The sequence below is a fragment of the Rhodococcus sp. F64268 genome (assembly GCF_023015605.1).
Classification (GTDB): Bacteria; Actinomycetota; Actinomycetes; order Mycobacteriales; family Mycobacteriaceae; genus Rhodococcus.
Map to the genome: position 1 here is coordinate 799164 of NZ_JALKAI010000001.1, position 57671 is coordinate 856834.

Here is a 57671-nt window from a genome sequence, read left to right on the forward strand (position 1 = left end):
AGCAGCACGCGCGTGACCTTGGACCGATCCGCCGACTCGTTCTCGAACGGAACTTCTTCGAGGATCGAGCGGAACTTGCCCTGCGTGAAGTCCTCGACATTGCTGACCGCAGCCTTGTTACGCAGCATCGACTTCGGTGTGAAGACCACCAGCGGACGGCGGATGCCGTCGAGATGATGGCGACGCAGTAAATGGAAGTAGCTCGCCGGGGTGGACGGCACTGCCACCGTCATCGAGCCCTCGGCACACAGCTGCAGCCAACGCTCGATGCGGCCGGAGGTGTGGTCGGGACCCTGACCCTCGTGGCCGTGCGGCAGGAGCATGACGACGTCGGAGAGCTGCCCCCACTTGGCTTCACCCGACGAGATGAACTCGTCGATGATCGACTGTGCGCCGTTGACGAAGTCGCCGAACTGCGCCTCCCACAGCACCAGCGCCTCGGGGTTGCCCACCGAGTAGCCGTACTCGAAGCCCAGGCCTGCGAACTCGGTCAGCGCCGAGTCGTACACCATGAAGCGGCCACCGTTACCGGAATTCGCGGCGACCTCGGCGAGCGGGTTGTACTCGCCGCCGGTCTTGCGGTCGATGAGAACCGAATGGCGCTGCGTGAAGGTACCGCGACGCGAGTCCTGACCGGCAAGACGCACGAGCGCACCCTGCTCGGCAAGCGACCCGAAAGCGAGGAGCTCGGCGTATGCCCAGTCGATGTGACCCTCGCGGGACATCTCGCGGCGCTTCTCGATGACCGGCTTGACACGCGGGTGCACGTTGAAGCCCTCGGGCACATTTGCGAACGCGTCGCCGATCAGGTCGAGCATGCTCTGATCGACCGCCGTCTTCAGGCGAGGCGCAGGGGTCTGATCGAGTTCGACGGACTCGGACGGTTCCGGCTGGAACTTCTCGAGTTCGCGGACTTCGTTGAACACCCGCTCCAACTGGCCCTGGTAGTCGCGCAGGGCATCTTCGGCTTCCTTGAGCGAGATGTCGCCGCGGCCGATCAGGGCCTCGGTGTAGCTCTTACGGACACTGCGCTTGGTATCGATCACGTCGTACATCGCCGGCTGCGTCATCGACGGGTCGTCGCCCTCGTTGTGGCCGCGACGGCGGTAGCAGATCATGTCGATCACGACGTCCTTGTGGAACTTCTGACGGAAGTCCACGGCGAGCTGCGCAACCCACACACAGGCCTCGGGATCGTCGCCGTTCACGTGGAAGATCGGTGCGCCGATCATCTTGGCGACGTCGGTGCAGTACTCGGACGAGCGCGAGTGCTCCGGCGCGGTGGTGAAACCGACCTGGTTGTTGACGACGATGTGCACGGTGCCGCCGGTGCGGTACCCACGCAGCAGCGCGAGGTTCAGCGTTTCGGCGACCACGCCCTGGCCCGCGAACGCGGCATCACCGTGAAGAAGCAGCGGAAGCACGGTGAAGCCGGCTTCGCCCTTGTCGAGGATGTCCTGCTTCGCGCGGACGAGCCCCTCGAGGACCGGGTTGACCGCCTCGAGGTGCGACGGGTTCGCCGTGAGCGAGACCTTGATGTCGTTCTCGCCGAACATCTGGATGTAGGTGCCTTCGGCGCCCAGGTGGTACTTCACGTCGCCGGAGCCGTGGGCGGCCGACGGGTTCAGGTTGCCCTCGAACTCCGTGAAGATCTTCGAGTAGGGCTTACCGACGATGTTGGCGAGCACGTTCAGGCGACCACGGTGCGGCATGGCGATCGCGACCTCGTCGAGCTGATGCTCCGCGGCCTGATCGATGATGCTGTCCATCATCGGAATGACGGACTCGGCGCCTTCGAGCGAGAACCGCTTCTGCCCGACGTACTTGGTCTGAAGGAACGTCTCGAATGCCTCGGCGGCGTTGAGGCGGCTCAGAATGTACTTCTGCTGCGCGACCGTCGGCTTGACGTGGTGCGCCTCGACCCGCTCCTGCAGCCACTGCTGCTGCTCGGGCTCGAGGATGTGCGTGTACTCGATGCCGATGTGGCGGCAGTATGCGTCGCGCAGCACCGACAGCACATCGCGCAGCTTCATACGCTGCTGGCCGTGGAAACCGCCGACGTTGAACTCACGGTCGAGATCCCACAGGGTCAGGTCGTGAGTCGTGACGTCGAGGTCGGGATGCGAACGGAACTTGTCGCGGACGAACTGCAGCGGATCGGTGTCGGCCATCAGGTGACCGCGGTTGCGGTACGCCGCGATCAGCTCGAGCACACGGGTGTGCTTGTCGACGAGACCTTCCGGCACGTCCTTGCGCCAGCGAACCGGCTCGTAAGGAATGTGCAGCGTATGGAAGATCTCGTCGTAGAACTCGTCGGAGATCAGCAGCTGATGGATCTGGCGGAGGAATTCGCCCGACTCGGCGCCCTGGATGACGCGGTGGTCGTACGTCGAGGTCAGGGTCAGCAGCTTGCCGATGCCCATTTCTGCGATGCGCTCATCGGACGCGCCCTGGAACTCGGCGGGGTACTCCATCGCACCGGCACCGATGATCGCGCCCTGGCCGTTCATCAGGCGCGGAACCGAGTGCACGGTACCGATGCCGCCCGGGTTGGTCAGCGAGATCGTGACACCGGAGAAGTCCTCACCGGTGAGCTTGCCGTCGCGGGCGCGCCGGACGATGTCCTCGTATGCCGAGTAGAACTGCGCGAAGTTCATCGTCTCGCAGTTGCGGATAGCAGCGACGACGAGCGAACGCTGCCCGTTCTTGCCGGGCAGATCGATGGCGAGGCCGAGATTGGTGTGCGCAGGCGTGACGAGGTTCGGTTTGCCGTCGATCTCGGCGTAGTGGTTGTTCATGTTCGGGTACGCCTGGATCGCCTGGACGATCGCGTAGCCGAGCAAGTGGGTGAACGACACCTTGCCGCCGCGCGTACGCGCGAGGTGGTTGTTGATGACGATCCGGTTGTCGAACATCAGCTTCGCCGGGACGGCGCGAACGCTGGTGGCCGTGGGGATCGACAGCGAGGCGTTCATGTTTTTCGCGACCGCACCGGCAGCACCGCGGAGGACCTTCTTCTCCTCGGTCGCGGGAGCAGCGGAAGGTGCGGCAGCAGCCTTGGGTGCGGGCTTTGCTGCGGCAGGCTTGGCAGCCGGGGCTGCAGGCGCGGCCTTGGGCGCTGCGGCCTTGGGTGCTGCGGTCTTGGGAGCGGAGCCGGCCGAAGCAGTCGTGGCGGGTGCGGACTTCACCGAAGCGGGCTTCTCGGGTGCCGTGACGTCGGAGCCGTTAACACCTCCTGCAACCGCTGCCTCCGGCGAGTAATCGGTCAGGAACTCGTGCCAGCTCGCATCCACGGACGACGGATCGTCCTGAAAACGCTGGTACATCTCGTCAACCAACCACTGGTTCTGTCCGAACTGTGATGTAGAGCTGCTGCTCACGGCAGTTGTTCGCCTCGTTTCTTTCTTCGGTACCCGATCGGAGCGCCTGTGGTTATGAGGCTAGCGCTTGGCATGTGACGATTCGAACCGATCGTTCATGCGCGGGAGCCACCTCACAATCTCGAGTCGACGGGGTCTCCATCGATGACGGTTCTCGCCCGCCGATTATTCCCTGTTACGTGCATCGCCGCAGCACTGGCCCCGTTACAAATGCGAGCTGTGAGGGCTCGCAACCGGTTCGACCTTCTGCCCGGGCGTGTCGGTTGTTGCGTCAGGGACATCGGGGACGAGCGCTCCTGTCGCGAGCCGCCACAATGTGGTGTACAGACCACCCGCCCGATGCAGCGTCTCGTGCGGGCCGCTCTCGACCACTGCGCCACCGTCGACCACCACCACCAGATCGGCGTGAGCCGCGGTCGCCAGTCGGTGCGCGACGATCACCGCCGTCCGTGACCGGGCAAGCGAAGCACCGGCGTCGAGCACGGCCTGCTCGGTAGCCGGATCCAAAGTGGCGGTCGCTTCGTCGAGCAACAGCAGATCGGGGTCGACGAGTTCGGCCCGGGCCAACGCGATCAATTGACGCTGACCGGCCGACAGACCCTGTCCACGCTCACCGACCGGATGCAGCATCCCTCGGTCGAGTCCGGCGATCATGTCGAGGGCGCCTACCGCGCGTGCTGCGGATTCGATGGCGGAGCGGTCGGCGTCGGGTCGGCCGTACGCGATGTTGCTCGCCACCGTCCCGGTGAACAGATGTGCCTCCTGCGGCACGACGCCGAGCCGGCCCCGATACTCGGGTAGCCGGTAGTCGCGCAGATCCGTCCCGTCGACCCGCACCGAGCCGGACGTGGGGTCGTAGAAGCGGGCGAGCAGTTTGACGATCGTCGACTTCCCGGCGCCGGTGCGTCCGACCAAGGCGACAGTCGATCCCGGAGGGAATCTCAGGTCGACGTCGGCAAGCGCGTCGGTGTCGGCACCGCTGTACCGGAACCCCACGCTGTCGAGATGAACGTCGCCGCGCAGATGCCCGGATACCTCGACGGTGCCCGCCGGGCCGGACTCGAGGGAACTCTCGGTGGCCAGCAGATCGCCGATCCGTCGCAACCCGACGCGTGCCTGCTGGTAGCCGTCGAAAACCTGCGACAACTGCTGGATGGGCCCGAACAGCAGGTTGAGGTACAGGACGAACGCGATCAGGACCCCCGCGGTCGTGGCACCGGACGAGACCTCGCGGGCACCCACGAACACGACGGCCGCCAACGCCAGATCCGACAGAAACGTGATGAACGGGAAGAACAGGGAGATCGCCCGCTGCGAACGCATACGGCTGCGGCGGTACGCGTCGGCGCGCTGCGCGAACCGGCGTGCCGAGGTCTCCTCGCGACGGTACGCCTGCGCTGCACGCAGACCCGTGATGTTCTCCTGGAAATCCGCGTTGACCAGGGATATTCGTTCCCGCGATATCGCGTAGGCCGCACCCGAGATCTTCCGGAACCAGAGCGTGGCCGCCACCAGCACCGGGATGACGCCGAGCACCACCAGCGCGAGCGTGACGTCCGTGACCAGCAAGGCCACCGAGATGCCCAGGAGTGTCAGCACGCTCACCACCGCGGTCGACAGTCCCGTCTGGATGAACTGCGACAGCGCGTCGACGTCGGTCGTCATCCGGGTCATGATCCGGCCCGACAGTTCGCGCTCGTAGTAGTCGAGGCCCAGTCGCTGCAGGTGGGCGTAGCTGCGTACCCGCAACCCGAACAGCACTCGTTCCCCGGCGCGGGCGGTGAGCACTGTCAGGACGGCAACCGTGGCCCACCCGAGCAGTGCGAGTGCCACTCCCACCGCGGCCGCGAACCACAGCATGCCGGGATCGCCCGGCGTGACGCCGCGGTCGACGGCGAACCGCACGATCGACGGAACCGCGATGTTGATCGCGGACTCCACGGCAAGGCACACGATCACCGCAGCGAGCAGCCAGCGTACGGGGCGCAGCGTACGTAGCAGCCGGAACTGCGGGTCGGGTCTGCGTAGCGCACGTGACTGCAGGTCGGGATCTGCGCCGGGTTGCTCCGTGGCCGGTGGCAATGCGGCCACGGCTGCGCGGAGTTCGGGGGTGGGCGCGACCGCGCCGAGCGCGCCGCTCATGGGGCCGCCCCCGCCGCGGCCACCACCGGGTCCACCACCGGGGCCGCGGCTCGCGGGGGTGGCCGCAGCCTGCCTGCTCGGCGACTCGTCGTCGGACGAGGTCTCCGTCTCGGGCCACAGTGCGTGCACGCCTGGGGACACCGCCCGCTCGGGTGACGTCGCTCGCTCGGGGTCGACATCCGGTGCCACACCCGACAGCAAGCGGCGGAACACCGGACTGCGCCGATCGAGTTCGTCGACGGTCCCGATATCGACGATCCTGCCGCCGTCGAGCACCGCGACACGATCGGCGAGCGTCAGCGTCGAGCGGCGGTGCGCGAGCACCAGGGTCGTGCGGTCGGGTTGCTCGCGGAGCGCCGCGTAGATCGCGGCCTCGGTCTCGGCATCCACCGCGGATGTCGCATCGTCGAGGATCAGCACCCGGGGAGCCAGCAGCAGCGCCCTGGCCAGCGCGACACGCTGCCGTTGCCCACCCGAGAGTGTGAGACCGCGTTCGCCGACGACGGTGTCGTACCCGTCCGGCAGGGAGTCGATGAACTCGTCGGCGCGTGCCGCGACCGCCGCAGCGCGGATCTCCGCGTCGGTGGCATCGGGCCTGCCCAGCGCAATATTCGTCGCGATGGAGTCCGAGAACAGGAACGGCTCGTCGAACACGAGGCTCACCGCTTCACGTAGCCGGTCGGCGCGTAGGGCGGCCACATCGATGTCGCTACCGTCGGACGTCAGGCATACCGTGCCCGCCGACGGCGCGTAGAAGCGCGGTGCGAGCAGCGACAGGGCGGTCTTGCCGGACCCGGCGGGCCCCACGATCGCGATGGTCTCGCCGGGCAGCACCTCGAGGTCCATCCCATCCAGCACATCTCGACCCTCGCCGAAACCGAAGGTCACGTTGCGGAACGCGAGCCCGAGTGGTCCGTCGGGCAGTGACACGGGACGCGCAGGATCGGCGACGTCGGGTTCGGTGTCGATCACCTCGTACACCCGCTCGACCGCGGCGCGTGACAGCTGCGCCATGATCACGACCTGAGCCAGCGTGCGGGTCGTCGCGCTCATCGTCGCGACGTACGCGGTGAACGCGACGAAGGTGCCGACCGTGATCGTGCCGTTCAAGGTGAGCCAGCCGCCGAGCGCGATCGTCGCGACCAGACCGAGTTGCGGGATCGCACCCATCGGCGCGGCGAACCGCGCGTTGATCCGGGCTGCCCGCATGCGCTCGGAGTACAGGATCCGGCCGTGTTCTTCGAGCTGGTCGACGGCGCGGTCCTCCTGACCGAAGCCCTTGACCACCCGGACGCCGGTGACGGTTTCCTCGACGTGCTGCGCGAGGTCGGCGGCACGCTGCTGCGCCGACCACGTCGCGGCGAACACCTTCGGGCGGACCACGCGCACGATGGTCACGATGACGGGCACGGTGGCGACGGCGATCAGCGTGAGCAGCGGCGAGAGCGACGTCATGATCACCAGGGCCAGCGCGAGCTGCAGCAAGGCACCCGCCGACATCGGGGCCATGGCGAGCAGACCCTGGATGAGCTGAAGGTCGGTGATCGAACGCGAGACCACCTGCCCGGTGCGGATTCGGTCCTGGCCGTGGCCGTCGAGGCGTTGCAGCGATCCGAGCAGGCGTAGCCGCAGGTCGTGTTGGACGTCCAGGGAGAGCCTGCCCGCCAGCATCCGCCGTCCGTACTGGCATCCGAATCGGACTGCTGCACCCAGCGCGATTGCGGCGGCCGCGAGCCCGATCAGGTTCGGGACCGACGGGAATTCGGTGGCCTCACCGGTGGCACTGTCGAGTGCGAGCTTGGTGAGCAATGGAAACGCGATATCGATCAGGGCGGCGATCGCCGTGAGCGCGAGTGCTCCGACCGCTGTTCGGCGGTGACGCGTGCACTCCGCGCCCAGGCGACGGACCCAACCCTGATCGTGTGTGTCGTGTGGCATTTCTCCCGACACTAGCGCCGGCGTACGACAGCGCCGCTCAGGTGAGATCGCGACTACGAGTGCGCCACCAGCCGAGCCCGCAGATCAACGCGGTCCAGAAGATCAGGACGAGCGGAGCCAGCGGCCAGGCCACCGGCATCTCGGCTTCGCCGGACAGGTCCACGGCACCGAAGAGGGTGTACCAGGTGATCTGACCCGGAAGGAACTGCGCGACGCCGCCCAGACCCATGCCGTGGAGCACGAGGGAGACGGTCAGCTCACCGAACGGGACCCACGCACAGACCGCGAGGACACTGCCCACCATCGAGCCGGTGAGCATTCCCAGACCTGAACCGATGAGCGCCCACAACACCGCGCAGAGCAACCCGGAGCCGAGGACACTCGCGATGCTGCCCAGGTCGGAGTCCGAGAAGCCGCCGCCGAACATGAGGATTGTCAGTGCCGACACGACCTCGGCGATCACGCAGTACAGGAGCCCGAACAATGCTGCGGTCGTGTACTTCGAGGCGATCACCAGGTCGCGCCCGCGGGTGGTGAGGAAGGTGGTGATCACGGTGCGGTGCTGAAATTCACCACCGGAGTTGACGACCCCGAACAGCGCGGCGAACAGGAATACCAGGGCGAGGGCGAACGAGATCCCCACCGCCGCTGCGGCGGCCTCGGCGAACCCGGGTCCGAGGATGTCCTCGACCTGACGCATCACCGGGAGCGTGAGTGCACCGCAGAACACTCCCACCACCAGCGGTGCGATACCCAGAATCCACCAATACCGCAGGCCGAGCACCTTGCGGAACTCGGCTGTCAACAATGCGGTCACGAGTGTCCTCCCGGTCCGGTCGGTGGATGCTGTATCGGCGGTCCGCCTTGGAAGTTCTGGCCGCTGGGAGGCGCGGCCATGTACTGACCGGACGTCATGGCGAGGAAGACCTGCTCGAGGTCGACATGCTCGACGCTCGTGCCGAACAGCGTGACGCCGTGCCCACTCGCCAGAGCGGCGATGCGTTCGGGTTCGACCCCCACGACGGCCAGCCGGCCGTCGGGCTGGATCTGCGCATCGGTGAAACCGGCCGCCGCGAGTGCCGTCGCCAGCTTCACGGGATCGGAGACCGCGACGAGCACGCGCGACCGGTAGGCGTTGCGAAGATCCGCCATGCTGCTCTGCATCACGAGCGACCCGCGGCTGATGATCACGAGGTGGTCGGCCATCTGCTCGACCTCCCGCAGAATGTGGCTCGAGATCAGGACGGTGCCGCCCTTCCTCGCGAACGTCACGAGAAAATCGCGAAGCCACGCCATTCCTTCGGGGTCGAGACCGTTGGCAGGTTCGTCGAGAACCAGGTAGCGCGGCTGGCCGAGCAGTGCGGTCGCCAATGCGAGCCTCTGGCGCATCCCGAGCGAGAACTCACCGACCCGCTGCCGTGCCACGGAGGTCAACCCGACGAGGTCGAGCATCCGGGCTGCCCGTTCGTCGGGGACACCCATCGCCGCGCAGTACGCCTTCAGATGTGTCATTGCGGTGTGCTTCGGATGCGCACTGCGCGCATCGAGCACCGCGCCCACGATCTGAGCGGGCTGTTCGAGCCGGTCGAACGGCACACCGTCGATGTACGCTCCGCCGGCGGTGGGCCTCACCAGCCCCGTCAGCATGCTCAGGGTCGTCGTCTTGCCCGAGCCGTTCGGGCCGAGAAATCCGGTGATGGACCCCCGGGGAACGGTGAAACTCAGGTTCGACACGGCGGTGACATTGCGGAAGGTCTTGGTCAGGCCGTCCACCACGATCCCGGGAGGGGGCCCGCTCGCCTGGGCGATGAAGTGAGGTTGCCGGTGCGGCGTGTTCGCCGACGATGCTGTCACAGAAATGTTCCCCCGGTTACCGCTCGCGATTGTGTCGTCGCGAGCATACGTGCAGGGAGTGTGGTCGCGAGTACCTCAGGTTTCCGACTGCGGTGCCGGGGACGGCAGCGCGCTCTGCTCGGCAGGCCACGCCGCGGGAGGTGCTCCGAAGGCCTCACGGGCGTTGATGATCGTGCGCTTGCCGATCGTCCGGTTGCCTGCACCACCGATCGCAGCCCCGATACCGGCGGGCACGAGTTTGCCGAGGAGAAGCGCTCCCCGCTTGGCCGCGTACTTGCGGACGAATTTCTTCACGAGAGTGTTGTTCATCAACTTGAGTTGTTTGCCGCCGACCTGGCTCGTCAGTGCCTTCGGCCAGTTCTTCAGCGACGTTCCGGTGGCCGCCGCGACGATCTCCTTGCCGGAATCACCGAGGGCGACCGCGAGCACCAGCGCGCGGCGCTGGTTGTGGTCGTGGGGTTCGATTCCGTGCACCGCCGCGACTGCGAGGGTGAGCAGCGCTGAGGCTTCGAGGAAGAACACCGACTCTGCGCCGATCGCGCCGATGGCGGCGATCGTGCCGATACCGGGGAAGGCGGCGGTCGCGCCCGCTGCGGCACCACTTCCCGTGATGGTGTTGAGGAACTGCTTCTCGAGCCGCGCAATGATCTGCGCGGGCGACTCGTCGGGATGCGCGCGACGCAGCAAATCGACGTACTTCGCCACTGCGGGGCCTTGCAACCGGCTGCCGTTGTCGAGCAGCGTGATGAGCGCACGTTCGATCGTGCCGCCCGCCGGGGACTCGCCGTTCTTGTCGACGGCGCCGCGCTTTCCAATCATCTTGATCCTTGTCGTGTGTCCGTCGGTGGCTACCCTGGAGTTCGTGGCCCGGTCGTCAACTGTTGTCGGCATTTCCGAGGGCGCCCGGCGGCGGCCTGCTCCGTTGCTGCAACCCTACGTGCGTTGGTACGAAGGATATCGGCTGGCGGGATTTCCACCTGCGCATCATCTGGGCTTGTCGTCGCTGGATCTCACCGTCGTCCTCAGCCTCGACCGTCCCGTCGACATCACCAGGGCAGCCGCGCCCGGCCAGTCACCGGGCCGGTTCACCGCATTGGCGAGCGGTCTGGCCACGTCGGCGGTGACGATCGCGCATGACGGCAACCAGCACGGGATCCAGCTCGCGCTGACGCCCGCAGGAGCCCGCGCCCTGCTCGGGGTTCCGACATCGGCACTCGGTGCGTGGGTGGTCGACCTCGAGGATCTGCTGGGTCCCGACGCGCGGGAACTGCACGAGCGGATCGCCGCGACACCCCGGTGGCCGGAACGCTTCGCGATCCTCGACCGCATCCTCACCCGACGACTGGCCGGTGCCGACGGTGCCGCGGAGATGGATGCGCGTGTGGCGCACGCCTGGCACCAGCTCGTCACCCACCCCGGCGCCGCGGTACGAGAGGTGGCCGACGAAGTCGGATGGAGCCGCCGCTATCTCACTGCGCGCTTCACAGCGGAACTGGGTGTCACGCCGAAAGAATCCGCGCGTATCGCCAGATTCGACCGATCGAAGGCGATGTTGCGCAGGCCCGAAGTGCGTCTGCCGGATGTGGCAGTTCGCTGCGGGTTCTACGACCAGGCCCACCTCGCCCGCGAATGGCGTGAGTTCGCGGGTGTCCCGCCGTCGCGCTGGAGGCAGGACGAGGTGTTCCCATTCGTCCAAGACTCCGACGTCCCTCCCGGAGAAGACTCTGTCCCATGACCAATACAGCAGCAGACCCATATCGCACCGATACCGGAACCCACGCCCCGAACGTATGGCCGTGTCTGGCGTACACCGACGCGAGAGCCGCGATCGGCTTCCTCGTCGACATCCTCGGTTTCACCGAATCCGCCTGCTACGGGGAAGGCAGCACCGTGGACCACGCAGAGTTGACGTGGCCGTACGGCGGCGGAGTCATGCTCGGCTCCGCCGGCCGCGACACCCCCCTCGACCAACACGCCGACGCGGGATCGGTGTATCTCGTCGTGCCCGACCACGCCGTCGCCGACGCTCTCTACGACAAGGTCCGCGCCTCCGCCGCGACCATCACCGTGGAATTGCGCGACGAGGACTACGGTTCACACGGTTTCTCGTGCCGCGACCCGCAGGGTGTGAACTGGAGCATCGGTACCTACGCAGGGCACGGATTCGGCGACTGACGGATCACAGTGGAGTGTGATCGGAAGGCACGGTCTCCTCTGCACGCGGCGGGGGAGGCGGTGTGCCGTCGCCGAACGGCCGGCCGCCGAGCGCTTCCCGGCCGTGCGGCGTCAGCCAGCCCGACAGGTCGGGCCCCTTCGGCACGATCTGTGTGGGATTGATATCGGTGTGCACGATGTAATAGTGCTGCTTGATCTGCACGAAATCTGTCGTGTCGCCGAACCCGAGCGTCTGGAACAGGTCGCGCGCGTAGCCCCACAGCGAAGGAAACGCGGTGAGCGGATTCCGGTTGCACTTGAAATGGCCGTGATAGACCGGATCGAACCGCGCGAGAGTTGTGAACAAGCGGACGTCGGCCTCGGTGATCGTGTCGCCCACCAGGTAGCGCTGGTCGGTGAGCCGCTCCTCCAGCCAATCGAGCCGGGCGAACAACCGGTCGAACGCGGCGTCGTACTTGTCCTGTGAACCGGCGAATCCGCACCGGTAGACGCCGTTGTTGACATCGCGGTACACAAGTTCGGCGACCTCGTCGATCTCGCTCCGCAGCGATTCCGGGTACAGGTCCGGTGCACCGTCGCGGTGGAACGCGGTCCACTCGGTCGAGAAGTCCAGTGTGATCTGCGCGTAGTCGTTCGTCACGACCTTCCCGGTCGGTACGTCGACGATGGCGGGCACGGTGATGCCTCGGGGGTAGTCGGGCTGCCGCGCGAAATACGCGTCCTGGAGGCGTTCGATACCCAGTACCGGGTCGACACCGCCGGGATCGAGGTCGAAGGTCCAGCTGCGCTGGTCGTGGGTCGGGCCGCACAACCCCAGCGACAGCGCGTCCTCCAGCCCGAGCAGTCGTCGCACGATCAACGTGCGGTTGGCCCACGGACAGGCACGTGCCGCAACAAGACGGTAGCGGCCCGCTTCGACCGGGTATCCGTCGCGGCCGTCGGCGGTGATCCGTGTCGAGATGTAGTTGGTGTCGCGGGTGAACTCGGCACCCGGCTCGACGTAGCCGGCCTGCGTCGAGGATGTGTTGTCTGTGGGCTTGCTGGTCATGACACTCCCTGGAATCGAATAGGTCGTCGGGTCCGAACCGGTTACCGAGCCGAAAGATGCACTGTGATGAGGGTGCCCCATTCGACGTACCCCGACACCGCGGCGAGCCCACGTGCCGAAAAATTGTCGCGGCGAGCTCGCCACAGAGGGATGAGGCCCGCATCGAGTGCGTCGTGCGTGCAGAGCGTCGCTACCGTGGCGCCGAGCCCGAGACGTCGATGCTCCGGTGTCGTGAGGACCCGCACATCAGCAAGGAGCGACTGAAATTCGCGGTAGCTCGCGGCGGCGAGCGGCTGGTGGTCGTCGTCGAGCAGGACGAATGCGCGATCGGGTACATCCGCGCCGAGTTCGGTGCTGTCATCGGGCGGACAGCGTCGAACCAGTTCGGCGAGGTCCGCCGGGTCGTGCGAGATCAAGGGATTCTCGACGCGAATCGCATCTGTCCACTCCGGACACAGACCGAGTACTTCGGTGCGGGCCGCGTAACCTCCGGCTGCAGCGCGCACGGCGCGCTCGTCTGCGGGCGCAGCGAGGGTGGTGACGGCGGACAGGGCGGGTTCGGGGCCCACCACCGCGAGAGTGTCGCCGATGCTGAGCACTCGGACCGTATTGGCCGTATCGTCCACTTTCGTCACGAGGACACCGGGGGAGAGGGCGTCGTCGGCGAGTCCGAGTTCGCGGCACCACGCGAGGGCCGCGATGCTCGAGAGATGGTGATCCACACGGATACCGTATCCCCGGACCGGGGAGAGGATGTGCTGTGAGATCAGGGGACGAGCCCGCCGTACCCGACGCTCACTGGGCGGCACTCACCGCATTGTGCCTGGGATTCTTCATGATTCTGGTCGACAGCACGATCGTGTCGGTGGCGAACCCGGCGATCATGCGAGCCTTGGAAGCCGACCTCGAGAGCGTTGTGTGGGTCACCAGCGCCTATCTGCTCGCGTTTGCGGTGCCGCTGATGATCACCGGCCGTCTCGGCGATCGGTTCGGGCAGCGCCGAATCTATTTGTCGGGTCTGGTGGTATTCACCTTCGCGTCGCTGTGGTGCGGGATGTCGTCTTCGATCGAGACGCTCATCGCGGCGCGTGTGCTGCAGGGGTTCGGGGCGGCGCTGATGTCTCCGCAGACCATGGCGGTGATCACCCGTGTTTTTCCGTCGGACCGGCGAGGCATGGCGATGGGCATCTGGGGTGCGATCGGCGGGGTCGCAACGCTCGTCGGGCCGCTCGCGGGTGGGGTGCTCGTCGACGGGTTCGGCTGGGAATGGATCTTCTTCGTCAACATTCCGATCGGACTGGCAGGTTTCGTGCTGGCTCTCCGATTCGTGCCCGCCCTCCCGACTCAGGCCCACCGATTCGATGTGCCGGGGGTGGTGCTCAGTGGCGTCGGGATGTTCTTCCTGGTGTTCGGACTTCAGGGGGCAGGCGAGAGCCCGTGGTCGTCGAATGTGTGGACGAGTGTCGGCATCGGCGTCGTATTTCTGGTGATCTTCGTGTGGTATCAGTCGCTGGGGCGGGACGAACCGCTCGTGCCGCTGACGCTGTTCCGCGATCGGAACTTTGCACTTGCCAACATCGGGATTGCGTCGATCGGCTTCGCGATCACTGCCTTCATGCTTCCGCTGATGTTCTATGCGCAGGATGTCCGTGGGCTCGATCCCACCGAGTCGGCGCTGCTCATGATTCCGATGGCGGTGTTGAGCGGTGCGTTCGCACCTTTCGTCGGACGCCTCGTCGATCGGGTACACCCGCGGTATGTCGCGGGCCCCGGTTTCGCGCTGCTGGCCGTTGCGTTCGTGTGGCTCTCGCTGGCAATGACTCCGGACGCGCACCTGTGGCAGTTGCTGATGCCGATCGGACTGACCGGTTTCGCATCGGCGGGCGTCTGGTCGACGCTGTCGACCACAGCCACCCGCAACCTCGATCCCCGGCTGGCGGGCGCGGGTTCCGGCGTCTACAACGCCACCCGGCAGTTGGGTGCGGTCCTCGGCAGCGCGGCGATGGCAGCGGTGATGGCTGCGTCGTTGTCCAGGCGCGGTCTGGGAAGCGGGTTGTTGCAGCGGGACAGCATCGACGAACTGCCCGGCTCGATACGTGAGGCGTACGCGGTGTCGATGGCGCACTCGATGTGGCTTCCCGCGGCGGCATTGACGCTGGGTTTCCTCGCTTCGGCGTGTTTCGCACGTCCCCCGCGGGTCGAGATCCGGGGTATCGAGGAACCCAGTTCTCCGGCCAGAATGTGACCCACGCCATATAGTGCAAGCACGGACGGTGTTGGGAGGTGGCAATGTCGCTGGCAGTCGTCGGAATATCCACGCGGGCGGACTGGCTGCAGAGTGAGCGCGCGATGCACCGTTGCGGAGGGATTCTGCACTACGACGATCTCGAACCGTGCCTTGCCGAAATGCTCGATCGCAGTGCATTGCGGTATTCGCAACGTGTCGCTGTGGTGGACGCGGACGGCCACACGATCACCTACCGCGACTTGTGGACCGAAGCGGCGAAGGTGGCGGGAGGGCTCCTCGATCAGGGCGTCGGTCCCGCCGACCGAGTTCTGGTGCATCATCCGAACGGCTTCGAGTGGCTCCGCGCATTCCTCGGGGTCGTACTCGCCGGTGGTGTGCCGGTCCTACCGGATCCCACGTGCAGCGACACCGAGATCGACTGGATGGCATTCGACAGCGGAGCGGTGCTCATCCTGGACGGTCCCCTTCCCGAGGGAGTTCCGTTCCTCGACGGCGGTGCCTCGCCCGACGAGCTCGCACTGCTCTACTACGTCCGAGGCTGTGGCGGTGACCTGCGCGGCGTGGAACTGACCAACAGGAACGTTCTTTCAACGATCGAGGCCGTCGGACATGCCATGGACCTGGCGGACGAGCCCGGACGCACCGTGATCACCGCGCCGCTGTCCACCGCGGTGGGATGCAGCGTGCAGTTGCTCCCGACCCTCGCGTTCGGTGGGACCGCCGTCGCGGCGGGCGCGCGAGGGACCCGCGTGCCGTGGCGACACCTTCGCGCCTCGTTCCCGGCTTCACGTTGCATTCGTGGGTGGGGTGTCGCGGAGACCGGAGGAATCGGTCTGCTGCTTCCATCGGAGCATCGCCGCGGACATCCGCGCAGTGTCGGTGTGCCCTTCGGTGGAATCGAGGTCGCGTTGCTCGGCCCCGAGGCCGAGCAGGGGAGGGGAGAACTGCTGTGCCGCGGACCGAGCGTCGCCCGCGGCTACTGGAACAACCCGGCAGCAACTGCCGAGATGTTCGACGACGGCTGGTTTCGCACCGGCGACCAGGTGTCCATCGACGCTGCAGGCTTCGTCAACCCTGTCGCGGTACTGGTGTCGTGACGTACGACCTTGGGCCGCAGTACTTGTGACCTGGAGCGCTTCCGCAGGTCAGGTATCATTTCTCGGAGCCGTATGAGGGTGCATTGCCTTCACGGAGAGGCACACACCCGCTTGGAAAGGCGATGGGGCATTGGTCGAGGAAGGCGCGGTCCTGCACGAGCACGGCTTGGCGGAACTGCACGTGCACATCGAGGGAACCCTCGAACCTGAGCTGATCTTCGCTCTCGCGGAACGCAATCGGATCGAGCTTCCGTACCGGGACCTCGATGATCTGCGCGGGCGATACGAGTTCGGCGACCTCGTGTCGTTCCTCGACCTCTACTACGCCAACATGGAAGTCCTGCGCACCGCAGAGGATTTCGCCGATCTCGCTCGCGCTTACTTCGCGAGGGCGGCGCGGGCGGGTGTCACGCGGGTCGAGTTCTTCTTCGATCCGCAGGCCCACACCGCACGTGGAGTGGAGTTGCGCGAGGTCGTCGACGGTCTCGCCGACGCCGCTGCCGGTGCGCAGCGCGAGTACGGGCTCGACGCGGCGATGATCGCGTCGATTGTGCGCGATCGCCCGGTGGCCGAGGCGAACGACACCTTCACAGACCTGATGAAGATGCAGGCCCCGATCATCGCCCTCGGACTCGACTCGGCGGAGGTCGGGTATCCGCCGTCACTGTTCGAGGACGTGTTCGCCCGTGCTCGCGCGGAAGGACTGCGCATCACTGCGCATGCCGGCGAGGAGGGACCGCCGGAGTACGTCCGGCAGGCACTGGATCTCCTCGGCGCCGAGCGCATCGACCACGGCATCCGGTCACTCGAGGATCCCGATCTCGTCGCACGTCTTGTGGAAGAGCAGATCCCGTTGACGGTGTGTCCGTTGTCGAACGTCCGGTTGCGAGTGGTCGATACGCTGGCCGATCATCCGCTGCGCCGCATGCTCGAAGCGGGATTGTCGGTGAGCGTGAACTCCGACGATCCGGCCTACTTCGGCGGGTATGTGGACGACGCATTCACCGCTCTGCGAGAGCACCTGGGCTTGACGGACGAGGAAAGAGCGGTCCTGGCGCGCAACTCGATGCGCGCAGCATTCCTCTGATTCCGATCCGGTACTACGCACCGAGTACACGTCGTAGACAGGCGTTGTCGAACATGCGCTGCGGATCGACGCGGTCGCGCACTGCGAGGACGTCGTCGAATCGGGGATATGCCTCGCTCAGTTCGGCGGCGGTGAGGCTGTGCAGCTTGCCCCAGTGAGGGCGTCCGCCGACGGATCGTGCGATGGCCTCGACTGCCGAGAAGTACTCGCGATGCTCGCCTCGATGGAACTGGTGCACCGCGACATAGGCGGTGGCGCGCCGATGGGCGGTGGACAACCAGACGTCGTCCGCGGCAGCGAAACGCACCTCGATCGGAAACCCGATCCGCAGCTCGGTGCGGCTCAGCCAGGTGGCGATGTCCTCCAGGACCGCGGGTAGCGCCTCGACCGGTATCGCGTACTCCATCTCCTTGAACCGCACACGCCGATTCGACGCGAACACCCGGTGGCTGCGATCGGTGTAGGTGCGCTCCGACAGCGCGCGCGCCGACACGGAATTGAGTCGGGGGATCAACGAGGGTGCCCGGGTTCCCAGGTGCTGGAAGGCGTTGAACACGCCGTTGGAGAGGATCTCGTCGTCGACGAATCCTCGTATCCGACCGACGGGGTCGACGGGCGTGGCTCCGGGCAGCCGCGTGTTGGTTTTGGTGAGCACGCCATCGGTGTGAGGGAACCAGTAGAACTCGAAATGGTCGGCGCGAAGCCGGTCGTCGAGGCTGTCGAGCGTCTCACTCAGCGAGGAGGGCGTCTCATGGGCACGCAGGCGGAACGCGGAGACGCACTCGAATGTCACGTTGGAGAGAATGCCGAAGGCCCCGATCCCGAGCCGGGACACCTCGAACAGGTCGGGGTTGTGCTCGGGCGAACACTCGACGATCGATCCATCGGCGAGCACGGTGGTCAGCGCCCGAACCTGCGCGGAGAGGCCGGTGAAATTCGTGCCCGTTCCATGCGTTCCGGTGGAGATCGCTCCGGCGACGGATTGGACGTCGATGTCGCCGAGATTGGGCAACGCGAGACCGAGTGACCACAGTTCTTCACTCAGCTCGTGCAGGCGCGTCCCGGCCCGTACGCTCACGAGCGCGCCGGTGTCGGTGGGTGAGACTGCCTCGATCCCGGTCATCCGGTCGAGTGAGACCAGAGTGCCGTCGGTGACCGCGACACCGGTGAACGAATGGCCGGCGCCGACGGCTTTGACCCGTCGGTTCTGTTCGGCGGCGCGCACGATCACCGCTGCGAGTTCGGTCGTGCTGCCCGGTGTGTCGAATTGTTGCGGGCTCGCGTGCTCGGTCCGTGCCCAGTTGTGCCAGGTCGCCATCTCCACATGATCGACCTGGACACGCGTTCAGGTCAATAGCCCACTTGGACGCGTGTCCCGAACTACCATCGGGACATGTCGAACCGGTTGCCCGCGGACGAGCGTCGAACCCAACTCGTCGAATCTGCACTGGAACTCGCCGAAGGGGGTGGCGTCGGCGCGGTCACTGTCAGGGCGGTTGCGGAGAATGCCGGGGTGTCGCTGGGGGTGGTGCACTACTGTTTCGACAGCAAGGAAGCCCTCGTCGTCGCGATGGCCGAGAGTCTGATTCAGCAACTTGCCGACACCATGCGCACCGCGTTCGACATCCCCGACGACGGACCGGCACCGGAGGGTGTTCGTGGTCTGCGGGAACTGCTGTTCAATGGGCTCAGTGCCATGTGGCCGTCGATCGAGGCGACCGCGGGCCGTCAACTTCTCACCTACGAGATCACCACCTACTCCCTTCGTCACCGCAGTGCGGACGCCCTCGGGGGCGACATCGCCATGCAGCAATACCGCATCATGGACGAGCAGGCGCACGCGTTCCTGGCAGCATGTGCCGAACAGACCGGGACGATGTGGACGGAGCCGATCGAATCGGTGGCGCGTACCGCGCTCGCACTGATCGACGGGCTCACGCTGCGCTGGCTCGTCGACCGGGAAAGTGATTCGATCGTCAGCGAACTCGACGATATAGCGGCGATCATCGCGGCCCGCGCCGTCGACAGGTCATGACACACACCTCCACACCGATGGGACAACCATTGAGTACCGCTGTACCCGGCAGGACTGTCGTACCCGGCAACACCGCTGTTCTCGACCGCCTCGATGCGGCGACATCGGATCTGGATCCACCGTTCGCGGCACTGGACCTGACAACATTGCGACACAACGCAGCCGATCTCGTCCGTCGCGCGTCGGGCACGCCTGTACGGGTCGCGAGCAAGTCGGTGCGTTGCCGGGCTGTGCTCGAGGAAGTGCTCGGCGCCGGACTCACAGCGCAGGGCGGATTCCGCGGGATCATGGCGTACTCGTTGCGCGAAGCGCTGTGGCTCGTCGAATGCGGTGCCCGCGACATCCTGCTCGGATATCCGACCGTCGACCGGGCGGCGCTCGCGGAACTCGCGGCGAATCCCGTCGCGCTCGGATCCGTGGTGCTCATGATCGATGCTCCCGCCCAGTTGGATCTGATCCGAAATTCCATGGGTACCGGAGCGGTCCGACCTCGAGTGTGTCTCGATGTGGATGCCTCGCTGCGTGTCGGCCCGGTACACCTCGGGGTGCGGCGGTCACCGTTGCGCACCCCCGATCAGGCCTCGGAACTCGCGCGGATCGCGGTGGCAGGCAATTTCGACGTCGTCGGAGTCATGTTCTACGAGGCGCAGATCGCAGGACTGCCCGATTCGTCGCTGCCCGTCCGGATGGTCAAGAAGATGTCGGCGAAGGAACTCGCCACACGGCGAGGCGAGGTGGTCGAGGCGGTCTGTGCCGTCTCCGGGGACCTCGAGATCGTCAACAGCGGCGGCACCGGGTCGATCGAGGTGAGCTCGGCCGACCCGGTGGTCACCGAGGTCACCGCCGGGTCGGGCCTGTATGTACCGACACTGTTCGACACCTACGACGCTTTCACACCGAATCCTTCGTTGTTCTTCGCATTGTCGGCTGTCCGCAAGCCCGCACCGTCGATCACCACCCTGTTCGGCGGCGGGTACATCGCATCGGGACCACCGGGCGCCAGCCGTGTTCCCCGGCCGATCCGGCCCGCAGGCCTGAAGCTTCTACGCAACGAGGGTGCAGGTGAAGTGCAGACCCCGGTGCATGGCCGCTCCGCAGCGGATGTCCCGATCGGAGGGCGGGTGTGGTTCAGGCATGCGAAGGCAGGAGAGCTGTGCGAGAGATTCGCGCAGATCCACGTCGTCGAGGCCGGTGCCCGCACTGCCGTTCCCACCTACCGGGGCGAGGGACACTGCTGGTGAACGATCGGCGGTGGTGAGCGGATAATGCACCCATGCCGTTCTTCGACGGGGCCGCAGGCCGCATCCACTACCGCACCTGGAATATCGACGATGCGTCGGTGGGCGTCGTCTTTGCACACGGATTCCGGCAGCACACCGCCGATTACCACCGTTTCGCGGCGGGGCTCGGTGCCCGCGGTATCGCACTGTGGGGCATCGACCTGGCCGGGCACGGATTGTCCGAGGGCGAACTCGATGCGCCCGGGTCCGTCGAGTCCCACGCGGCCGATCTGTCCGAATTGACGGTGATCGCGGAGAACGCCGGGATCCCGCTTGTGCTGATGGGACATTCGCTCGGTGCGGCGTCTGCGCTCGCGTTGCTGCGCACCGACGCCGTCCGCTTCCGGGCCGCGGTCCTGTGTGGGACTCCGCGCTCGGCGACACGACCGGAGTTCGCTCGGGCACTCGTCCGATCTGGTCTGCCCGTCCTCGCCGTGCACGGCCTCGACGACCGGCTCGCCCCCGTAGAACCGGTGCGGGCATGGGCCATGGAGGTCCCGAATCTGCAGTTCGACGAGTATCCCGACGCGGGGCACGATCTGCTTCACGAACCGGTCCATCGTGCCGTCACCCGTGACATCGCAGAGTTCGTCCTCGACGTCACCGCGCAGCCCTGAACGCTTCCTGCGGACGAACGAGGGTGCCGTCCATCTCGGCCAGGCGAGTGGACGGCACCCTCGTTCGTGCAGTGCCCGGTCGGGCCGGCGGATCAGGCGTAGATCGCCTCGATTGCCGAACCGTGCTTGTCGTGGATGATGTTGCGCTTGAGCTTGAGTGTCGGGGTCAGCTCGCCGGTCTCGATCGTGAAGTCGGTCTCGAGGATGCGGTACTTCTTGATCGCCTCGGCCTTCGACACCTTGGCGTTCGTGGCCGCCACGGCCGAGTCGATCTCGGCGATCAGGTCGGGGTTCTTGATCAGGTCTGCGATCGCGGTGCCCGCAGGCAGGTTGTGGCGTTCGAGCCAGCCCGGGAGGGTCTCCGAGTCGATGGTGATGAGTGCGCCGATGAACGGCTTCGAATCACCGACGACGAGAACCTGGCTGATCAGCGGATGCGCACGCAGGGAATCCTCGAGGATCGCGGGTGCGACGTTCTTGCCGCCTGCTGTGACGAGCAGTTCCTTCTTGCGTCCGGTGATCGAGATGAATCCCTCGGCATCGATCGTGCCGATATCGCCGGTGTGGAACCAGCCGTCACGGATCGAGTCGGCGGTGGCCGCGTCGTTCTGCCAGTAGCCGTCGAAGACCACGGGTCCCTTGAGGAGCAGTTCGCCGTCCTCGGCGATCTTCGCGGAATGCCCATTGAGGGGCCGTCCCACCGTGCCGACCTTCTGATGTTCCGGGGTGTTCATGATGATGCCGCCCGTGGTCTCGGTGAGGCCGTAGCCTTCGAACACCGTGACGCCGATGCCGCGGAAGAAGTGCCCGAGGCGCGCGCCGAGAGCGGCGCCGCCCGACACGGCGCGGGTCGCGTTGCCGCCGAGTGCATCGCGCAGCTTCCCGTAGACGAGCTTGTCGAACACCGCGTGCTTGGCCTTGAGCACGAGGCCGGGGCCACCCGATTCGAGTGCCGTGCTGTACTCGATCGCGGTCTCGGCAGCCTTGTCGAAGATCTTGCCCTTGCCGCCGTCGTAGGCCTTCTGCTTCGCGGAGTTGTAGACCTTCTCGAACACGCGCGGAACGGAGAGGATGAAGTTCGGCTTGAACGCGGCGAACTGGTCGAGCAGTGTCGTCAGATCCGAGGTGTGACCCACCGTGACCTTGTGGTCGAACGATGCGAAGGAGATCAACCTGGCGAACACGTGGGCGAGGGGCAGGAACAGCAGCGTGCGCTGTCCGGCCACCATCGAATCGGGCAGTCCGAGTTGTGCGGCGGTCGACTCGGCGAAGAAGTGACGATGCTTGAGCTGCACGCCCTTCGGCTTGCCGGTCGTGCCCGAGGTGTAGATGAGGGTGGCGGCGGATTCCGCGTTCACCTGCTTGCGACGTTCGTCCACCTGCTCGTCGGTGAGTGCAGCGCCGCGCGCGGTGAGTTCCTCGATTGCGCCCTTCGAACCCGAGACCGGATCGATCTGCAGGAGCTCGCGCACGGTCGGGGCAGCCTCGGCGACCTCGCGAACGACGTCGGCCTGCTCGGTGTTCTCGACGACGAGCAGGGATGTTCCCGAGTCTTCGAGGATCCACTTCGACTGGTCGGCTGCGGAGGTCTCGTAGATCGCGACAGTGGCACCGCCTGCGGTCCAGATCGCGTAGTCCAGCAGAACCCATTCGTAGCGGGTGCTCGAGAGGATCGCGACGCGGTCGCCCAATTCGACTCCGGACGCCATCAGGCCCTTTGCCACGGCCCGGACCTCCGCGGCGAACTGGACTGCCGTGACCGGAACCCACTTGCCGTCGATGAGGCGCTCGAACGGCACGAAGTCGGGTGACTCCTTCTCGTGCCGGAACACCGAATCTGCCATCGACACGTCGTCCGGAATCGCGAACGACTGCGGAACGGCAATCTCACCCATCTGTGACCCCTCCATCTTTTTGAACTTGCGGTGTGCATTGCATCACAGAATGTCCGCTTCTGCACCATCCGTACTGCCGGTTTTGAGAAGTTTCAGGGTTCATTGTGCGTGATCTGCGACACGAAAGCTACCCGCAGGTAGCTTGACGTCGACTTCAGGTTCGCGCCGTTCACGTGTTGTCGCGCAGGACTCCGGCGGCTTCGTCGTCGCTCAACTGATGGAAGTCGGAGTAGGCCGCACCCACGGAGTCGTGGTCCTTCGGGGTCCATGGGCAGATCACCTCGTCCGCGTCCCGGCCTACCCGGCGCACGGCTTCCGGTGAGGCAATCGGAACGGCGAGCACCACCCGTACGGCACCGGCGGCGCGTGCGGCCATGCATGCGACCACCGCGGTTGCGCCGGTCGCCATGCCGTCGTCGACGATGACGGCGGTGCGCCCGTCCAGCGCGACACGTTCGCGACCGGAACGCAGCAGTGCACCACGACGTTCCAATTCGATCTGCTCGCGCTCCTGCACGGCTTCGATGGACTCGGTGCCGATCCGGGTGAGCCGAACAACCTCATCGTTGAGGACCCGGATGCCACCCTCGGCGATTGCCCCCATGGCAAGTTCGGGTTGCCAGGGCACCCCGAGCTTGCGGACGACGAGCACGTCGAGGGGAGCGCCGAGAGTGCGGGCGACTTCACGGGCCACGGGCAGACCGCCGCGGGGGAGCGCGAGCACGACGATGTCTGCTCCACGGAGGTGCTCGACCGAGCGGGCGAGCCGCCGGCCGGCTTCCACACGTGAGGAGTACCGCCGCACCACCCCAGTATGAACCCCGCCCGGTGTCGACTCTCCCGTTCGGTCCGGTGCCGACTCTCCCGGTGGGAACGGTGAGCATGCTCCGCCGCTCTACCAGCGGGTAGAGTCCGGGATCGAGGGTCCTCATGAGTGCCGACACACGCCTGCTCGGGGCGTGTTTCGGCACACTCTTGCGTGGGTGTGGCACGGAAACGGCGTGCCATCCGATAAACTGCTGGTCAAATGAGTGAAATCGAAAACGCCCCCGACCAGGAGACCGCATCCCTCACGTTTGCCGATCTCGACATCGACGACCGTGTGCTGAAGGCCCTTTCGGACGTGGGTTATGAGTCCCCGTCGCCCATTCAGGCGGCAACCATCCCACCACTGCTGGAGGGTCGGGACGTCGTCGGTCTCGCTCAGACCGGCACCGGTAAGACCGCCGCGTTCGCAGTGCCCATCCTCTCCCGGATCGACACGTCGAAGAAGCGGCCCCAGGCGCTCGTGCTCGCGCCGACCCGTGAACTCGCGCTGCAGGTCGCAGAGGCTTTCGGGAAGTATTCGTCCCATATCCCGGGCTTGCACGTGCTGCCCATCTACGGCGGCCAGGCCTACGGTGTCCAGCTCTCCGGGCTGCGTCGTGGTGCGCAGGTCATCGTCGGTACCCCCGGTCGTGTGATCGATCACCTCACCAAGGGCACCCTCGACATCTCGGAACTCGAGTTCCTCGTTCTCGACGAGGCCGACGAGATGCTCACGATGGGCTTCCAAGAGGACGTCGAGCGGATTCTCGCCGACACCCCCGAGACCAAGCAGGTCGCGTTGTTCTCGGCGACGATGCCCGGCGCGATCCGCCGGCTGTCGAAGCAGTATCTGAACGATCCGCAGGAGATCACGGTCAAGTCGAAGACCACGACCTCCTCGAACACCACCCAGCGCTGGGTGCTCGTGTCGCATCAGCGCAAGCTCGATGCGTTGACGCGGATCCTCGAGGTCGAGTCGTTCGAAGCGATGATCATCTTCGTCCGGACGAAGCAGGCCACCGAAGACCTCGCCGAGCGACTCCGCGCCCGGGGCTTCTCCGCCGCGGCCATCAACGGCGACATCGTGCAGGCGCAGCGTGAGCGGACGATCGGTCAGCTCAAGAGCGGTGCGCTCGACATCCTGGTCGCGACCGATGTCGCGGCCCGTGGCCTCGACGTCGAACGCATCAGCCACGTCGTCAACTACGACATTCCCCACGACACCGAGTCGTATGTTCACCGCATCGGACGCACCGGTCGTGCAGGGCGAAGCGGCGACGCGTTGCTGTTCGTCGCGCCGCGTGAGCGGCACCTGCTCAAGTCGATCGAGCGGGCCACCCGCCAGCCGGTCACCGAAATCCAGCTGCCCAGCGTCGATGACGTCAATGCACAGCGTGTGGCCAAGTTCAACGACTCGATCACCGAGGCGTTGACGTCCGAGCACCTACAGCTCTTCCGCACGTTCATCGAGGACTACGAGCGCGAACACGATGTTCCGCTGGCCGACATCGCGGCCGCGCTCGCTGTGTTGTCCCGCGACGGCGATTCGTTCCTCATGGAAGAACAGCCGGAGCCCATCGCCCCGGCTCGTCGTGAGCGGGAGCCCCGCGAGCGTCCGCCCCGTCGTTTCGACGACGGCCCCAAGGTCGGTCGCGACGGTCAGGAGATGGCGACCTACCGCATCGCAGTGGGTAAGCGGCACCGAGTGCAGCCGGGCGCGATCGTCGGTGCGATCGCCAACGAAGGTGGCCTGCGCCGCGGCGACTTCGGGCACATCAGCATCCGCGCCGACCACAGCCTTGTCGAGCTTCCCAAAGACCTGCCGCAGCAGGCCCTCGAGGCGCTGCGCGCCACACGGATCTCCGGTGTGCTGATCCAGCTTCAGCGCGACACCGGTGCGCCGGGCGGACGGCCCGGGGCATATCGCGGTGGTGATCGTCGCGGCGGAGACCGACGTGGAAGCGACCGCGGAGACCGCGGGGGCGATCGCCGCGGTGGCCGTAAGGACTACGGCAGCGGCGACTTCACCCACCGCAGCGATCGCGGTGGCCGTGGAGGCTTCCGCGACTGAAAGTCGCTCACAGAGAATCGATCACGGCGCCTCCGCCAGCACATCGGCGGTGGCGCCGTCGATCGATTCCCGAATGATGTCGGCATGACCTGCGTGCCTGGCCCACTCTTCGATCTGATGTAGCACCAGGAATCGCACGGTGAACGGCACGCCCTGATCGAGCCAGACCGCAGCCCCCGCCGGAATCGCGACGATGCGGTCGAGGTCGGACTCCGCGCGCAGCCTTTCGGCGAAACGGTCGGCGGTGGCGTCGAGGCGGGCCACCTGGCCGGCGACGGATTCGTCGTCGTCGACCTTCCATCCGGCCATCCACGCTTCGACCGGATCGGTGGTGCGGTTCTGCTCACCGGAGATCCGGTCGATGGTGGCCTCGAGTCCGTCGATCAGATGATTCAGCAACGATGCCAGGCTCATCTTCGATGCACTCGGGATGTCGCGTGCCTGGTCGGCGGTCAGCCCGGACAACGATCCACGAAGTCCGGCGAACTGGTTTCCGAGGATTGTCAGCAGCAGTTCGGCTTCTCGTTCGGTCTGTGTCGTCATGGGTGAAGTATCGGCGCATTCGCGGACACCTTCGGTCCGGAATCTGCGAACTGGGTTCGATACAGTTCGGCGTAGCGTCCCCCGGCGGCGAGCAACTCCTGGTGCCTACCGCGTTCGACGATGCGGCCCGCCTCGACCACGAGAATCTCATCGGCCGCCCGGATCGTCGACAAGCGATGAGCGATCACGACCGATGTACGACCCGCGAGTGCCTCGGTGAGTGCTTCCTGCACAGCAGCTTCGGACGTCGAATCCAGATGCGCGGTCGCCTCGTCCAGGATCACCACACGCGGCCTAGCCAGCAGCAGACGGGCAATGGTCAGTCGCTGACGTTCACCACCGGAGAGGCGGTAGCCGCGTTCCCCCACGACCGTGTCGAGACCATTCGGCAGGCTTCGGATCAGTTCGTCGAGCCGCGCGCGGCGCAGAACGTCCCACACCTGCTCTTCTGTGGCCTCGGGGCGGGCCAGCAGCAGATTCCCGCGTACCGTGTCGTGGAACAGGTGGCCGTCCTGGGTGACGAGGCCGACCGTGTCCCGGAGAGAATCCGCCGTCAACGTGCGCACGTCTGTGTCGCTGAGCAGCACAGCCCCCGAATCGATGTCGTACAACCTCGGAATCAATTGCGCGATGGTGGATTTCCCCGCCCCGGAGGATCCGACGAGCGCGACCATCTCGCCCGGCTCGACGCGGAACGACACGTCGTGCAACACCGTCTCACCGCCGCGCGAGTCGAGCACCGCGACCTCTTCGAGCGACGCGAGTGACACCTTGTCGGCCGAGGGATAGGCGAACCCGACGTCGCGCAACTCCACTGAGACAGGGCCGTCCGGAACCGGCTTCGCGTCGGGGATCTCGCGGATCAGAGGGGTCAGGTCCAGGATTTCGAAGACGCGCTCGAAGCTCACCAGTGCACTCATCACGTCCATTCGCGCGCTCGCCAGTGCGGTCAGCGGGGCATACAGGCGAGTGAGCAACATGGCCATTGCCACGACCGAACCCGGATCGAGCTGCCCGCGTAGCGCGTAGAAACCGCCGAGCCCGTAGACCAAAGCGAGCGCGAGAGCGGAGACGAGAGTCAGGGCGGTCACGAACACGGTCTGGAGCATCGCGGTGCGAACCCCGATGTTGCGTACCCGTCGGGCGCGCACCGCGAACTCGGATGATTCGTGGGCGGGACGTCCGAACAGCTTGACCAGCGTGGCGCCCGGCGCCGAGAACCGCTCGGTCATCTGTGTGTTCATCACCGAGTTGTGGTTGGCCGCTTCGCGGCTCAGTTGCGCGAGCCGCGCCCCCATCGTGCGTGCGGGAATGATGAAGATCGGCAGCAACAGTAGTGCGAGCAGGGTGATCTGCCACGAGATGCCGAACATGACGACAAGGGTGATCACCAGTGTGACGATGTTTCCCGCCACACCGGACAGCGTGTCGCTGAATGCACGCTGCGCGCCGATCACGTCGTTGTTCAGCCGCGACACGAGCGCGCCGGTGCGAGTGCGGGTGAAGAACGCGATAGGCATGCGTTGCACATGATCGAAGACCGTTGTGCGCAGGTCGAGAATCAGATCTTCACCGATGCTGGACGACAGCCAACGATTCGCGATACCCAATCCGGCCTCGACCAGCGCGATCGCCGCGATGACGATCGCCAGCCATACGATCACCGACAATGCGGCATTGTCGACGATCGCGTCGACCACGCGTCCCGCGAGAACCGGTGTCGCGACACCCAGTGCCGCGATGAGCACACTCAGAATCAGGTACGCAGAGATGTTGCGTCGGTGTGGTCGCGCGAACGCGCCGATTCTGCGCATCGTGGCGCGCGAGAACGGGCGCCGATCGCTCTCGGCATGCATCGCGTTGTACATCGCGTTCCACGCCGTGACTTCCATGCTCATGAGTGAATCCTCCTCGGGTCGCGCTCGACGTTAGAACCTCGAGCGCGCTCGAGGTCAAGCGTATGCGCACGTCCTGACAGAGGATCCTGCACAGAATCGCGGGAGAAGCAGAACAACGTCGTCCGCTGGACCCGAATGCGACCGCGGAGGCCATTTCGCGGCGATGGACCCGAGCTCCTCGTCGGGGACCTCCGTGAAGCTCAGTTCGCTACGTCGATCACCAGGCGGGTGGGTTCGGTGAGGGCGGTGACCGAGAACGGGGTGTCTGCGGCGGCCACCCCGATGAACGACTGTGTCACGCCCTCGAAGACACCCGATCCGTTGACCTCGACGACGGATCCTCCCGACGGTCCGAGCACCGGATTGGGACCCGAATACGGTTCGACACCGCTGTCGAACGGATACGCCGAACCGTCGATGAGAACCTGAATCACGGCGCTGCCCGCGAGGGGGATCTCGTTACCGCTGCCGTCCTGCACCGCCTGGTCGACGTAGCCGACACGCCAGCCCGGAGTGCCCTGCCCACCCATTTCGTACACGACACGGTCGAAGCCTTCATGCCGGCCGGTGCGGATATCGGTGACGGTGAGTTTCGCGCCGTCGCCTGCAGGGGAGATCTTGTCTGCCGTGTCGGTGGGGATCGTCGACGGAGCATCCGGTGCGTCGACCTCGGTCTCGATGGACACGGCAGGTTCGGGCGCGGGGTCTCCGTTGGCAGTGCACCCCGCGAGAACCAACGCGGCGGCGGTGACGGCGAGGGCGTGACGGGTGCGAAGCATGCGACTCATGATACGGCGTGACATCGCCGGATCGGGGGAGGCGCGGTCAGGCCTTGACGCGGCCGGATGTGAGTCGCACACTGCGACACACGATGATTTCAACACTCGGTGAATTGAGTGGACCATGAATGACACTTCCCCCTCCCCCGCCATCGACATCCGTGACCTGCACGTCCGGCGCGGCACCCACCGGGCACTCGAAGACGTGAATGTGAAGATCGCGCGCGGCTCGATCACCGGGTTGCTCGGACCGTCCGGTTGCGGAAAGACGACCCTGATGCGTTCGATAGTCGGCACTCAGATCGTCGAATCCGGCAGTGTCACGGTGCTCGGGCGGCCTGCGGGGTCCGCGGCCCTACGCCGACGTGTCGGGTATGTCACCCAGGCGCCGAGCGTGTATCTCGATCTGTCGGTCACCGAGAATGTCTCCTACTTCGCTGCGCTCTACGGCCGGAGAGGCTCCGCCGTGGCCGACACGATCGCCGCAGTCGGTCTCACCGACCACGCACGCAATGCTGCGAGCGCTCTCTCGGGCGGTCAGCTCGGACGCCTGTCGCTCGCGTGTTCGCTCGTCGGAGCCCCCGAGCTTCTCGTACTCGACGAGCCCACCGTGGGGCTCGATCCAGTCTTGCGTGCTGAGCTGTGGGAGCACTTCCGAACTCTGGCGGCAAGTGGCACCACGCTCCTTGTCTCGAGCCACGTCATGGACGAAGCCGACCACTGCGACGAACTCGTCCTGCTCCGGGAGGGGCGGTTGATCGCGCAGCTCACCCCTGGAGAATTGCGTGATCGGACGGGGGAGTCGGGCCTCGAGAACGCCTTCCTCCATCTGATCCGAACCTCGTCGGGAGCATGATCATGAGCGCCGTCATCTACGCCGCCACCACCACCCGCATTCTTCGGCAGCTCCGATCCGACCATCGCACGGTGGCCATGATCGTGTTCGTGCCGAGTCTGCTGATGATCCTGTTGTACTTCATGTACCAGAACGCACCCGTCGGGCCGGGCGGCTTCTCGCTGTTCGATCAGATCGCCGTGACCATGCTCGGGATCCTCCCGTTCGTCGTGATGTTCCTGGTCACGTCCATTGCGATGCAACGAGAGCGAAGCTCGGGCACACTCGAGCGGCTTCTCACCACACCGTTGACGAAACTCGACCTGCTTGCCGGATACGGCAGCGCGTTCTCCCTCGCAGCGGCACTCCAGGCCGGGCTTGCATGCGCCGTGGCGTTCTGGCTGCTCGGCGTCACCAGCGCAGGGTCGGTGGCATGGGTGCTCGTGACGGCAGTGCTGGTCGCGGTACTCGGTGTGTCGCTGGGATTGCTGTGTAGCGCCTTCGCGCGCACCGAATTTCAAGCGGTGCAGTTCATGCCCGTGCTCGTGATCCCGCAGTTCCTGCTGTGCGGTCTGCTCGTCCCGCGCGATCAGCTTCCGGACTGGCTGCGCTGGATCAGCAATGTGCTCCCGCTCAGCTATGCAGTGGAAGCGCTGCAGGAGATCACCCAGTTTCCAGGGACCACCGCCGTCATGGTGCGTGACCTCATCGTTGTCGCTGCTTTCGCTGCGGCAGCCCTGGCATTCGGCGCTGCGACACTGCGTCGGCGGACGGAGTGACCACCGAATCGCCTGGCGGCCGCCGTCCGGGCCGGCGCCCCGGTAACTCGGGTGCCCGCGAGTCGATACTCGTCTCGGCGCGGGAGCTGTTCGCCTCCAACGGGTTCGACAAGACGACCGTGCGAGCAGTGGCGGCACGCGCAAGTGTGGATCCAGCGCTCGTACACCACTACTTCGGCACGAAGATGGAGCTGTTCACCGCATCCATCGCGCTGCCCGTCGATCCTCGAGATGTTCTCGCGCCGGTATACGAGACGCCAGTCGAGGAACTCGGTCGTGCACTCGCCTCCGCACTCATCGGAGTGTGGGAGTCCCCGCACCGGGACGCGGCAGTCGCGATGTTCCGCGCGCAGATCGCGGGCGGCGACAGTGGGTTGATCCGGACGTTCCTGCTCGAGGTCGCGCTCGAACCATTACTGGACAGAATCGACCGTCCCGAAGGTACAGGCAGGTTGCGCGCCGAGTTGGTGGCAACCCAGATGACGGGCGTGATGCTCGTGCGCTACATCCTCGGGTTCGAGCCGTTGGCGTCGCTACCGTCCGAGCAACTCGTCGAGATCATCGCGCCGACAGTTCAACGCTATCTCACGGGCGAGTTACCCGGCGGCGCCGGATCGGATCACCACGGCACGCATCCGTGACGGTCGATGAACATCCCCGCCGGTGAATCAGCGGTACACGCCTCGACGATCGCGTCGGTGCCTTCCTCGACCGATTGCGTGCCGGAGAAGCCGTTGAGTGCGGTGGCCGTGTAGCCGGGATCGGCAGCCACGACCCGAATATCGGGGAGCGCCTTGGCATACATCGTCGTCACCATGTTCAAGGCCGCCTTCGACGACGGATACACCAGCCCGTGCAACGTCGATTCGATCCGTGCGGGATCGGTCGTCACGGCGAACGACCCCATCCCGCTCGACACCATCACCAACCGTGGCGACGGGGACTGTCGGAGCAGCGGCAGGAATGTATGGGTCACGCGGACCGGCCCGAGGAGGTTCACACCGAACACCGGAAGGAAATCGGCGGGCACGGTGTCGGCGGGTGCAGCGACACTACCCGCGATACCGGCGTTGTTGACGAGAACATCGAGACCGGTTCCGGATTCGGACACCGCCCGGTAGGCGGCAGCGACCGAGTCGTCGCTCGTGACATCGAGTTCGACGACGCGGACATCGGAGTCGGGGTTGTCGGCTCTGATCTTCCCCGCAACATCGTGTCCGGCTTCGAGATTGCGCACGCCCATCCAGACGGGGTGTCCGGCGGCGGCAAGACGACGGCAGGTTTCGGCGCCGAGGCCTCCGGTGGCGCCGGTGACGAGGACTGTGGATGCAATGTGAGTGGTCATGTCGACCACGGTCGCCCGCTGGTTCGCGTTCTACCAGGGCCGGACGATCGTGGGATCGACCGTACTACCCATATGCCACGACAAGACGTCATGCTGGATTCCATGGCGATCAACCGCACCGAGCTGGCGGCCGTGCTGCGCCGTGCTCGCGAACTGATCACGCCGGGCGAGGTCGGTCTGCCGTCAGGTGTGCACCGTCGCACGCCCGGGTTGCGCCGCGAGGAGGTGGCGATGCTCGCGGGGATCAGTGTCGACTACGTCGTCCGGCTCGAACAGGGGCGCGGATCGGTTCCGTCAGCGCAGGTCCTCGGAGCACTGGCCAGGGCGCTACGACTCGATCTCGACGGACGCAACCAGTTGTTCCATCTGGCAGGTGTTGCGCCTCCCGGCCCGGGCGTGATCGACATGCATGTGCGGCCCAGCGTGCTGCGCCTGATCGACAGGTTCGCAGACCTGCCCGTCGTGGTGATGAGCGCGAAGGGTGATGTCCTCGCGTGGAACGCGATGGCGTCTGCGCTGCAGGGCGATTGGTCGGCGATGCCATCGCATCGTCGCAACATCAACCGACTGCGGTTTCTCCCCGATCCAGCGGATCCTCGGATGAGCACGGTCGGTGCCACCGAGGAGGAATTCGAGGCGACGGCGGAGCAGTCGGTCGCGAGTCTTCGGTCTGCGGCTGCCCGCTACCCTGACGACACAGGCCTGACCGCGCTCGTGCATGAATTACGAACCGAGTCGGCACACTTCGCCGAGTTGTGGGACAAGGGCACCGTCGGCGGGTGGCGGAACCACACGAAGACGGTGAATCATCCCGCGTTGGGCCTGATCGTTCTCGACTGCGACGCCCTGCACATCCCGGATGTCGATCAATCGGTCATCGTGTATTCGGCTGCACCCGGTACACACGCTGCGGAGTCGCTCGCGTTGCTACGGGTTCTGGGTGTTCACGAGTGGGCAGGCGATTCGGCGCGATCGTGACGGCCCGGTCGTGACAGTGGTCGGACACTGAGAGCCGGCAACGGGGCCCTCAGGACGTCTGCTCACGCAGATAGGCGATGTCGTCGGCGAGTCCGCCAGCGGGGGTCTCCAGGATCACCGGCGCGTTCGCCTTCAACGCGACCTCGGCGAGCAACTGCGGGTCGATGGTGCCGTCGGCGAGATTCGCGTGGCGGTCGCGGGCGGAATCGAACTCGTCGCGAGAGTTGTTCAGATGCACGAGATCGATGCGACCGATCAGTGCCCGCACTCGCTCGACGGCGTCGACGAGATCCTCACCTGCCGCCCACGCGTGGCAGGTGTCGAGGCAGAACCCGACGTCGTAGTCGCCGATCGCATCCCACAGCCGGCCGATCGCGTCGATGTAGCGGGCCATCGCGAAATCCCCGCCCGCGGTGTTCTCGACGAGGATCGGCACAGCGAACCCGCCTTTGTCTTCCTGCCTCTCGAACAGTTTGCGCCAGTTCTGCACACCGGAGGCCACGCTCTCACCGTCGCGGACGTGCCCGCCGTGCACCACGAGGCCGAACGCGCCGATCTTCGCTGAGGCATCGGCGTGCTCGGCGACGGCTTTCCGCGACGGCATACGAAGCCTGTTGTTCAGACTCGCCACGTTGATGACGTACGGCGAGTGCACCACGACGTCGATCTCGGACGCGAGTATCTGCTCGGTACGAGGATGCTCACCCGGCGTATGCCATTTCTGCGGGTCCGACAGAAACATCTGCACCAGATCCGCGCCGAGCCGTTCGCCCTGACCGATGGGATCGTCGTCCTGCCGGACATGAGCGCCTATCCGCATGCCGTCCAGATTAGCCCCGCGAGGCGGTACTCCGAGTGATTACGCCTCAGGCTTCCCGACCGGGATGTCGGCGCCCAGATCGCCCGCGTCACCTTCGTGACCGCACGTGCAGCCCTCACCGCAGCCGCCGCCCCCACACGGTCCGGCATACGCGGTGTCGTCGGCATCGCAGTCGAGGACACCGCCGAATCGCGCTGCGAAGTCGTCGTCGAGTTCGTGTGTGAGGTCGTGGATCTCGTCGATCAGATTGATCAGATGCTGCGGCGCGAAAGGATCTGCGTCGAGAATCGTCGAGACGAGCAGGTGCCCGTCCTGGATGGTGAAACGCAGGCGAGCCCACTCGCTCGACAGATCGGCCAGCTGATCGGCGGCCTTGGAACGGTCGGCGAGCTCACCGAGCAGCGACGACCAGATGTGCAGCTGCGGGCCGTCCTCCGCGACCGTCACGTACACACCGAACCCGTGGACGGGAATCGCGATGTCGCCGTCTTCGTCGGTCTCCGGTGCGCTGCCGAGCAGTTCGGCGAGCGCGCGGATCGCCAGGTCGCGGAGCTGCGTGTACTCCTCGGTTGCGACCGCCAGCGCGCCGTCGATGCGGAGTGGTTCGGCGGGGAGGGACTCGGGAGCCGTGGTGTCCTGGCCGTGGTTGTGCTCGTTCATGCTGCCCTCGCTTGTGGTGCCTGCGGTCCGGGTATCGGCTGGAAGCCTAGCCGGTGTGGCCACTGCGTAGCCTTCCCCCAGTAGTCCGGCTTTCCGTTGCCTCACGACCCACGGCATGCCGGGCAATGGGAGGAAGGTTCCGTACCAGTGCGGTGTTCCGGTGAGCAGGACCGGCGGACGCCCGCAAGCTGTGAGGTCTGCTTCCATGCGGGGACCGAGACAGGGAGGTCGCCGCATGGGCACATTGGATGGCAAGGTCGCGTTCATCACCGGAGCAGGTCAAGGTGTCGGGCAGGGCGTCGCGTTTACGCTGGCGCGTGAGGGAGCCGCGATCGCGGTGACAGGTCGTACGGAATCGAAACTCGTCGACACTGTCGAGCAGATCCGCGGGTTCGGGGGTGTAGCCGAACCGATCGCCTGCGACATCTCCGATACCGAGCAGATCACCGCCGCGGTGGAGCAGACCGTGGAGCGGCTCGGGGGAGTGGACATCCTCGTCAACAATGCGAGCCTGAACCCGCTCGGGCCGGTCCTCGACCTAACACCCGAACTGATGACGAAGGCCTACGCGTCCGGGCCCATCGCGTCGCTCCACGCGATGCAGACCGTGTATCCGATCATGAAGCAGCGCGGCGGCGGCTCGATCGTCAACATGGTGTCGTCGGCCGCGGTGCGGTGGGACATGAGCGGCTACGGGGGGTACGCCTCGGTCAAGGAAGCACTGCGCAGCCTGACGCGGGCCGCCGCCGCCGAGTGGGGTGTCGACGGCATCCGGGTCAACGCGGTCGCGCCGCACGCCATGTCGCCCGGGTTGCAGTGGTGGACCGAGAATCGCCCCGAGGAAGCCGCTGCGTTCGTCAAGAGCATCCCGTTGCGTCGCATCGGCGATTGCGAGGAGGACATCGGGCGGGCCATCGCATGGATAGTCGGCGACGACGCCCGCTATCTCACCGGCGCCACCGTCCCCCTCGACGGCGGCCAGGCACGCTGGAGCTGACCATCCCTGATGGGCGCCGACCGTAAATCAGGGGAGTCCCCGATGGTGCGTCGACGCATCAGCGGGAAAGATGGTGCGCATGCCATCGCATTCGGCCCCCGCTGCCCGAGCCCAGGACCTGAAGAAGATCTACGGAACAGGTGAAACCGCTGTTCACGCCCTCGACGGTGTGACCGAGGATTTCGCTGCCGGTGAGTTCACCGCGATCATGGGCCCGTCCGGATCCGGCAAATCCACTTTGATGCACTGTCTCGCCGGACTCGACAGTGCGACGTCCGGCGCGGTGCTCATCGGCGACACCGACCTCACGACGCTCTCCGACAAGGCAATGACGCAGTTGCGTCGCGACCGCATCGGCTTCGTCTTCCAGGCGTTCAACCTCGTGCCCACCCTCACCGCGCTCGAGAACATCACGCTGCCGCTCGACATCGCAGGCCGCAAGGTGGACCGCGAATGGCTCGACACCGTCGTCGGCAGGCTCGGGCTCGGGGACCGTCTCGACCACAAGCCCGGCGAACTGTCCGGCGGTCAGCAGCAGCGTGTCGCGTGTGCGCGTGCGCTGGCAGGCAGGCCGGAGATCATCTTCGGCGACGAGCCCACCGGCAACCTCGACTCGCACTCGTCCGGCGAAGTGTTGTCGATCCTGCGTGCCGCGGTCGACGAGTTCGAGCAGACCGTCGTGATCGTCACGCACGATCCGCGGGCAGCCGGATACGCCGACCGCGTCGTATTCCTGTCCGACGGCCGCATCGTCGACGAGATGCGCGACCCGACCGCAGAATCGGTACTCGACCGCATGAAGCAGTTCGATACCGCCGCCACCGCCCGCGCAGCGAAGTAGGAGCCGGCGACCATGAGTGGGAATCCCATCCGCAAGGTTGCGCTGCGCAACCTGGCCGCGCACAAGGTGCGACTTGCCCTGACGGTGCTGTCGGTGGTGCTCGGCACCGCCTTCATCACCGGGTCGTTCGTGTTCACCGACACCCTCCAGCGCACATTCGACGACATCTTCGGTGATGTCGCCAAGGGCGTCGACGTCCGTGTCAGCAGCGAAGAGTTCGGTTCGAGTGGCGTCCCCGTCGACGACATCGGCCGGGTGGACGCGCTCGCCGGTGTCGAACGCACGGCGCCGACGATCAGCGGCGGGCTCATCGTGCTCGGCTCCGACGGCGCCGCGATCCAGACCGGTGGCGCACCGGCAGAAGGCTCCGCGTGGTTCCCACCCGAGGAAACGGTCGGCGAACCCTTGCAGTTCACCGAAGGCGCCCCGCCCACCGAAGTCGGGCAGATCGCGCTCAACACGAGCGCGGCCGAACGCGGCGACCTGGCCATCGGTGACGCGACGAAGGTCCTGACCATGTCTCAGGGCATGGTTCCCGTCACGGTGAGCGGAATCTACGACCTCGACACCGACACAGGTGGATACATCGGTGCGCTGTTCACCGAGCAGCAGGCGAGCCAGTTGTTCACCGACGGCAAGCACGTCCAGTTCCTCGACGTCGTCGGCGACGGTTCGATGAGTCCGGAAGCGCTGCGTGACGAGGTCGCTGCCGCGTTGCCCGACATGAAGGTGCAGACCGGCGCCGAAGTCACCGAGGAAACCCAGGATCAGGTGTCGGAAGCATTGAGCTTCCTCAACTACTTCCTGCTCGCGTTCGGCGCCATCGCACTGCTCGTCGGCACGTTCATCATCTACAACACGTTCTCGATGATCGTGGCCCAGCGACTGCGTGAACTCGCTTTGCTGCGTGCCATCGGCGCGAGCCGTAAACAGGTCGGGCGGTCGGTCACTCTCGAAGCGCTCGTCGTCGGTGTCATCGGCAGCGCGATCGGGATCGCGGCCGGTGTCGCGCTCGCGTACGGACTCCGCGCAGCGCTCAATGCCGCGGATCTCGGGCTCCCGTCCGGTCCGCTGCAATTGTCGCCGCGCACCGTGATCGTCGCGCTGCTCGTGGGTGTCATCGTCACTGTCGTCAGTGCCTACGCGCCGGCGCGACGTGCCATGCACGTGCCGCCGGTTGCTGCGATGCGCGAGGAATCCACCGCATCCGTGGAGTCTCTGAAGATCCGCACGATCGCCGGTGTGGTCGCCGCTGTTGCAGGTGCCGTGCTCGTCGCGGTCGGCTCGCAACGCACCGGAGGCGGCGCCGCCGCAACTGTCGGTCTGGGTGCGTTCGCGCTCATCCTCGCCGTACTGTTCGCGGCACCCGCCTTGTCGCGACCCGTCGTGAAGGTTCTCGGTGCGGTGTTCGCGCGGCCCTTCGGGGCGGTCGGGCGCTTGGCCCGTACCAACGCGACCCGGAACCCACGTCGAACCGCAGCGACTGCCTTCGCCCTGACACTCGGCCTGATGCTCGTGTCCGTCATCGGTGTGTTCGGCTCGTCCGCGAAGGCCAGCGTCGACGCGCTCGTCGACACCGGCGTCAAATCCGAGTTCGTGCTCACCGGGCCACCGATGTTCGGACTGCCGATCGCGGCCGAGGACGCCGCCCGCGGTGTCGACGGGGTCGTGGAAGTGGTGTCCTCGCACGGCGTGCAAGCGACGATCGACGATGAACCGGCGTACGGGGCAGCGGTGACGGGTGGGTCCATACAGGACGTCCTCACACTGGAGATGAAGGAGGGCACCGACGCCGTCACGGGCGACCAGATGCTCGTGTCGGAGAGCGCCGCCGCGGACAACGGCTGGCAGCTCGGAACCACGGTGCCGCTCACGAGCAAGGACGGCGAGACGGTCGATACCAGCGTCGTCGGGATCTATGCGGACAATCAGCTCATCGGTCCGTGGATAGTCTCGACGGAGCTGTACGAACAGTTCACCCCGGTGGCGTCGCGATCGGCGCAGGTCGTGCTCGTCAACACCGCAGCCGGAGCCGATCCGGAGTCGATCCGGACGGGACTCGAGGACGCCACCAAGGACCTCGTCATCGTCCAGGTGATGGACCGCGAGCAGTTCAAGGGGCAACAGGCCCAGCAGATCGACATGCTCCTCGCGATCCTCTACGGACTGCTCGCACTCGCCGTCGTCATCGCGATCCTCGGCATCGTCAACACGCTCGCGTTGTCGGTCGTCGAGAGGCGACGCGAGATCGGCATGCTGCGCGCTGTCGGGATGCAACGTGCACAGGTCAGACGCACCATTTACATCGAGTCGTTGCTCATTGCAGTATTCGGCGCGGTCGTCGGTCTCGTGCTGGGTCTGGTATTCGGCTGGGCATTCGTGAGCACCCTCGCCGATCAGGGACTCGACCGGATCTCGGTGCCGTGGGGCCAGGTCGTGGGCATGCTCATCGGTTCCGGCGTGGTCGGGGTGATGGCCGCGCTGTGGCCTGGGCACCGAGCCGCGAAGACGCCGCCGCTGGAGGCCATCGCCGACCTGTAGCGACAGGTTGTCCACAGGCAACCGATTCATCCACAGATACCGACCCGGGGACCCCTCCCCGGGTCGGTAGTCGTCTGTGCCTCCTATGCTTTCGCAGCAGGGGGGTGGAAACGACATGAATCTGCGCGATCTGGCAGGGTGGGATCCGGACGCATTGGAAAGTCTCGGAACCCACCTCGGCGAGCGTGCCGGGGAACTGGACCGCATCGCCGGTGATATCGGCCGAGCCATCACGTCCGGGGGTGCCTGGACCGGCGACGCCGCGGACGCCGCGGTGATCTCATCACAGTTGCTCATCGATGCGGTTGGCGTTCAGGCTGATTCGTACCGCCGAGTGATTGCGTGCGCAGCCTGGGTGGTTCCGCAACTGCGCGTTCTGCATGCCGAACTCGCCGCGGCATACGCCTGGGCGGACGAACGCGGCCTCGTCATCGGAACAGACGGTGCACTCACCGAGGTGTCAGGTCCTGCCGGAGTTGCACCCGACGCAGACCGCAATGCATTACGGGCGAAACTCGATGCCCTGCTTCGTCGCGCGGAAGACCTCGCCGATGAAGCGGCATCGATGCTCTCGCGCGTCTTCTCGGACGAGGACTCGGCACCCGCAACGGAATTCGTCGATATCTCGACAAGATTCCCCGAGATCGGGCCTGTGCCCGGTCCCGGAACCGATCCGGAACAGGTCGCCGCCTGGTGGAACGGTCTCACCCCCTCCGAGCGCGCCGTGCTGCTCACCGAATACCCGGAACGGATCGGCGGTCTCGACGGAGTATCGGCCGAAGTCCGCGACCTCGCGAACCGTGCCCTGCTCGGAATCGAACGTGAACGATTGACAGGCGTTGCCCTGAAACTTCAAGACGAGCTGGCGGGCAATCTGTTCGGTGGTCTACTCTCCAACGCCGATGCGGGGCTCGAACAGACCCTGAACAAACTCGACGCACTCGATGCGATAGACCGCGCACTCACACTGGACGATCGCAGCTTGCTTGCACTCGACCTGTCCGGTCGCGAGGCGATGGCCGCGGTTGCGGTCGGCGACATCGATACCGCCGACCACATCGCAGTTTTCACCCCGGGCGCAGGATCGACCGTGCAAGGAAACCTCCACGGTTACGACCAGCAGGTGTCCGATCTGCGCGACGAAGCGCAACGAGAACTCGGGCGTGTCGACCGAGAATCCGAGTCCGTCGCAGCGGTCACCTGGATGAACTACCAGGCACCACATTTCGGTTGGGGCCTGGCATTCACCGAACGCAGTCCTGTCTCCGACCTGTCTGCGACGCTGGCCGCACCGCGCTTGGCGACGTTCCTCGACGGGCTCGACGCATCGCGCCCCGACTCGCCCCCGAACGTCACTGCGATCGGTCATTCGTACGGGGCACTCGTGACGAGTCTCGCGTTGCAGCACGGCGGGGAGGCCGACAGAGCGGTCTTCGTCGGCGCTGCCGGACTCGGTACCTCCGACGTCGACACACTCGGAATGGTCCCAGGGTCGATGTACTTGATCGAAGCGGACGAGGACCTCATCGCAGATACCGGAATCTTCGGCGGGGACCCCAGTCGAATCCCGGGTTTGACCCGTCTGTCCAGCGATGCGGGAGAAGACCCTTCGGGAGACCCGCGCACCGCTTCTGTAGGGCACAGCTCCTATCTGACGCCCGGTTCCATGAGTACCTACAACATCGCGGTCGTCGTCGCAGGCACCGCCGACGAACGGGGTGTCCGATGAGCGAGGTTCCTGTTCTCCGCGTATGCATTGCTGCGGCGGTGCTGCTGACAACGACCGGATGCGCGACAGCGAGCCCCCGCGCTGTCCCCGAGCCGGTCGCCGACGACAGCGGCGCCGCGGTCGAGTACTACCTCCAAGTCCAGCGCGACGTCATGGATGCACTCTCCGAGGAGTTCCCCGACCTCGAATTCTCCGAGAAGTACGCGCGCACCAACGCGGGGTGCACCCTCGCCGACGGCACATACGGGATGTCGGTGCATCTGCCCATTCAGGGGAGCTCGCAGCCTGTGCCCGTCGCCGATCTGCAGCGCGCCGCGGACCTGTTCGAACGCACCGCCGCCCGCGCGGGCTTCCACGGGCGCCAAGTCCTGCCGGCCGACACGGGCTTCTCGATGCGGATGTTCGCAGCCGACGGGTCCTACATCACCTTCGGCAGCTATGTGGCAGCGATCGTCGGACTGACCGTCGGGTGTTACCGGATCTGAGTGTCGAGTTCGGCTAGGCTCGTGCAGTCCGTGTCGATCTTGGCGAAGAGGCGGTGACGATGCGCCCTGTGCTCGGCGTAGCCGTCGATGACGGTGAAGTCTCCGCGGTTCTTGTCGACGCCGACGTTCCCCAGCTCGGCCCCTTCGATTCGCAGCGCTGGGCAGCCGAACCGGAAAGATCGGCGTCCGACGCCGTTGCGCGGGCCGTGACCTCGATGGCGCAGCGGGCCGAGAACGCATCGCTGACCGTCGGCACGATCGGCCTCGTCGAGTTACCGGGCGCTGCCGCCGACACCGATTCGGTCGCGAATGCCGTCCGCGCGGTGAGCGAGGCACCCGTCGAAGTGGTTCCACTCGACGCGGCACGTCTCGCATATCTGGCGGGCGCACCCGAACTCACCGGCACGCCTGTCCAGGCACTCCACACCCGTACCGGCGGTGTCGAGTCCGTGTCGATCGTCGACACCCGATCCCGGACGGTGCTCTCGTCGGTCGTGCGCGGCGACGACCCCACCGGCGTACCCGACACCCTGCCCGACACCGTGGACGAAGCGCTCGTCAGGGCCGGTGTCTCGCCGACAGCGCTGGTATTCCTCGACCTGCGCCCCGGCGACGCGGTGCCCGCCCGGGAACTCTCCACGATCCTCGGTGTTCCGTTCGTGACTCCGCACGGTGTGCAGTGGCACCGCGCGACGGGGGCCGCTCTTGTCGCCGCGCGTCGCAGTCGAGTGCAGCCCGCTCCTGCTGCGGCAGGTACGACGTCGATCCATCGAAACCTCGTCCTCCTGTTCGTCGTCGTCGCTCTCGTCGCGCTGCTCGGCGGGGGGCTGGCCCTCGCCATGGGCGGGTTCGAAGACCGGGGCGGTTCCGAGGGGCCGGGCGGGTCCGCGGAACGAAGCGAGGTGCTCGGCACCACCGACTCCGCGCCTGGAACGGACACCCCGAAACTGTGGGATCGGGACGCACCGCTCCCCGATCCCCGCAACGCGGGCACTCCGGACGATGCCGGCACTACTCGGACCCCGGCACCACCGGGCAGTGATCCGTGCGGCGCTGCGCAGCCGGCGTCGTGGCCCGCCCGCGGATCCGATCCCGCCCCGAGTCCGGCCCCGGAACCCACTCGGGAGCCGCCGCCGCCCTGCGACCCACCGGCCGACCCGGCGCCCTGACCACCGCCGGCCGGTCGCCCGGGATGATCGCTGCACAGCGGGGTGTTGGTATTCCACATGGATGTCGCGCTGTCGCTGCTGGACCGCTCCCGCACACGGGAGGGGCAGGACGACGCGTCCGCACTACGACAGACTCTGCACCGCGCGGAACTCGCTGAAGCAGCCGGATACCGACGGTTCTGGGTCGCAGAACATCATGCGGTACCGGGAGTGGCCTCCGGCGCCCCGGCCCTGCTGATCCAGGCCATCGCCGATCGGACGCGCCACATCCGGGTCGGGTCGGCCGGTGTGATGCTGCCCAACCATCAGCCGATCGTCGTCGCGGAACAATTCGCCATGCTCGAAGCCCTGCACCCCGGCCGGATCGACCTGGGTGTCGGGCGGTCCCTCGGCTTCACCGCGCCCATTCGCGAAGCCTTGCGCACAACCCGCGCCGAGCCGGACGACTTCGCCGCAGATATCGACGAACTGCGTGCCTACCTCGACGACACGGCGCCGGTATCGATCAGGCCACAGGTCGCGCAACCACCGCCGCTGTTCGTGCTCGGGACCGGCGCCGGCCTCCAGGTGGCAGCGCGCCTCGGGCTACCGGCCGTCGTCGCGGGCCCGATCCTGACGCAGGGGCCCGCACCGTTCGAACGTTATCGCGCCGACTATCGACCCAGCGCAGCAAATCCCGAGCCGTACTTGGTGATCGGCGCCGACATTCTCATAGCCGACACCGAAGCGGATGCCGTGGATCTGTTGTTGCCGGAAGGGTGGGCGATGGCGCTCTCCCGCGAGCGTGGCTACTTCCCGCCGCTGATGCAGCTCGAGTCACTGCGCGACCTCCCCGTCACCGTGCGCCGGCAGCGGATCCTCGACGACACAGCTGCCTCGGCGATCGTCGGTACCGAGGACCAGGTCGCCGAACGGATCGAGAAACTCGTCGAGGAGACAGGCGCGGCCGAGGTGCTGAGTTCGGCATCCACCTTCGACGTCGATGCGCTCTACGCGTCCGATGCGCGGCTCGCGCGACTCTTCGGTGTGGGCGGGCCGAGTGCGGCCCCCGCAGCTCGCATCGCCTCCGCATCGGAGGCAACCATCACCTCCGCGAACCGCGTCCGGTAGTCGCCGAGATCGTCACCGACCGATCCCACTACCGCGACGACGGGCACCGAACCGCTGCGCGCCAGGACGGCCGAGATGATCTTTCCTGCGCGGGATTGTCCGTCGAGTCGTCCCTCACCGACCACCACGAGGTCGGCGGTTGCGAGCGACTCGTCGAATCCCACGACGTCGAGCACATAGTCGGCACCGGGCCGCAGTGTTGCGTCGACACCCGCCCACATGCCTCCCGAGAACCCGCCGGCAGCGCCTGTCCCATCCACTCTTCGTGGATCGCGAGGCAACGCCTCGGCGGCCTCGTGCAGTCGCCTCGTCAGGAGCTCGACGGTTGCGGGATCGGCGCCCTTCTGCGGGCCGAAGACCCGTGCGGCGTCGGTGTATCGGGTGGTGACATCCGTGAGTACGACGACGGAGGCGGAGTCGAGTCCACCGGCGTCGTCGATCGCGGCGAGCGCCCCGAGGCCACCGTCGGTGGTGGCAGATCCACCCGCGGCCACGACGATCTGTCGCGCGCCGCGCTTCGCCGCCGCGGCCATGATCATCCCGGTGCCGTACGTGTCTGCCGTAACGGCATCGCGAACACCGTTGTGCTCGGTGGTGATTCCACTGACCGTGGCGAGTTCGACGATGGCGGTGCCGTCGGAGGACAGACCGAAGAATCCGTGGCACGGCACCCGCCACGGGTTGACTGCGTCGACGACGACACGTTCGAGACCGAGCGGAACCGTGAGGACGTCGAGGGTTCCCTCACCGCCGTCGGCGAGGGGCATGCAGACCGTCTCGTGGCCTGCGGATACCGCTCCCGCGGCGATCGAGTCGGCCACCTCGGCAGCGGTGTAGGTGCCCTTGAAGCTGTCGGGTGCGATCAGGATCTTCACGCGCGGACGACCCACTCGAACGCCTCGGCCTCCGACCGCGCACCCTGCCGGGCCCGGGACCGATTGGGTTCGTCCAGTTCGGCGACGATGTTCTCGCCGAGCCGGACGATATCTGCGAACACCTCCGGTGAGAGCCACGACGGGCGGGTCGCGAAGAGCAGATCCTCGCTCGCGGTGTTGCCGCTTGCTCCGGGCGCGAACGGGCAACCGCCGAGTCCTCCCAGTGCCCCGTCGACGACGCTCGCACCCGCTTCGGCAGCGGCGAGGCTGTTCGCGACGCCCAGGCCCCACGTGTCGTGGCCGTGGTAGACGATCCGACGGTCCGGCGACTCCGCGCGGATACGCGAGACGAGCGCGCTGACCTGCTGCGGGACGGCTTGGCCGAGAGTGTCCGCGACCACGATGTCGGCTGAGCCGTCGGCCCGCGGGTCGCACGCGATCTCGAGGACGCGGTCGGGGTCGATGGGCCCGTCGAAGGGGCAGGTGAACGATGTCGCCAGACAAAGCTGGATGCTGCCGCCCGCGTCGTGGGCCAGTTCCACGGCGGCGGGCATCGCCGCGAGGCTGTCTTCGGTGTCGCGGCCGATGTTCGCGCGGTTGTGGGAATCGGACACCGAGAAGCAGTACTGAAACCGTCGTGCTCCTGCAGCGAGTGCCTTCTCCACGTGGCGTGGGGTGGCCACCCAGATCCAGCAGCGGTCCAGTTCTTCCTCGGTGAGCGCCGCGACCAGCTCGAGAGTGTTCGCCATCGGCGGCACCAGATCGGCGCGTGCCAGCGACCCGATTTCGAGCTCGGGTATCCCCGCGGCGACGAGAGCGCGCACGATCTCGACCTTGCGCTGTGTCGGGAGCAGTTTGCCGGTGAGCTGCAGTCCGTCGCGCAGCGTCACATCCCGCAGGATCACATCGTGCCCGCTCGGGGGTGTATCCACGTCGTGCCTCTCATTCCTCGCCTGTCGTGCCGAGTATCCTCGCGCCGCGATTGCTACACCAATTGGGGACACACCGCCCGGGTGTTGCCGATTTTGTGACAGGTGACACTATCGTTGCGACCTGGATGGGGACTTGCCGGAAGGTATTTGAGAAATGGGAGCGTTCTTCGGGAAAGCGTTGCTGTGGTGTGCGCTGCTGGCCGGGCTGATCGGATCCGGGATCGCCGTATACGCCTTGCACGTGAACTGGGCGGTGGGCTCGCTCATCGTCGCCTCGGTCGCGGGGCTCGTGCTGTTACGTCTGCGTGCGGACGTGATGGAAGGAGAGCCCGGCGACGAAGCCCCCCACGACGCGGCGGTGACCTGACATCGACCCGGCGTCGCGGGGCACATCGCACGGGGCTCGATCACGGTTACGCGTCCGTGCGCTCGTCTGCGAGAGTGCGGTTCCGATCGGTATGCTGAGCGGTCGGGCGTCCTCACGGACGTCCCGCACGGAGGGACCCGCGACGGTTCCCGCAGGACGTCGAAGAGGAGCATCGGTTCGTGTCGCTGTGGTCACGTGCGTTCTCGGTCGAAGAACTCGACGACCGAACCTGGCTCGAGCTCATGCCCTGGCTCGATCGCTACGGCTCTGCGCGCACCGCGGCATTGACTGCGCTCGCACCGACACCGGCCTGGTGGGAATCGCAGTCACCGGCGCAGACCGCCGCCGAAACCCGGATCCCGGAGCTGTGCGCGGAGTTGTCCCGGATCTACGTCACCGACCACCCCGAACTGCGGTTCGCGGACGGGCTGATCCGCACCGTCGAGGTAGTCGTGGACGCTCTCGATCTCGGGATGTCGGCTGCGACGATCGTTGCGCGTCTACCGCATGCTCCCACCACCGCGGAGCTGTTCAGCCGCAGTCCCGCCGATCTGTTCGACGTACGCGGCGCCGACAGCGACGCAGTCTACGAAATCGTCTGCGCGGCTCTCGTACTCACGGTGCTTCGCGACCCTGCAACCCTCGTTCCCGAAGAATCGGCAGCACCTGTTCCTGCGCTTGCACTTCTCGTCGACGACCTCGCTGCCGTCGCCCGGTGGCAGACGCTGTGCGGACAGCGGGATCGACCGTTGCTCAGCGTCGGTCTCGGCGCGGGTGCTCCGGAAGAGATCCAGGAGGCGGTCGCACGCATCGGGGCGGTCGCCGCCCGAGATCTCCCGGTGGGGGTGCCTGCCGACCCGGTGGCCGAACTCGCCGACTATGTTGCGTCGTTGCCCGCCGCCGAACGCGAGACCTTGCGGCGTCGCATCCACGATGAGGGCGACGTCGATGTGTCCCAGCCGTCGACGTTCCCGTTCGGCACCGCGGCGGGTGACTTCCTGGCGGTGCTGCGCACCGACGTCCGACCGGTGGCCTCGTTCGACCGCATCGTGCGCGATCGCCCCGTGCTCGCGCAGGTGGTCCCGGGGCTCGACGCGCCGCTGTGGAAGGTCCTCGACCGGCTCGACGACCGCTGCACCGTCGCCGACGGATGGATCGCCGTGCCCGACCTCGCCGAAGCGCAGAAGCAGACCCGGGCGTTGCTCGGCGAGTTCGAATCCGCCAACGCAGTGGTGCAACCCGCAGAGGTCACAGCGATCTGGCACTTGCCCGCCGACGAGTTCGAATCGTGGTTGACGCACTGCGGAGCCACCATGTTCGACGGCCGGATTCTCACACCCCAGGACACCGTCGCCGGGCGCGCTGCGCAGATCCTCGAGGTGGTCGGCGACCCGCTCTCCGTCGAAACGCTGGTCGCCCGCATGGACGCGAACATCGATATTCACAGCGTTGTCGAAGAACTCTCCGACGACGACCGGTTCACCGTCACCGAAGACGACGGACTGTGGGGCCTACTCGAATGGGAGACCGATCCTGTCACCGCCGTCGGGAGGCGCATCGCACGACTCGTCGACGGAGCGGCCGGCTCGATCGAGCTCGACAAGGTGGCCGAAGCGCTGGTCCAGCGGTTTTCGATCTCCGATGCGTCCGCGCGGATATTCGCGGCGAGCGGGGATTTCGAAGTCGTCGACGAGTGTGTCCGCCGTCGGCGCCGCACCCATGTACCTGCACTGCCTCCGGAGCGCACCAAACGCCTGTACCGCCTGGACGAACACTGGCGACTGCGGATTCCCGTCACCCGCGACCACATGCGCGGCGCGGAGGTACCGCTTCCGTCTGCCGTCGCGGGAATCGTCGGCTGCGACCCCGGTGCCGAGAAGGTGTTGAAGTCAAGGCTCGGCCCCCAGATCCTGAGGTGGACCGGCCCGATTCCGCACCTTGCGTCGGTGCGTCGGTACCTGGACGAGATCGGTATCGACGAGTACGGCGAGCTGTTCTTCGAATTCCGCTCGGACGGCCGGTTCGACGTTCTGCCGCTGCGCACGTTCGCCTCGAATGCCGATCCGCTCCGTAAAGCGCTTGCGCTCATCGGTTACACAACGCCGGAGGTCGTGCCCGAGGAGGGCATTGCGGCGGCGTTCGCGACGGCGATCGGGCTCACCGGTGAGACGCGCCCACGCCGTATTCTCAGCGCCTACCGTGCGCGTCACGAAGCCGAGGTGGTCTCCCTGCTCGAGAGCGCGTGGGTACGGATACCCAGCGGCCAGGATCGTCCCCGGTCGTGAGGTGTGAGGCCGGGTGGTGTATCGGGGGTACCTCGTAGGACGATGGTGCACATGAACGACCTGCCGAATCCCGACTCTTCCGGCGTGATCCCTGCGGATGCGATCGTGCGTGCGCTGGCGGGTGCCATCGGATCGGTCGAAGCCGCGATCGTCCGGCTCAGAGGCGACGACGCCGACCCCGACATCGTCGAGAAGGTCCTGGCGGCCGCGGGAGCCCCCGATCTCGGTGACGTCGTCGTCCACCACAATGCGCTGATGCGTGCGATCGCGATCGCCGATCATCGTGGGTCGCTTCCCGAGGAAGAATGGTCCGTGATCGCGGAACTCGGTCCGCTGCTGTCCGTCGCGGTCCAGCGGCTCCGCGCATACGCCGTGGCACACCTCGACCGGGTCGAGGCCGAGACCCCCGTCTCGGCGCACGTCGCGTTACTGCTGGCCCTGGCCGACGAAGGTCGATTCGGGGAGGCATTGCAACTGCTCGTGCTGGTCGAGGACGCCGAGACGATGTGGCAGCGTCTGAGCATCGAACGCGCCCGTACCGCTGAGCCGGACCGGCCGAGCGAAGTGCTCGATGCCGCACGCACCTTGCTCGCCGAGCACTTCGAGCAGGACGGAGAACTGCTCCGCCGGGGCCGTCGTGCACTCGCCCGCCTCGCCGAGGGCACCCCGCTCGACGTCGTCAGGCGTTTGTCCTCGCCCCGGACCACGCGCACACTTGCCGGATTGCGAGACGACCTCGAAGACTTCCGTACTGCATGCCGTGCCGATGCGGCGGGATGGCTCGTCGACGAGGACCCTGAGATCGCCGACGCACTCGATTCGATCGACAGCCCGCTCAAATCGGTGGGCGGCGTCCTCGGCCGGGGCCTGGCGAAAGTGTCCGACGCGCGCCACCGCGGCGGAGGCGACGGCGCGGACGGTGACGACGGCGAATCCGAGAGGCCCGCCGTCGAACAGGATCAGGTGGCGGAGGCCGACACCTAGGGTGCGTATCTGCGTGGTCGTGCGCGCGGGACAGTGGTGGGGCCGATACCTCGGCCGTCCGGATGGAATGGACGCCGCCTCGCCGCTACCCTGGGTGTGATTTCATGGCTCTCGCCACTGCCGTTGTCCACGAACCATTTCCGTTGTCGCCCGCCCAGCGTGGGCTGTGGTTCGCTCAACAGCTTGCGCCCCAGGTGCCGATCTGCATCGCACAGTACGTCGACATCCGTGGGTCGCTCGACGTCGAGGTGTTCCGGCGGGTCTCGCTCGTCGCCGCGCACGAGTTCCAATCGGTGTTCCTCCGCGTTGTCGAGATCGACGGCGAGCCCCATCAGGTGGTCGCACCGCCTCCCGATGCCGAATCGGACGTGCACGATTTTCGTGCGGCGCCCGACCCGGCAGCGGCCGCACACAAGTGGATGGACCAGAACCACACTGCCGGAATCGATCTGAACGAAGGTCCGCTCGCCGAAGCCGCTCTGCTTCAGGTCGCGGACGATCGGTACTTCTGGTACACCCGCATCCACCACATCGCGCTCGACGGGCATGGCGCCGCGACCATGGTCGATCGGGTCGCCGAGTTGTACACCGCTGCGATCGAAAACCGCGAAGCCCCGATGAATCGCGCCGCTGACCTGCGCACCCTGCAACAGATCGACAATGAGTACCACGCCTCCAGCCGGCACCAGCAGGACCGCGCCCACTGGGCGGAGCGCCTCCATACGCGTTCGGCCGCAGTCACGCTCACCGACAAGGTTGCAGCGCCCTCGGTCCGCAGCAGGGTCGTCCGTGCAGCGCTCACCGAGGAGACGGCCGATCGGCTGGGTGCGTCCGGATCCGACGCTGCCGCGCGGATCGTCGCGGCATTCGCGTGCCACCTCGCGCGTACCACGGGGCGAAAGGAAGTGCTGGTCGACATCCCGGTGTCCGCGCGCACCACCGCGGTGTTGCGACGGTCCGGAGGCATGCTCGCCAACGTCGTCCCCGTGCTCGCGTCGGTTCGCGCGGATGACACCGTGGGCACTCTCGTCGGCCGGATCCGGCTCGAACTCACCGGCGCGCTGCGGCACCAGCGAGGAAACGTCGAGGACATCCTTCGAGAGCTGGGCGCGGACGCCGCTGCCCGCAGGATCTCGTCGCCTGTCGTCAATGTGATGCTCTTCGACCGGGAATGGCGATTCGGGCCCGCAGTGGCCGACTTCCACATCCTCACCGCGGGGCCGGTGCCGGACATCATGGTCAATATCTATCGCTCCGGCCATCCGCCGCAGACGATCGTCGAGGTCCGCGCCAACCCCGGCCGCTACACCGACGCCGAAGTGGAAGCGCACCATGCGCGGCTCGTCGAGCTCATCGGTGCGTTCGTGTCCGCGTCGTCGGATACGCCGCTGACCGGCATCGGGGCGATCGACGTGCCCGGTGCTGTCCGCGGCGCAGCGGGGGAGCCCGGCATGACGATGCCCGAGGTCCTCGCGTCCGCCGTCGCCGCGAATCCGCTGGGTGTCGCGGTGCAGTGCGAGGACCGCACGATCACCTATGCCGAACTCGACGCTGCCTCGGACCGGATCGCCCACGCACTTCGAGTTTCGGGGGCAGGGCCGGAGACGGTCGTGGCCGTCGCGATCGCTCGATCGATCGAATCGGTGGTGGCAGTGTGGTCGGTGGTCAAGAGCGGCGCAGCGTTCGTGCCCGTCGACCCCTCGTACCCCACCGAACGGATCGAACACATGCTCACCGATTCGGCTGTGGCGGTGGGCCTGACGACACCGGAGTTCCGCGCGTCGCTGCCGGACGGGGTTCGATGGCTCGAACTCCGGGACGGCCTACCCACCACGGAACTCACTGCGTCCGCACCTGTGGCGGTGCACTCCGACGGAGCGGCGTACCAGATCTACACATCCGGCTCGACCGGGATTCCCAAGGGCGTCACCGTCACCCATCGTGGCATCGCGGACCTGGTCGCCGAGCAGCGCGACCGCTTCGGCGGGCGCCTCGACGCCCGTGTCCTGCACTGCGCCTCTCCGAGCTTCGATGCATCCGTGTTCGAAATCCTTTGGGCGACAGGGAGCGCGGCGCGGCTGGTTGTGGTGCCACCTACCGTGATGGGCGGCGACGAACTCGGAGAGATTCTGCATCGACACAATGTCACGCACGCCGTGCTCACACCGACGGTGTTGTCGACGGTGCCGCGACTCCCGAGCTCCCTGCACACGCTGGCCGTGGCGGGCGAAGCCTGCCCGGACGAACTCGTCGAACGCCTGGCCCCCGGCCGCACTCTGATCAACGGCTACGGACCCACGGAATCGACCGTCATGTCGAACGCCGCGACACTCGTTGCCGATGCGCCCGTGACGATCGGCGGACCGGTCCGCGGATCCACCGAAACCGTCCTGGACGACCACCTGCAACCTGTCCCCGTCGGGGTTGCCGGGGAACTCTACGTGGCGGGTCCGGCGCTCGCACGCTGCTACCGCAACCGCGAGGCGCTCACCGCGACACGGTTCGTCGCAGCACCCCACGGCGCACGCATGTACCGGACCGGCGACGTGGTGCGCTGGCGGCGACTGCCCGACGACACGCTCGTGCTCGACTACGTGGGCCGCTCCGACTTCCAGATCAAGATCCGGGGTATTCGGGTCGAACTCGGTGAGATCGACGCAGCGCTGCTCCGCCATCCCGGCGTTGCCGCGGCCGTGACGGTGGGGCGTCCCGATCCTTCCGGTGATGTCGTTCCGGTCTCGTACGTCGTTCCGACCTCGGGTGAGCCCGACGTTCGTGAGCTCACCGCGTACCTGCGCGGCTGCGTGCCGGCGCATCTGGTGCCTGCCGCGATCGTTCTGCTCGACGCGCTTCCGGTCACCCCCGTCGGGAAACTCGACCGCGACGCCCTCCCGGAACCGGTGTTCGGTATCGGGACCACCGAGTTCGTCGCACCGGTGGGAAGCACCGAACGCGCGGTCGCGGAGGTGTTCGCCGAGGTCCTCGGTCTGGTGCAGGTGGGTCGTCACGACCATTTCTTCGACCTCGGGGGTAATTCGCTGAGCGCGACCCGCGCGGTCGCCCGGATCGATGCCGCGCTCGGTGTCCGGTTCGGGGTCCGCGACCTGTTCGACGCACCGGTTGTCGCAGAACTCGCAGCCCGCGCAGACACCGTTGTGCCTGACACCGCTGTGCCTGACACCGAGACCGCCTCGGCCGTGCCCCGCCCCGAGCGAATCCCGCTCGCACCGGCTCAGCAGCGCATGTGGATCGTCAACCAGGTCGACACCGCGTCGCCCGTGTACAACGTTCCCATCGCGTTGCGCGTGACCGGTGAGCTCGATCTCGACGCACTGAACGCGGCCTTCGCGGACGTCGTCGCGCGACACGAACCGCTGCGCACCCGCTACCCGGTGTCGGATTCCGGCCCCTACCAGGAGGTTCTCGACCACGCGGCGTTCGATTTCACACCCGTGCCCGTACCCGGTGAAGACGGCATGCTCGACGCACTCCGCGAACTCGCGTCCGAGGGGTTCGACGTGAGCCGCGAAATTCCGGTGCGCGTTGCGCTGCTGCAGACCGGAGCAGCCGAGCACGTGGTGGTGTTGGTCGTGCACCACATCGCGGCCGACGGTGCGTCGACGCTGCCCCTCGCTCGCGACACGATGCTCGCCTACACCTCCCGGGCGCACGGGCACAGCCCCGAGTGGGCCCCGCTGCCCACGCGCTACACCGACCACGCGCTGCGGCAACTCGGACGACTCGGCGACGCCACCGATCCACAATCCTCAGTGTCGCGGCAGCTCGACTTCTGGCGGGAGACATTCGAAGGCGTCCCCGAACTCCTCGACCTTCCCGTCGACAGGCCCCGCCCCGCGCTGCGCACCCACCACGGCCGTACGGTGCCGTTCGAGATTCCCGCTGCACTGGCCTCGGGTGCTGCCCGCCTGGCCCGCGCGCACGACACGACGTTGTTCATGGTGATGCATGCGGCATTCGCGGTCCTGCTCGAACGCCTCACCGGGGCGACGACATCGGCTGTCGGCACTCCCGTGGCCGGCCGGGGCGCGGCCGAACTCGATGACATGGTCGGGATGTTCGTCAACACCGTCGTGCTCCGCTCCGACATCGATGCGTCTGCGTCGTTCCACGAACTGCTCGACCGCACCCGCGACCGAGACCTCGATGCCTTCGACCACGCGGACGTGCCGTTCGACCAGGTCGTGAAGGCCGTCGATCCCGCACGATCGACCTCGTACACCCCGCTGTTCCAGGTGCTACTCGAGTTCCGAAATATTTCACCCACACGCGTCGAACTGCCCGGCCTCCTGATCGACACTGTCGACGCGGCGCCGCCGGTTGCCAAATGCGATCTCTACCTCGCGGTGGAGGAACCGCGGGACGGAGGTGCGATGACAGCCGAGTTCGGGTACGCCACCGATATTTTCGACGAGCCGACAGTGCAGCGATTCGCCGCGGAGTTCACGCGAGTCCTGGACGCGGTCGTCACTCGGCCCGGCCGGGAGGTCGGCGCGATCGACATCCTGGACTCGGCCGAACGCGCCGATCTCGTACCGGTCTCGGGCGGCCCGAGGGAACCCGCGCTCACCCTCCCTCGACTGCTGGAGCGTGGTGCGACCATCGGGGGCGACGACGTCGCGGTGGTATGTGGCGACGACCACCTCACCTATCTCGACCTCGACTCGCGTTCGAATCGTCTGGCGCGCAGACTGATCGAACTCGGAGCCGGTCCCGAAACTGTAGTTGCCGTCGCGTTGACACGCTCGGCCCGGTCGGTGCTGGCGCTGTGGGCGGTCGCGAAGACCGGCGCTGCCTTCGTTGCGGTCGATCCGAAGTACCCGGCCGCGCGGATCGCGCACATGATCGAGGATTCCGACGTGACGATCGGCGTCACCGTCGAGAACGTACACGGGGACCTGCCGCCCCGACGATGGGTGCTGCTCGACGACCTCGCCGAAAGTGACGCGATCGCATCCTGTTCCGACCGGGCGATCGCCGATTCCGACCGTCGTGCACCGCTGCGCCCCCAGCACGCGGCCTACGTCGTCTACACCTCGGGATCGACAGGAACTCCCAAAGGTGTCGTGGTCACCCACATGGGTCTTGCGGGGTTCGTCGAGGAGCAGTGCGCGCGGTTCGCACTCGGGCCGGGATCGCGAATCCTGCACTTCGCCTCCCCGAGTTTCGACGCGGCGATCCTCGAGCAACTCTGGGCGTTCGGGTCGGGCGGATGCCTTGTCGTCGCATCTCCCACCGTCTACGGCGGCACCGAACTCACCGATCTACTTGCCCGAGAACGGGTCACGCATGTCGCATTGACACCGTCGGTGCTCGCGACCGTCGACCCCACCGGACTCGAGGATCTGGGCACGGTCGTCGTCGGGGGAGAAGTGTGCCCGCCCGAACTCGTGGCCCAGTGGGCACGGGGACGCGACATGATCAACACCTACGGTCCGGCCGAGAGCACGATCCAGACCAACGCGGGTTCACCCCTCGTCGTGGATGGTCTCGTCGAACTGGGTGGTCCCATCCGCGGAATCACCGAACTCGTCCTCGATCATCGGCTTCGACCCGTCCCCACCGGCGTGGTGGGGGAGTTGTACGTGAGCGGCCCAGCTGTGGCACGCGGTTACCGCAACCGACGCGCAGGAACGGCGTCCCGGTTCGTTGCCGATCCCTGCGGCGAACCGGGGGAGCGGATGTACCGCACAGGCGACCTCGTGCGGTGGCGCCGTTCGGTCGACGGCGAACTCACCCTCGACTACGTCGGCCGAAGTGACCTGCAAGTCAAGGTCCGCGGATTCCGTATCGAACCCGGCGAGATCGAATCGGTGCTGAACGATGCCCCTGGGGTGGCCCGGGCGGTGGTCTCCGTTCGCCGCGACCGACTCGATGGATATGTCGTCGCAGTTCCCGGCGGGCACCTCGTTGCCGATGACGTCCGCGTTCATGCCCAAGCCCGCCTCGCCCCTCACATGGTGCCCGCGACTCTCACCGTGCTCGATACGCTCCCCGTCACTCCCAACGGCAAACTGGACCGGGCGGCATTGCCGACTCCCGACTCGAACGCGGGTCGCCGCGTGTATCGGGCGCCACGCGATGCCGCGGAGCGCATCGTGGTCACCGCTTTCGCAGCCGACCTCGGCACCCCGCGAGTCGGGATCGACGACGACTATTTCGCCCTCGGCGGCACGTCGCTCGGTGCGACGGCCGTGGTGGCGTCACTGTCGGAGTCGTTCGGACGCCCCGTGCCGGTGCAGTGGCTCTTCACGCATTCCACCGCGGGTTCTCTGGCGCGGCGCGTCGCCGACTCGCAGACGGACGACGACTCGTTCGACGCAGTGCTGCCGTTGCGTGCGAGCGGGGCGGGCGAGCCGCTGTTCTGTGTCCATCCCGCAGTGGGCACCGCCTGGTGCTTCGCGGGACTCGCACGACGCATCGACGACCGGCCCGTGTACGGGCTGCAGTCGCCGCTGCTGACCCGTCCGGGGTACGTCACCGGCACGCTCGCGGAGCTCGCGGCCGTCCACGTCGAGAGCATCCGAACGGTGCAACCGCACGGCCCGTACCACCTGCTCGGCTACTCGGTAGGTGGGCAGATCGCCCACGAGATCGCGGCGCAGCTCACGGCAGGGGGAGAACTCGTTGCGACGCTCACGATGCTCGACACCCACCTGCCGGACGCGGCGTCCCCCGCGCCCACCGCCGAGATCGTCGACTCCGAAGTCGAGGCGGTGGTTCCCGCCGGGACTGCCGACGCGGCTCGGCGCGAGGCCCTGCACCGTGGTTTTGCGCACACGGTGGCCCTCGCCACCGCGCACCGCCCGGCCGGTCCGCTCGTCACCGACCTCGTGTTCTTCGAATCCGCCGATGCCCTGGCCGTTCGGATGCCCGACCCCGTCGCGGTCTGGCGACCCCACATCGACGGGGTCATCGAGACCCACCACCTCGACGTCACACACCGGGACATGACCGGCACGCGGGCGCTCGATCAGATCACCCCGGTCCTGTTGGACCATCTCAGGAAGGGCCAGCGATGACCGACCAGACCAGTGTTCTCCGTGGCCGCCGATCCGGCATCGAGCCGGTGAGCGTATTCGACGACGTTCGCGACGACGAACATCCCCGTACCGGGGAGTTACGTCGCTGGGCGGTCGATTTCCTGTGCAGCCCGCACGACGATCTGGGGCGGAGCGGGCCGGTCTGCCCGTTCGCCGCGCCGTCGATAGGACGGGGACTGTTCTACGCGGTCTTCGTCCCGGGCGCCGTCGACGCGCAGCGCATTCGGGACATCGCCGACGACCTCGCCGAGCTCTTTCCGCACTTCTCGCCTGTCGCCGGACCGGACGCGGCGCTCAGGTCGCTCGTTGCGGTGTTCCCCGACGTCACCGACTACGACGTGATCGAGCTCGTGCAGAACGAGCGAAAGTCGGACTTCGTGCTGGCGGGGTTGATGCTCGGCCAGTTCTACCCGGGGTGCACGGTCTCCGGGCTGCGGAACAGCGCCTTCCGGGCGCTCGACGCCCCACTGCCGATGCTCGCCGTCCGGCACATGGTGGGCTCGGATTTTCCGTTCCTGGCCTCGCAGCGTGAATGGATCCTCGCGTATCTGAAGAAGTTCGCCGCGAGCGTGCCGTCGGTGGTGCGATCCGACATTGCCGATCGGGTCGTGACGTAGTCGATCTAACGTGAGCGTATGGCCCGTTCCGAGGATGTTCCCGCCTACACGATCCGCCAGCTGGCGGCGTTCGTCGCCGTTGCCGATTGGGGAACCATCACCGCAGCTGCGGACGCGCTCCGCATGTCGCATTCGGCGGTGTCCGCCGCCGTCAACGATCTCGAACGAGCGCTCGACGTTAAGTTGCTCGTACGTCAGCGAGCGCGCGGAGTGCGCCTCACTCCGACCGGGCACGCAGTCCTCGAGCGAGCCAAGACGGTGTTGCATTTCGCCGCGGAACTCGAAAACGACGCCCATTCCGAGGCGGGCTCCGTAGCGGGACCGGTCGCGGTCGGCTGCTATCCGTCACTCGGGCCTACGCTGCTGCCGTCGTTGATCACCGGGTTCACCGAGGCTCACCCGCGAGCGCGTGTCGACTTCCGGGAGGACACACAGAACCGGCTGCGGGCGCAGCTCGACTCGCGTGACCTCGACGTGGCGTTCATGTACGACCTCGACCTCGAGCCCGGGCTGGAGTCCGCCGTCCTCGACTCCATGGAGCCGATGTTGCTGCTGCCCGCCGACCACCCGGCGGCGCTGTCGGGGGCTCCGGTGCGGCTGACGGATCTCGCCCACGAACCGATGGTGATGCTCGACGCGCCGCCGAGTTCGGGTCACGCGGTGAGTGTGTGCGCCGAGGCAGGTTTCTCGCCGGTGGTCGCATACCGAACCCAGAACTACGAGACGTGCCGCGCGTTCGTGGGTCGGGGATTGGGGTGGTCGCTGTTGCTTCAGCGTCCCTCCCTGGACGTGACCTACGAGGGCCTTCCGATCGCGGTACGACCCTTCGCGGAGCCGAAACCGGATCCTGTCGATGTCGTGCTCGCGTGGCGGAAAGATGCGCTTCCCAGTCGGGTGGCGCAAACTTTTGTTCACTTCGTGGTCGCAGCCCGTCAAGGTGCAAGCGCGTCATGAGCTGCACGAATGCGCCCAATGACGGTTTTTCGGGGATAGATCCCCGACTTTATCCGCTTTTCAAATGAATGTGACCGCCCTCATGATGGCTGTACCGCGTCCGAACGCTCGTTAATCGGATCCGTTCCAGTTCACTTCGCCGAAGGGCACCCGTACTCATGACCGTTCTTGACTCGACGCCTCAGACGTCGGCAAAAGCGGCGCGCAAAGCCGCGCTCGGCAGCTTCGTCGGCACCGCCATCGAGTGGTACGACTTCTTCATCTACGGCACCGCAGCGGCGCTGGTCCTAGGACCTCAGTTCTTCCCGGGTTCGTCGGATGTCGCGGGCACCCTCGCAGCGTTCGCGACGCTCGCCGTCGGCTTCATCGCCCGCCCCATCGGCGGCGTGGTGATGGGTCACTTCGGTGACAAG

At 66.6% G+C, this 57671-nt stretch carries 44 protein-coding genes and 1 pseudogene (2 of these 45 cut by a window edge); 27 read left to right on the top strand and 18 right to left on the bottom strand.

All coding sequences use genetic code 11. The features are described 5' to 3' along the window. The 5 genes from MWU77_RS03850 to MWU77_RS03870 form a co-directional block, all read right to left on the bottom strand. Window positions 1-3380: the 5' portion of a multifunctional oxoglutarate decarboxylase/oxoglutarate dehydrogenase thiamine pyrophosphate-binding subunit/dihydrolipoyllysine-residue succinyltransferase subunit gene (locus MWU77_RS03850; protein ID WP_169687579.1), read on the bottom strand. The gene continues 346 nt to the left of window position 1, outside the view; only the first 3380 of its 3726 coding nucleotides appear in the window; its start codon is at window positions 3378-3380; its stop codon lies beyond the left edge, outside the window. 204 nt (window positions 3381-3584) lie between these two features. Beyond that, window positions 3585-7460 (bottom strand): ABC transporter ATP-binding protein, encoded by a 3876-nt coding sequence (locus MWU77_RS03855; RefSeq protein ID WP_247272968.1) that lies wholly within the window; start codon window positions 7458-7460, stop codon window positions 3585-3587. Between the two features lie 37 nt (window positions 7461-7497). Continuing rightward, on the bottom strand, window positions 7498-8277 hold the full coding sequence (locus MWU77_RS03860; RefSeq protein WP_247272969.1) for an ABC transporter permease: 780 nt from the start codon (window positions 8275-8277) through the stop codon (window positions 7498-7500). Continuing rightward, complete coding sequence (locus MWU77_RS03865; RefSeq protein ID WP_247273057.1) at window positions 8274-9269, bottom strand: ATP-binding cassette domain-containing protein; 996 nt, start codon at window positions 9267-9269, stop codon at window positions 8274-8276. Before MWU77_RS03865 ends, MWU77_RS03860 begins: the two co-directional genes overlap by 4 nt. Before the next feature lie 120 nt (window positions 9270-9389). Further along, complete coding sequence (locus tag MWU77_RS03870) at window positions 9390-10133, bottom strand: hypothetical protein (protein WP_281499140.1); 744 nt, start codon at window positions 10131-10133, stop codon at window positions 9390-9392. Window positions 10134-10176: 43 nt separating this feature from the next. Here MWU77_RS03870 and MWU77_RS03875 point away from each other — a divergent pair, with 43 nt between their 5' ends. Further along, window positions 10177-11049 (top strand): AraC family transcriptional regulator, encoded by an 873-nt coding sequence (locus tag MWU77_RS03875; protein WP_247272970.1) that lies wholly within the window; start codon window positions 10177-10179, stop codon window positions 11047-11049. After that, window positions 11046-11489 carry a VOC family protein gene (locus tag MWU77_RS03880; RefSeq protein WP_247272971.1) on the top strand — a complete coding sequence of 148 codons (444 nt, stop codon included), beginning with the start codon at window positions 11046-11048 and terminating at the stop codon, window positions 11487-11489. Before MWU77_RS03875 ends, MWU77_RS03880 begins: the two co-directional genes overlap by 4 nt. Before the next feature lie 4 nt (window positions 11490-11493). On the opposite strand, the gene MWU77_RS03885 is transcribed toward MWU77_RS03880, so the two are convergent. Together MWU77_RS03885 and MWU77_RS03890 are read right to left on the bottom strand one after the other, a co-directional pair. Then, window positions 11494-12537, bottom strand: coding sequence for a glutathione S-transferase family protein (locus tag MWU77_RS03885; RefSeq protein WP_247272972.1), 1044 nt, complete (start codon window positions 12535-12537; stop codon window positions 11494-11496). A gap of 41 nt (window positions 12538-12578) precedes the next feature. Then, window positions 12579-13259 (bottom strand): GNAT family N-acetyltransferase, encoded by a 681-nt coding sequence (locus MWU77_RS03890; protein WP_247272973.1) that lies wholly within the window; start codon window positions 13257-13259, stop codon window positions 12579-12581. Between the two features lie 38 nt (window positions 13260-13297). On the opposite strand from MWU77_RS03890, the gene MWU77_RS03895 reads away from it, so the two are divergent. The 3 genes from MWU77_RS03895 to MWU77_RS03905 all read left to right on the top strand — a co-directional run bounded on the left by MWU77_RS03895 (window position 13298) and on the right by MWU77_RS03905 (window position 16969). Beyond that, window positions 13298-14782: an MFS transporter gene (locus MWU77_RS03895; RefSeq protein ID WP_308198754.1), complete on the top strand. Its 1485-nt coding sequence runs from the start codon at window positions 13298-13300 to the stop codon at window positions 14780-14782. Between the two features lie 44 nt (window positions 14783-14826). Beyond that, window positions 14827-15882: a class I adenylate-forming enzyme family protein gene (locus tag MWU77_RS03900; protein ID WP_247272974.1), complete on the top strand. Its 1056-nt coding sequence runs from the start codon at window positions 14827-14829 to the stop codon at window positions 15880-15882. 130 nt (window positions 15883-16012) lie between these two features. Then, window positions 16013-16969, top strand: a complete 957-nt coding sequence (locus MWU77_RS03905) for an adenosine deaminase (RefSeq protein WP_240959037.1) — start codon at window positions 16013-16015, stop codon at window positions 16967-16969. Window positions 16970-16982: 13 nt separating this feature from the next. Here MWU77_RS03905 and MWU77_RS03910 read toward each other — a convergent pair whose 3' ends face one another. Next, on the bottom strand, window positions 16983-18287 hold the full coding sequence (locus MWU77_RS03910) for a D-arabinono-1,4-lactone oxidase (protein ID WP_281499141.1): 1305 nt from the start codon (window positions 18285-18287) through the stop codon (window positions 16983-16985). A 75-nt stretch (window positions 18288-18362) separates the two neighbouring features. Between MWU77_RS03910 and MWU77_RS03915 the strand changes: the two genes are divergently transcribed. Genes MWU77_RS03915 through MWU77_RS03925 form a run of 3 tightly spaced genes read left to right on the top strand, consistent with a single transcriptional unit; the run spans window position 18363 to window position 20901 of the window. Beyond that, window positions 18363-19004 carry a TetR/AcrR family transcriptional regulator gene (locus tag MWU77_RS03915; RefSeq protein ID WP_247272976.1) on the top strand — a complete coding sequence of 214 codons (642 nt, stop codon included), beginning with the start codon at window positions 18363-18365 and terminating at the stop codon, window positions 19002-19004. Between the two features lie 17 nt (window positions 19005-19021). Further along, window positions 19022-20245 carry an amino acid deaminase/aldolase gene (locus tag MWU77_RS03920; RefSeq protein ID WP_374229807.1) on the top strand — a complete coding sequence of 408 codons (1224 nt, stop codon included), beginning with the start codon at window positions 19022-19024 and terminating at the stop codon, window positions 20243-20245. Between the two features lie 32 nt (window positions 20246-20277). Next, window positions 20278-20901: an alpha/beta hydrolase gene (locus MWU77_RS03925; protein ID WP_169687568.1), complete on the top strand. Its 624-nt coding sequence runs from the start codon at window positions 20278-20280 to the stop codon at window positions 20899-20901. Window positions 20902-20993: 92 nt separating this feature from the next. Here MWU77_RS03925 and MWU77_RS03930 read toward each other — a convergent pair whose 3' ends face one another. Together MWU77_RS03930 and MWU77_RS03935 are read right to left on the bottom strand one after the other, a co-directional pair. Beyond that, entirely contained in the window at window positions 20994-22796 is a 1803-nt protein-coding gene (locus tag MWU77_RS03930; protein ID WP_169687567.1) for a long-chain fatty acid--CoA ligase, read from the bottom strand. A gap of 169 nt (window positions 22797-22965) precedes the next feature. Then, on the bottom strand, window positions 22966-23601 hold the full coding sequence (locus MWU77_RS03935) for a phosphoribosyltransferase (protein WP_247272978.1): 636 nt from the start codon (window positions 23599-23601) through the stop codon (window positions 22966-22968). Window positions 23602-23823: 222 nt separating this feature from the next. Here MWU77_RS03935 and MWU77_RS03940 point away from each other — a divergent pair, with 222 nt between their 5' ends. After that, on the top strand, window positions 23824-25674 hold the full coding sequence (locus MWU77_RS03940) for a DEAD/DEAH box helicase (protein ID WP_247272979.1): 1851 nt from the start codon (window positions 23824-23826) through the stop codon (window positions 25672-25674). A 21-nt stretch (window positions 25675-25695) separates the two neighbouring features. Here the strand turns inward: MWU77_RS03940 and MWU77_RS03945 are convergent, their stop codons facing one another. The 3 genes from MWU77_RS03945 to MWU77_RS03955 all read right to left on the bottom strand — a co-directional run bounded on the left by MWU77_RS03945 (window position 25696) and on the right by MWU77_RS03955 (window position 28894). Next, window positions 25696-26217: a DUF664 domain-containing protein gene (locus MWU77_RS03945; protein WP_247272980.1), complete on the bottom strand. Its 522-nt coding sequence runs from the start codon at window positions 26215-26217 to the stop codon at window positions 25696-25698. Further along, window positions 26214-28115, bottom strand: coding sequence for an ABC transporter ATP-binding protein (locus tag MWU77_RS03950; protein ID WP_247272981.1), 1902 nt, complete (start codon window positions 28113-28115; stop codon window positions 26214-26216). Before MWU77_RS03950 ends, MWU77_RS03945 begins: the two co-directional genes overlap by 4 nt. Before the next feature lie 200 nt (window positions 28116-28315). Continuing rightward, window positions 28316-28894, bottom strand: coding sequence for a hypothetical protein (locus MWU77_RS03955; protein WP_247272982.1), 579 nt, complete (start codon window positions 28892-28894; stop codon window positions 28316-28318). 124 nt (window positions 28895-29018) lie between these two features. Between MWU77_RS03955 and MWU77_RS03960 the strand changes: the two genes are divergently transcribed. From MWU77_RS03960 to MWU77_RS03970, 3 genes are read left to right on the top strand one after another with little or no spacing between them, the layout of a single operon-like run. Continuing rightward, entirely contained in the window at window positions 29019-29750 is a 732-nt protein-coding gene (locus MWU77_RS03960; protein ID WP_169687561.1) for an ABC transporter ATP-binding protein, read from the top strand. Window positions 29751-29752: 2 nt separating this feature from the next. Next, window positions 29753-30508, top strand: a complete 756-nt coding sequence (locus tag MWU77_RS03965) for an ABC transporter permease (RefSeq protein WP_247272983.1) — start codon at window positions 29753-29755, stop codon at window positions 30506-30508. After that, window positions 30505-31149 (top strand): TetR family transcriptional regulator, encoded by a 645-nt coding sequence (locus tag MWU77_RS03970; RefSeq protein WP_169687559.1) that lies wholly within the window; start codon window positions 30505-30507, stop codon window positions 31147-31149. Before MWU77_RS03965 ends, MWU77_RS03970 begins: the two co-directional genes overlap by 4 nt. Here MWU77_RS03970 and MWU77_RS03975 read toward each other — a convergent pair. Next, window positions 31128-31853: an SDR family NAD(P)-dependent oxidoreductase gene (locus MWU77_RS03975; protein WP_247272984.1), complete on the bottom strand. Its 726-nt coding sequence runs from the start codon at window positions 31851-31853 to the stop codon at window positions 31128-31130. The genes MWU77_RS03970 and MWU77_RS03975 overlap by 22 nt on opposite strands. Window positions 31854-31955: 102 nt before the next feature. Here MWU77_RS03975 and MWU77_RS03980 point away from each other — a divergent pair, with 102 nt between their 5' ends. Next, a complete protein-coding gene (locus MWU77_RS03980; RefSeq protein WP_240959036.1) occupies window positions 31956-32831 on the top strand; it encodes a helix-turn-helix domain-containing protein in 876 nt (291 codons plus the stop codon). Window positions 32832-32880: 49 nt separating this feature from the next. Here the strand turns inward: MWU77_RS03980 and MWU77_RS03985 are convergent, their stop codons facing one another. Beyond that, window positions 32881-33651, bottom strand: coding sequence for a deoxyribonuclease IV (locus MWU77_RS03985; RefSeq protein WP_169687557.1), 771 nt, complete (start codon window positions 33649-33651; stop codon window positions 32881-32883). Window positions 33652-33690: 39 nt separating this feature from the next. Beyond that, window positions 33691-34311 carry a hypothetical protein gene (locus MWU77_RS03990; RefSeq protein ID WP_247272985.1) on the bottom strand — a complete coding sequence of 207 codons (621 nt, stop codon included), beginning with the start codon at window positions 34309-34311 and terminating at the stop codon, window positions 33691-33693. Window positions 34312-34546: 235 nt separating this feature from the next. Between MWU77_RS03990 and MWU77_RS03995 the strand changes: the two genes are divergently transcribed. From MWU77_RS03995 to MWU77_RS04025, 7 genes and pseudogenes are all read left to right on the top strand, one after another. Continuing rightward, window positions 34547-35308, top strand: a complete 762-nt coding sequence (locus MWU77_RS03995; RefSeq protein ID WP_247272986.1) for an SDR family NAD(P)-dependent oxidoreductase — start codon at window positions 34547-34549, stop codon at window positions 35306-35308. A gap of 79 nt (window positions 35309-35387) precedes the next feature. Then, window positions 35388-36149, top strand: a complete 762-nt coding sequence (locus MWU77_RS04000; RefSeq protein WP_169687554.1) for an ABC transporter ATP-binding protein — start codon at window positions 35388-35390, stop codon at window positions 36147-36149. 12 nt (window positions 36150-36161) lie between these two features. Further along, a complete protein-coding gene (locus MWU77_RS04005) occupies window positions 36162-38690 on the top strand; it encodes an ABC transporter permease (protein WP_247272987.1) in 2529 nt (842 codons plus the stop codon). Between the two features lie 115 nt (window positions 38691-38805). Beyond that, window positions 38806-40419, top strand: a complete 1614-nt coding sequence (locus MWU77_RS04010) for an alpha/beta hydrolase (RefSeq protein ID WP_247272988.1) — start codon at window positions 38806-38808, stop codon at window positions 40417-40419. Then, entirely contained in the window at window positions 40416-40904 is a 489-nt protein-coding gene (locus MWU77_RS04015) for an LppA family lipoprotein (RefSeq protein WP_169687551.1), read from the top strand. Before MWU77_RS04010 ends, MWU77_RS04015 begins: the two co-directional genes overlap by 4 nt. A gap of 59 nt (window positions 40905-40963) precedes the next feature. Next, window positions 40964-42073, top strand: a complete 1110-nt coding sequence (locus MWU77_RS04020) for a hypothetical protein (protein WP_247272989.1) — start codon at window positions 40964-40966, stop codon at window positions 42071-42073. Between the two features lie 57 nt (window positions 42074-42130). Next, window positions 42131-43093: pseudogene (locus MWU77_RS04025) on the top strand (MsnO8 family LLM class oxidoreductase); the annotation flags it as partial. Here MWU77_RS04025 and MWU77_RS04030 read toward each other — a convergent pair. Beyond that, window positions 43063-44058, bottom strand: a complete 996-nt coding sequence (locus MWU77_RS04030; RefSeq protein ID WP_308198762.1) for a glycerate kinase — start codon at window positions 44056-44058, stop codon at window positions 43063-43065. The pseudogene MWU77_RS04025 and the gene MWU77_RS04030 overlap by 31 nt on opposite strands. Continuing rightward, window positions 44055-44963, bottom strand: a complete 909-nt coding sequence (locus MWU77_RS04035) for a hydroxymethylglutaryl-CoA lyase (RefSeq protein WP_247273059.1) — start codon at window positions 44961-44963, stop codon at window positions 44055-44057. The genes MWU77_RS04030 and MWU77_RS04035 overlap by 4 nt, the downstream gene beginning before the upstream one ends. Before the next feature lie 181 nt (window positions 44964-45144). On the opposite strand from MWU77_RS04035, the gene MWU77_RS04040 reads away from it, so the two are divergent. The 7 genes from MWU77_RS04040 to MWU77_RS04070 all read left to right on the top strand — a co-directional run. Next, entirely contained in the window at window positions 45145-45357 is a 213-nt protein-coding gene (locus MWU77_RS04040; RefSeq protein WP_169687549.1) for a hypothetical protein, read from the top strand. 179 nt (window positions 45358-45536) lie between these two features. After that, window positions 45537-47642, top strand: coding sequence for a hypothetical protein (locus MWU77_RS04045; RefSeq protein ID WP_247272991.1), 2106 nt, complete (start codon window positions 45537-45539; stop codon window positions 47640-47642). Window positions 47643-47693: 51 nt separating this feature from the next. After that, complete coding sequence (locus MWU77_RS04050; protein ID WP_247272992.1) at window positions 47694-48626, top strand: hypothetical protein; 933 nt, start codon at window positions 47694-47696, stop codon at window positions 48624-48626. A gap of 104 nt (window positions 48627-48730) precedes the next feature. Continuing rightward, a complete protein-coding gene (locus MWU77_RS04055; protein WP_247272993.1) occupies window positions 48731-55666 on the top strand; it encodes a non-ribosomal peptide synthetase in 6936 nt (2311 codons plus the stop codon). After that, entirely contained in the window at window positions 55663-56304 is a 642-nt protein-coding gene (locus tag MWU77_RS04060) for a DUF6875 domain-containing protein (protein ID WP_169687546.1), read from the top strand. Before MWU77_RS04055 ends, MWU77_RS04060 begins: the two co-directional genes overlap by 4 nt. 18 nt (window positions 56305-56322) lie before the next feature. Next, window positions 56323-57258, top strand: a complete 936-nt coding sequence (locus MWU77_RS04065) for a LysR family transcriptional regulator (RefSeq protein WP_169687545.1) — start codon at window positions 56323-56325, stop codon at window positions 57256-57258. Window positions 57259-57416: 158 nt separating this feature from the next. Further along, a protein-coding gene (locus MWU77_RS04070) for an MFS transporter (protein WP_169687544.1) crosses the window boundary here: on the top strand, window positions 57417-57671 show its 5' end (the start). It continues 1083 nt past the right edge of the window; the window shows 255 of its 1338 coding nt (coding positions 1-255); its start codon is at window positions 57417-57419; its stop codon lies off the right edge, out of view.

What these genes read in the sequence shown, in the direction of transcription:
- MWU77_RS03950 (WP_247272981.1), bottom strand. Translation starts at nt 28,115, where the DNA reads ATGAGCATGGAAGTCACGGCGTGGAACGCGATGTACAACGCGATGCAT.
- MWU77_RS04005 (WP_247272987.1), top strand. Translation starts at nt 36,162, where the DNA reads ATGAGTGGGAATCCCATCCGCAAGGTTGCGCTGCGCAACCTGGCCGCG.
- MWU77_RS03945 (WP_247272980.1), bottom strand. Translation starts at nt 26,217, where the DNA reads ATGACGACACAGACCGAACGAGAAGCCGAACTGCTGCTGACAATCCTC.
- MWU77_RS03990 (WP_247272985.1), bottom strand. Translation starts at nt 34,311, where the DNA reads ATGAACGAGCACAACCACGGCCAGGACACCACGGCTCCCGAGTCCCTC.
- MWU77_RS03980 (WP_240959036.1), top strand. Translation starts at nt 31,956, where the DNA reads ATGGCGATCAACCGCACCGAGCTGGCGGCCGTGCTGCGCCGTGCTCGC.
- MWU77_RS03940 (WP_247272979.1), top strand. Translation starts at nt 23,824, where the DNA reads ATGAGTGAAATCGAAAACGCCCCCGACCAGGAGACCGCATCCCTCACG.
- MWU77_RS03985 (WP_169687557.1), bottom strand. Translation starts at nt 33,651, where the DNA reads ATGCGGATAGGCGCTCATGTCCGGCAGGACGACGATCCCATCGGTCAG.
- MWU77_RS03965 (WP_247272983.1), top strand. Translation starts at nt 29,753, where the DNA reads ATGAGCGCCGTCATCTACGCCGCCACCACCACCCGCATTCTTCGGCAG.
- MWU77_RS03930 (WP_169687567.1), bottom strand. Translation starts at nt 22,796, where the DNA reads ATGGGTGAGATTGCCGTTCCGCAGTCGTTCGCGATTCCGGACGACGTG.
- MWU77_RS03880 (WP_247272971.1), top strand. Translation starts at nt 11,046, where the DNA reads ATGACCAATACAGCAGCAGACCCATATCGCACCGATACCGGAACCCAC.
- MWU77_RS03955 (WP_247272982.1), bottom strand. Translation starts at nt 28,894, where the DNA reads ATGCTTCGCACCCGTCACGCCCTCGCCGTCACCGCCGCCGCGTTGGTT.
- MWU77_RS03915 (WP_247272976.1), top strand. Translation starts at nt 18,363, where the DNA reads ATGTCGAACCGGTTGCCCGCGGACGAGCGTCGAACCCAACTCGTCGAA.
- MWU77_RS03885 (WP_247272972.1), bottom strand. Translation starts at nt 12,537, where the DNA reads ATGACCAGCAAGCCCACAGACAACACATCCTCGACGCAGGCCGGCTAC.
- MWU77_RS03960 (WP_169687561.1), top strand. Translation starts at nt 29,019, where the DNA reads ATGAATGACACTTCCCCCTCCCCCGCCATCGACATCCGTGACCTGCAC.
- MWU77_RS03995 (WP_247272986.1), top strand. Translation starts at nt 34,547, where the DNA reads ATGGGCACATTGGATGGCAAGGTCGCGTTCATCACCGGAGCAGGTCAA.
- MWU77_RS04000 (WP_169687554.1), top strand. Translation starts at nt 35,388, where the DNA reads ATGCCATCGCATTCGGCCCCCGCTGCCCGAGCCCAGGACCTGAAGAAG.
- MWU77_RS04055 (WP_247272993.1), top strand. Translation starts at nt 48,731, where the DNA reads ATGGCTCTCGCCACTGCCGTTGTCCACGAACCATTTCCGTTGTCGCCC.
- MWU77_RS04060 (WP_169687546.1), top strand. Translation starts at nt 55,663, where the DNA reads ATGACCGACCAGACCAGTGTTCTCCGTGGCCGCCGATCCGGCATCGAG.
- MWU77_RS04020 (WP_247272989.1), top strand. Translation starts at nt 40,964, where the DNA reads ATGCGCCCTGTGCTCGGCGTAGCCGTCGATGACGGTGAAGTCTCCGCG.
- MWU77_RS04010 (WP_247272988.1), top strand. Translation starts at nt 38,806, where the DNA reads ATGAATCTGCGCGATCTGGCAGGGTGGGATCCGGACGCATTGGAAAGT.
- MWU77_RS03920 (WP_374229807.1), top strand. Translation starts at nt 19,022, where the DNA reads ATGGGACAACCATTGAGTACCGCTGTACCCGGCAGGACTGTCGTACCC.
- MWU77_RS04040 (WP_169687549.1), top strand. Translation starts at nt 45,145, where the DNA reads ATGGGAGCGTTCTTCGGGAAAGCGTTGCTGTGGTGTGCGCTGCTGGCC.
- MWU77_RS03975 (WP_247272984.1), bottom strand. Translation starts at nt 31,853, where the DNA reads ATGACCACTCACATTGCATCCACAGTCCTCGTCACCGGCGCCACCGGA.
- MWU77_RS03855 (WP_247272968.1), bottom strand. Translation starts at nt 7,460, where the DNA reads ATGCCACACGACACACACGATCAGGGTTGGGTCCGTCGCCTGGGCGCG.
- MWU77_RS04065 (WP_169687545.1), top strand. Translation starts at nt 56,323, where the DNA reads ATGGCCCGTTCCGAGGATGTTCCCGCCTACACGATCCGCCAGCTGGCG.
- MWU77_RS04050 (WP_247272992.1), top strand. Translation starts at nt 47,694, where the DNA reads ATGAACGACCTGCCGAATCCCGACTCTTCCGGCGTGATCCCTGCGGAT.
- MWU77_RS03870 (WP_281499140.1), bottom strand. Translation starts at nt 10,133, where the DNA reads ATGATTGGAAAGCGCGGCGCCGTCGACAAGAACGGCGAGTCCCCGGCG.
- MWU77_RS03925 (WP_169687568.1), top strand. Translation starts at nt 20,278, where the DNA reads ATGCCGTTCTTCGACGGGGCCGCAGGCCGCATCCACTACCGCACCTGG.
- MWU77_RS04015 (WP_169687551.1), top strand. Translation starts at nt 40,416, where the DNA reads ATGAGCGAGGTTCCTGTTCTCCGCGTATGCATTGCTGCGGCGGTGCTG.
- MWU77_RS03900 (WP_247272974.1), top strand. Translation starts at nt 14,827, where the DNA reads ATGTCGCTGGCAGTCGTCGGAATATCCACGCGGGCGGACTGGCTGCAG.
- MWU77_RS03910 (WP_281499141.1), bottom strand. Translation starts at nt 18,287, where the DNA reads ATGGCGACCTGGCACAACTGGGCACGGACCGAGCACGCGAGCCCGCAA.